Genomic DNA, 49,207 nt, shown 5'->3' with positions numbered 1-49,207 from the left:
TTTTCACCATTATATTTTAACTTATTGTCTAACATAGTCAAAAACATTGATGGTGCTTTATTTGCTAATGATTTTCCAAAACGTTTCTTCTTATTGATTCTACCAGTCTTTTCATTAATAGTAGTATTCTTTGCTCTAGTTTGAAGTCTTTTATAACTCATCGTTTCAACATAAAACTTATTACCTAAATTTAATAATTTGTTAATTAACGCATAATGGTCTTGCTTTCTTATTTCAGTTTGCTTTCTATATAACTCTTTTCTTAGTGTTTTTAATTTAATATAGTGATTACTAAATATCCACTTATCTCTATTCCCTTGTTTTATAGTACCATTATCATTGAATTTATTAGGATTAGTTGCACGTTTACTTCTATCCATTTTACGTTGAATTAATTTTAATTGCCTATCTATATTATTAACATTAGGAGCTAACTCCAATAATTTAACATCACATTTACTAGATATGGCTATAGTTTGAGTTCCAATATCTATACCTACATTACCCAAACCAATTTGCCCTTTTATTTTTCCTTATATCTAATATAATTAACCTGTTTAGCTTGATGATATATATACTTACTAAAAGCATTAAAACATCTTGTGGCTATTTTCTGAGATATAGCAGAATGTAATTTATAATATTTACAAATAGATTTAACAAAATTATGAAGTGAATACTCTGTCAAATTATATTTCTTAGTAATATCATTAAATATTTTATTTCTATCTTTACCCTTATATTTACAATTTGCTTGATACTCCTTAGATTCTATCATGTGGTTATATCTTTTAAATAGTTCTGATAAACATGAATTATATACTTTTCTATACTTATCAAAAGTATTACATATAATATCTTCTTGAAACTTTTCTGTCTTTAATTGTAATGTTAATATATAATTTGACATAATATTCACCTCACTTTCTAATATCTTGTTTTCTGATTTTCTACATATTTTTTAATAGTTTCACTGCATACATTTTCTGCTGTAGATACAAAATAACTTCTAGTCCATAAACTAGGCATTTTTGATAATTCAATAAATTCTTCTCTTAATATTTTACTTGTATAACCTTTTATATTTTGCATTATATCAGAAGGACTTAAAGTTGGAAGACTATTTAAAAACATATGTGTATGGTCTTTATCACATTCTATTGCAATAATTTCAATATCCATCTTCTTACACTTATTTTTAACCAATGTTTTAAATCTATCTTCTAAACCTTCTATATTAAATACTTTTCTTCTATATCTAGGACAGAATACAAAATGATAATTAATTAGACTAACAGTTGTTTGAGTTCTTCTATATTTATTTTCCATGTATTTATATTAACATTATACGTGTATGTGTCAATACCTTTTATACATTATTTGTTTATACACTATTTGTGCTATCCATCCCACACCTAAAGGAGTGGGCTTTCCGCACTATGTTGTAAATAGATTGTAGATTTATGAATCTTCATATTTTAATTTATTGTAAAACTTTTCTCCTTTTTGAGTTATCTTACTTCCATATCTTCCTGAACCACAAATTATAAGTTCTTCTTTTTTTAGATATTCAAATATTTTTTTAATTTTTCCTTCTGTAATTTGGAGGTTCTTATCGAGTAGTGTCTTTAAAATTAATCCCCTACCGATACCAACATCTGATTCCTTATTTAAAATTAATATCTCTAGTATATTTAATATATCATTCTTATTATATTTTAATTTTAATGATGAATTTTTGTTATCTAAAGTTTTTAAGTTTGGAGGTAAATCTCTTTCTAGTATAATATCATCACACATAATATTTAAATAGGATGTTACATTTTGAAGTTCTCTTATATTTCCTTTCCACTTATAGTTTTGTATAAGTTTTTTTGCCTCTGGTGTAATTACTAATTTCTTATTAATTAAATCTTCCATGATAATTAGTATATCTTCTTTTCTTTCCCTTAGAGGAGGTATATTTATGGGAATTGTATTTAATCGATAATATAAATCCTCCCTAAACTGACTATTATCAATCATTTGTTCTAAGTTTTTATTTGTAGCAGATATGATTCTAACATCTATATTAATTACGTTGTGAGAACCAACAGGCATTATTTGTTTTTCTTGAAGAACTCGAAGTAGTTTTGTTTGTAATTCTAAGGGCATATCACCTATTTCATCTAAAAAAATTGTCCCATTATTAGCAAGTTCGAATAGCCCTTGCTTTCCATCTTTTAGACCTCCAGTAAAAGTTCCCTTATCATATCCGAATAATTGGCTTTCTAATAAGTTTTCAGGAACAGCTGCACAATTTACTGCTATAAAGGGTTGTTTTTTTCTATTTGAGTTGTTATGTATAGATTGAGCTATTAATTCTTTACCAGTTCCACTTTCGCCTCTGATAAGTATGCTTAAGTCGGATTTAGAAACTTTCTTAGCTAAATCTATGCATTCAATCATCTTAGGACTGTTTGTTTTTATATCCTTAAATGTATATTTTGCTATTTGTCCTTTTTCCCTTAATTTCTTAGTAAGGTTTTGTTCTAGTTTTTTTATGTATGTTATTTCTTGTAAACTATAGTATGTACCCATTTTTTCATCTCTATTGTATATATTTTTTTTATTTACATTTATATATTTTTTATTGAATATAATAACTTTGTCTAATATTTCTTTTTCATTTAATAAAACCTTTAAACTATCTGTAAATATTTCTTCAATATGCTTTCCGTATATATCTTCTTTTATATCTAAAATATCTTTTACTTTACTATTATATGTATTTATTTCACCATCTTTTGAAGTAAACAGTATACCATCCTTTGATAAGTTTAATATTGTATCTAATTCTTCTATCTTCAAAAATAATTCTTTATATTTATCTTTTATACCAGTATCTAAACTTATTATTTTTTCTGAGTATTTAACTAGATTAGATTGTATTTCCTTTGAATCAATTTGTAATAAATTTATTATTTCTATAAATGAGGAGATATCTATATATCTATGACCCAAATCAAATATATCTGAGATAAAGCTAGGTACTTTTTCTGGAACTCCTGGAGTTATAGCTATTTTTATATCTTTATAGTTATTATTATTCATATATGGGATTGGTCTAATATTAGTTACTCCAATTTTATAAAACAAACTTATAGTTTCTAGAGTAGTTTCATCAGAATCATTTACGATTAGAGCATTTGTACCATGTGGTAAAGATAATAGATTATATATTTTATCTTCCTTAAAAGTTCTTCTTATCACAATAACTTTTTTCTTATCTAATATATTATTTATAATTTTGTCTAATCTTTCTGCTGACATTACTAATATCACATCATCATTTATAATATCATTATCATTTATCTCATCTATAAAGTATTTATTAATATTTATATAATCTCCAAAAACTAATTTTAAATTATTTTCTAAAAAATCTATTAAATCTTTTCTACTATCATTTACTAGAGCCACTGATTTTTTCATTGATTTCTAAAAACTTCCTCCTTATATAATAAATAGTTTTAAACAAAATAGTTGTATAAAGCTATTTGATTTTGATAATTTAAATTTATCAAATAAAAAAGAAAGTGTCTATAATGACTTTACAAAAGTTACATTAAGACACTTTCCTTCTTATAATTAAATCTTGCCACCAAATCCCCCTAATTGTTGCTTAAAATTTAAACTGTATGTATATTTTTCATTTCTATTCGATTAAATCATAATATACACCCAAAAAAATTTATTTTAATAAATTCTATTGATAATATAATTTTATAAATATAGAGTTGTATTAAAATAAATAATATATGAAAATATATATGTATAAGTTTATTCTGAGTGAGTAGAATAGATTTGTCAAGCTTAATTTAGTTGTAATCGTGTCTTTTGTTAAAAATAATATAAATTAAAACATATAAATAAAATATTTTATATAATATACTATAAAGGAGATAACTTTAATGAAAGCAGAAGAAACAAGTATATATCCAATTATTAAAAATAATTTAAATAAAATATCAATTGTTGAATATAAAAAGGGTCAAAGGTTTGTAGCATCAGATAAAGACTTACAAGAAGTTTTTTTTATAATAGAGGGAATTGCTTTAGTGGAATGCACCACTAGAGGAGGAAATAAATTTCTTGTTGACATTGTACCTGAAAATGAATTTATAGGTAAAATCAGTTATATATATGAACATAATTTGAAATGTGATATATTTGCAAAGACTAATATAAAATTATTTCGATTTGAAAAAAAAATATTTGAAGAGTTTTATCTTAAACCAGATTTTATTGCACTATTTCACAGCAAATGTACAAGAAGAATATATGAGCTGTATAAAACTAGAATGGTAAGAGAACTATTTTCTTGTACAGAAGTCATTGCCTATTGTATATTAAACAAACAAGAAAATAATATCTGTAATATAAAAGTTATTCGTAATTTCAGTGAAATATATTCTATTAGTAGAAAGAGTAGATACCATTCTCTGTTGAAGTTAACTGAAGAAGGGATAGTAAAAAAAATAGGTAATACATATGAAATTTTAAATTATGATGAGTTACATAGATTCGCATTTGAAGTAAAAGAGTTTTTGGAAGATGAATAAAGATTATTATTTAATCAAAATAAGGTATAATAATTTCTGCAAAAAATAGAAATAGTCTCACTGAAAATTAAAAATACTGAAGGACACTTATTTATGTAGGTGTTTTTTAATGATAAGATGTGATTATAATGTAAAAAGTAATAAATAGGTAAAATATGTAATAATCATATATTATAATAATTTTAGCAAGAAGATGTAATCTACAATTTATAGAGTGGAGTTCATACAAAAGATTATCCTCCCAACGTATAGAAGGGAGGTGAGTATGTATGGATAATTTTTTACAAGGTGTACTAGAAAGACTATCTGTTAGTTTGATAGTTTGTCTAGTTAGCAATTTACTTAAAAAACGTAAAAAACCACTCAAAGAGCCAACTTGAACTATACCCACTGTTTTAACTGTATAAAACAGTGGGTATAGTTCAAACTAAAAGTGGTTGGGAACTTGATTTTAAAATAAAGTTCCATAAGTTCAAATAAGTATTAAATTACGAACTCCACTCTAGCTTGAAATAGATTGTAGTTCTTCTTACTTTTATTATACCACAAATTAGAAAAAATATTGTTTATATAAAATAAAAAATAAAAATTTTTATTAAAAAAATGAAAAAAAATAGATTTTCATTTTCCAGTAAGTCCACAAAATTCTCTATCTATAAAAAAAGAAAAAAGGTTTGAAACTGTAAGTATAGTAAACCTAGGCAAATTTGATATTAAAAAAGAAGGAGAGAAGGTAAGAGAAATAACATTTAAACTATTAATTAAAGCATTAATTATATACACTAAAAGCACTCTTTTGTAGTAGTGCTTATTTTTTTGTAATTCATTAAGATATATAAAACTCAAGGGGATTACTTAACATATCTTAAAAACGATTTAAATAGTTTTTTTAACAATTTAAATTAATGATATAATAAAAAATGGAAGTGTACTACCAATACACTTTTATAGTTGCAATTAAGCATTCTCAAGTCAGGGAGTACTTTTTTCATCAATAATTATTAAATCAATTTTATTATATTTCAATATTTCTGTTGTAGTATCAATAAGATTATCTAAATCAAAACTTCGAGTTATTTCTAGTTGCTTATTATTTAAATGTAGATAAAACTAAAAAGGGTTCCTCTAGAAAACAAAATCTATTTAATTATACTTACTTAACAATATCATCACTTGATGTAAACAAGGTTCTACCACATTTTCTCCATACTCTAGTATAAAATCATTTAACTGTGTATCTATAAAATCACAATAATCATATGAACTGCCAATATAAGCAGTTAACATATGAGTACATTTATCCATTTTATCTCTAAACATATATTATTATCCTCCTAAAAAATTTTCATAAAACAAAAAGAATATGTCTTTTTGGCAACTGGCTGACATAATTTATAAGAATTTTATAAATCTTAGTCCCTATAGCTTTGCGTCACTAAATTTCTCTAGTTTTGCCGATTTAGTTTTATTCTACAACTAAAATAATACAATAGAATTAATTATTATTCAACATACTTGTTTGAAAATTGAATAAATTTATAGATATGAACGTTGTTTTACTTCAAAAAAATCAGACTAAATATGTAGAATATATGGTAAAAATTACCTGTATCATTTGAAATTAGAAGGTTCTATCATTAATTTAGATTAAAAAATCTGAGGGAGTGACACAAAATGGAGCAACAAGAAGTAGTTAACAAACTACGTAGAGGAGAACTAATATTGATGGAATATATGTGAAGGAAAAAGTCTATTATATCTAAAAAAGAAATAACAGGAGCAATGAAAGAAAGAAATGGGTGGAGGAAAAGTACTACAGAAATTCTATTAAAAAGATTAGTAAAGATGAAAATATTAAATAAGAAAAGGATAGGTTTTCAATATAATTATGAAGTGCTAGTAACTAAAAAAGAGTATTTAAATACTAAAAAAGAAGAAAGAGAGATTAGTGAGTATAATAACTTTTTTATACGAACGTTTACAACTATGCATAAAAAAGAAGAAATGACAGAAGAAAAAATAATAGAAATAGGAGATTGGATAAAAAGTTGGAAGGATGAAGATTAATAAATAAAAGGTAGCACTTATATTAGTAGCTACCTTTTTGTTGTTGTGGATAAAATATTTTACTGACATAACTACATGAAACAAGATGTAGAATGTTGAAAAAACAATGTTTATTGATAAAAAATAGATTATATAATATTTTTACAATTTATAGCATCGTTATTAGTCAATTTCTTTTACTATATTAATAGCCCACTTTTTAGATAAGGCTCTAGGAACACCAAATATAAACTTAACAACTTCCTCGCTATAAGTTAGTAGGACAAGTATAAATATAGGTGCACCTTTAAATGCAGCTATAAAAGTTAGAGGAATAGAAACTAGCCACATACATCCTAATTCTAGAAATAGAGCATATTTAGTATCTCCTCCACTTCTTAAAATACCAATTATAACCAATGTATTAAAAGATTTAAGAGCCATTAGTATTCCCATTATAAAAAATATCTTAGTTATATCAGAAGCTAAGCTATCAGAAACACTAAACATTTTTAATAATAATGGGATATTTAAAATTAAAATAATTCCAAGTATTAATCCAGCCGAAAATACAAGTATAGAAAACTTTTTAGCATATTCAATAGCTCTTTTAATATGGTCTGCTCCAAGTTCATTTCCAAGCATAATAGATGCACCAGATGCAATACATACAGCTGTCATTATGAAGAAATTGCCTGTACTGGTTGCTATCTGGCTTGCTGCTATAGCAGAAGTACCTGCCCTTGCATATGCAACAGAATACAGGACAGTCCCAACTGCCCATACAGAGTCATTTACAAATATAGGAAAGCTTTTTGATGAAAAAGATTTTATAAAAATCTTATCAATAGCTTTTAGACTTTTCAGACCAAACTTTAATATATAGTCCTTTTTATAAAAATAAACATAAGTAATCATTAAAATTAATTCACATATTCTAGCAATAACAGTAGCTAGAGCAGCTCCTTTTACACCCAATGCAGGAAGACCTAAGTTACCAAATATAAATCCATAATTTAAAATAACATTTGTTACAAGAGCAAAGGCACTACAAATCATACCTAACTTAGGGTTTCTAACACCTCTTGAACCAGTACTAAATACAGTACTTACAGCAATTAATGGATAACTAAATACTGCAATACTAAAGTAATCTATACAAAGTTTTACAACCTCAGAATCATACGAAAATATGTGTATAATTGGTTTTGGTGTTAGTAAAGCAGGAATAACAAATACAAAACTTAAAACAATTGCCAATACACAAGTAAGACCTGTAACTTTTCTTATATTACTGACATCCTTCTTTCCATAAAATTGTGAAATAAAAACTCCAGCCCCTCCCGTAATACCAGATAAGGACATATTAAAAAGAAAGAAAAATTGGTTTGCAACTCCAACTGAAGCTACAGATGTTTCACCCAAACTACTTATCATAATTGTATCTATTACGTTTACAGAAGTAGAAATTAAGTTCTGTATAATAATAGGTATACATAAAGATAGAAGTATTTTATAAAATCTTTTATTTTCGTCTTTTAAAGAAAATAGTTTTTGCAAGTAATCCTCTCCCTTTTACATAAATTCTTCCCACTCATTATATAGAGAGGTAAGGTTATTTTCTAGATTAATTTTTTCTTGGCTAACTTCTTTAGCTTTATCTGGATTAGAGTATACTTCTTCTTGACATAAAAGTATATCTAATTCTTTAATTTGAAGTTCTAACTTTTCAATTTCTTTTTCTATATTTTGTCTTTTTATTCTATTTTTCTTTTCTACTTCTCTCTGTTCTCTCTCTTTTCTTTTTTCTTCTTTTATTTGAGTTCTAGTTTTCTCTTCTTTTTCTTCTATAAGACTCATCTCTTGGATTTGCCTTTTTTTATCGATATAATAATCATAATTTCCTAGATATTCAGTAACTCCATTTTCATCTAAAACTAAAATCTTATCAACAACAGTATTTAGAAAATATCTATCATGTGATATTGTAAATATAGTTCCATCATAATTAGTTAATGCTTCTTCAAGGACTTCCTTAGAATCAATATCAAGGTGGTTAGTAGGTTCATCTAATAATAATAAATTTGCATTTGATAGTATAAGTTTAAGTATAGCAACTCTAGCTCTTTCTCCACCACTTAATGTAGAAATTTTCTTAAAAACTTCTTCATCAACAAATAAAAATGCTCCTAACATATTTCTCAAAGTAGTTTGAGTAAGATGAGTGTTATTTTCCCAAATCTCATCAATTATTGTGTTGTCTAAATTAAGAGTTTTTTGTTCCTGGTGGAAATAAGAAACGTGGACATTAGTTCCAAATTTAATATTACCACTAAGAGGTTGTAGTTCATTAGTTATTATTTTAAATAATGTAGATTTACCAACACCATTTGCACCTATAAGAGCAACCTTTTCTCCTCTATATATATCTAAGTCCAAGTCTTTAAAAAGTATTCTTTCTCCATAACCCATAGATACATCTCTAATTTGAAGAACGTCATTACCACTCTGCACAGAAGGTGTAAATTGTATACGAGCTTTTTTTCTATAAGCTTCTGGCTTATCTAAAACATCTACTTTATCCAATGCTTTTTCTTTACTTCTTGCACGCTTTAGGTGTTTTTCTCTACCATAAGCTTTTAGTCTTTCAATTGATTCTTCTTGTTTTTTTATTTCTTTTTGTTGGTCTTCAAATTTCTTAAGTTCTAGTTCTTTTTCTATTTTAGATAACTCAACAAATTTAGAGTAGTTACCATTATATACTTTAAGTTTTTTGTTGTGAACTTCAAAAATTCTATTTACAGACTGGTCTAAGAAATATCTATCATGAGATATTAACATAACAGTACCTTTATATTGTTTTAAAAATACTTCTAACCATTCTATTGCATCAGAATCTAAGTGGTTAGTAGGTTCATCAAGTAACAATAGAGTTGGTTTCTTAAGAAGTAATTTTCCTAAAAGAACTCTAGTTTTTTCACCACCAGAAAGTATGCTTATTGGCTTATCCATATCATTGTCACTAAATCCTAATCCCTTTAAAACTCCTTTAGCTTCAGATTTATACCCATATCCATTTAAATCTGAGAATAACTCTAGTTTATGTGAATATTCATCCATTATTTTTTCTATAATTGGAGAGTTTGTTTTTGTACTTTCTTCAGATATTTTAACCTCCAATTCTCTTAAATAGGATTCCATTTCTATCAAATTTTTAAAAACTTCTAGTACTTCTTCTAAAATAGTATTATCCGAATAAAAATTGGTATTTTGTTCTAAATATCCGATTTCACAATCTTTAGAAGTGTAAATATCTCCACTATCATAGCCATAAATTCCTGAAATTATTTTAAATAAAGTAGTTTTTCCAGTACCATTAACGCCGATTATACCAATTTTATCGCCTTCATTTACTGTAAAACTAATATTTTCTAATATAGAATCTATACCAAAACTTTTATTTAAGTTATTACATGACAAAACAATCATAAATTTCTACCTCCTTGAACTATCTAAAATTATAATGTTTTGATATAATATAATCAAGGTTATATGTATTAGTTTTGAAAAAGAAATATTTTATTGTGAATCAAACACAAAAGAGGACACTTTTAGGAGGTGAAGATGTTGGGAAATAAAAATATATCAATGGCAGTTATAAGAAGGCTCCCAAAATATCATAGATATCTTGGAGACTTATTAGATAGGGATATACAAAGAATATCTTCTAAAGAATTGAGTGATATAATAGGGTTTACAGCTTCTCAAATAAGACAAGATTTAAACAACTTTGGTGGATTTGGACAACAAGGATATGGTTATAATGTAGAAGCTCTTCATACTGAGATAGGTAAAATTCTTGGGTTAGATCGACCATACAACGCAGTTCTTGTAGGAGCAGGTAACTTAGGACAAGCTATAGCAAATTATGCAGGATTTAGAAAAGCTGGATTCGAGATAAAAGCTTTATTTGATGCAAATCCTAGAATGATAGGTTTAAAGATAAGAGAGTTTGAAGTATTAGATTCAGATACTTTAGAAGACTTTATAAAAAACAATGATATAGATATTGCTGTATTATGTATACCTAAAAATGGAGCACAAGAAGTTATTAATAGAGTTGTAAAAGCTGGAATCAAAGGCGTGTGGAATTTTGCACCATTAGATTTAGAGGTTCCAAAAGGTGTTATAGTTGAAAATGTAAACCTAACAGAAAGCTTATTTACTTTATCGTATTTAATGAAAGAAGGAAAGTAGACAACCCAAATATATTAATAACAAGTAGTTGTGAAGAGTATTGAGAAAGTCAGAAGATTTAATATTAAATCCTCTGGCTTTTTGAAATATTAGGATAAAAATTTAAATAAAGTATGCAAATAAACAATATTAGGGAGAGTGAGTTTTGTGAAAGAATTATGGAAAAAAGCAATTGAATTTCATGGTCATGAATGTCCAGGTTTAGCTATAGGATTTAAAGCAGCACTTGCAGCAAGAGAATATTTAGGATGTAAACAATCAGGAGATGAGGAAATTGTATGTATTTCTGAAAATGATGCTTGTGGAATAGATGGTATACAAGTAGTGCTAAGTTGCACAATGGGTAAAGGAAATTTACTACTTAGGATGACTGGAAAATCAGTATATCATTTTTTTAATAGAGAAAACGGAAAATCTATAAGAATATATGTAAAGTCAAAACCATTTGATATGGATAGAGAAGGATACAAAAGATACTTATTAGAAAGTAATTTTGAAGAGATATTTGAGATTACAGATACTAAGTTAAGGCTTCCTGAAAAAGCAAGAATATTTAAATCCCTTAAATGTGAAGTGTGTGGTGAATTTGCATCTGAGCAATATATAAGGATTGAAGAAGGAAAAAAAGTATGTCTTGATTGCTTTGATAAATATGAAAGATTTTATGAGGAGTATTAAAATTATAAATTAGATTAAATTAAAAGTATTAGATATGTGCTAACAGTATTTTAAGATAAATTAGTTAGCAACTATAATAAAATATATAAATGATATTACTTGAATCATACATAATTAAAAAGAGACTGATTATTATATATAAAATAAAATCAGTCTCTTTATGAATAACGAATTATTATTCTGGTTGAGGTGCATCTACAGGACAAGCTCCTGCACAAGAACCACAGTCTATACAAGAACCAGCATCTATAACATATGCGTCGTCTCCAGCTGATATACAGCTAACAGGGCATTCAGCCTCACAAGCACCACAGCTTATACAAGCGTCAGTAATTTTATATGCCATTTTGAAATCCTCCCTTTTATATGTATTGTAATTCAATAACATTATAACAAATATTATTGAATATAACAATTAAATTAATTCTACAACAAAAACTTTATTATGATATTCTTATTTTAAAGTTTTACAATAAAGTTTAATCTGCTTATATTTTTATTTATTTTAAAGAAATTTATTTTAAAAATAAAATAAAATTTAAAAAGTTGTCTATCGATTGTATTTAAAAATCTTATATTCTAAAAAGTATATTATGTTTTAAAATTTATTAATACAAAGGAGGTTTAATATGAAAAATAATAACTATAAACCAAAATAGTTTGCAGAGTTAATTAATATTTCAGTCAGAACTCTGCAACATTGGGATGTTGAAGTGAAATTAAAGGCTTTTAGAACTCCAACAGATAGAAGATACTACACTTATGAACAATATTTAGAATATAAAGGAATACATAAAGAACAAGTAAATAGAAAAACTGTTATTTATACAAGAGTTTCAACTTCTAATCAAAAAGATAATTTGAAAAATCAAATGGAGTTTCTTAATATATTAGGTAATTTTTGATTTGGAGGGAATAAGAATCCTTCTGATACAGATAGTTATATATATCAACAAACTTTTACTTTTTCGGATAATAAATTAACTTCAATTGAAGAGCCAAATATAATACCAACTTCAATAACATCTAGTAGCTCTAGAAATAATTATCAACCAAAAGTACTTGATGGGAGTGAGAAGGATATAGTTTTAAATAAACTCGAAAAAATAAGTAAAGATTTAAATAAATAAAAATGTAAAAAAAAATAAATATATATATTTATTTTAATAATTTATATTTTGTTTGAGATATGGAAAATCGTGGTATTAAATAAGTAGATTTTAATAGTTAAATTATAGTCAATTATAATAAAGCTATTCAATCTACTTATTTAATATAAAAATATAAGGGGGAATTTGTAATGGCTTGTAACACTTGTAAAATGTGCGAAAGTGCAGACAAGAAATTAGAAAGTTTTGTAGCTTCAAAGGATGTTGAAACAGCATTTCATAGAACAGAAGATCAAAAAGTTAAATGTGGTTTTGGACTTCAGGGGGTTTGTTGTAGACTCTGTTCAAATGGACCATGTAGAGTAACTCCTAAATCACCAAGAGGTATATGTGGAGCAGATGCAGACACTATAGTAGCAAGAAACTTTTTAAGAGCAGTAGCATCAGGAGCAGCTTGTTATTTACATGTGGTGGAAAATACAGCTAAGAATTTAAAGAATGTTGGAATAACTAAAGGTGTTGTTAAAGGAGAAAAAACATTAAATCAATTAGCAGAGATGTTTGGAATAGAAAGTGATGAAAAGTACGATAAGTGTATAAAGGTTGCAGACAAAGTTATCAATGATTTGTATAAATCAAGAGATGATAAAATGGAATTAGTAGAAAAAATAGCTTATGCACCCAGAGTGAAAAAATGGAAAGAATTAGGTATAATGCCTGGTGGTGCAAAGTCAGAAGTTTTTGATGCAATAGTAAAATCATCAACAAATTTAAATAGTGACCCAGTAGACATGCTAGTTAATTGTTTGAATTTAGGTATATCAACAGGATTATATGGTCTTACCCTAACAAATCTTTTAAATGATGTTATGTTAGGAGAACCAGTTATAAGAATGGCTCCTGTAGGATTTAATGTAATAGACCCAGACTACATAAATATAATGATAACAGGTCATCAACATTCAACATTTGCAAATTTCCAAGATAGATTAAAAGATGAAGATGTTATAAAATTAGCTCAATCTGTTGGTGCAAAAGGATTTAAGTTAGTAGGATGTACATGTGTTGGTCAAGATTTACAACTAAGAGGAGAACATTATCAAGAAGTATTTGCTGGACATGCAGGGAACAATTTTACAAGTGAGGCTGTTTTATCGACTGGAGCAATAGATATAGTCCTTTCTGAGTTTAACTGTACTATACCAGGTCTTGAACCAATAGCAGATAAATATAAAGTAAAAATGGTTTGTTTAGATGATGTTGCTAAAAAAGCAAATGCAGAATATATAGGGTTAGATAGAAGTAAATTAGATGAGCTTAGTAACACTTTAATAGAAAAAGCATTAGAATCTTATAAGGAGAGAAGAGGAAGTGTTGAAATAGATATACCAAAAGACCATGGATTTGAACAATCTTTAACAGGTGTAAGTGAAAAGAATCTGAAAGCTTTTTTAGGAGATTCATGGAAGCCTCTTATTAATTTAATTGCAGAAGGAAAAATTAAAGGTGTTGCAGCTGTTGTAGGATGTTCAAATATGACAGCAGGAGGACATGATATAAATACTGTTGAACTTACTAAAGAATTGATTAAAAAAGATATAATAGTACTCTCTGCAGGATGCTCTACTGGAGGATTAGAAAATGTTGGTCTTATGTCACCTGGAGCAGAAGAATTAGCAGGGGAAAACTTAAAAGAAGTATGTAAGACTCTAGGAATACCACCAGTATTAAACTTTGGACCATGCCTAGCTATAGGAAGACTAGAAATAGTAGCAACTGAATTAGCAGCTGAGCTTGGAATAGACTTACCACAATTACCATTGGTGCTTTCAGCTCCACAATGGTTGGAAGAACAAGCATTAGCTGATGGTGCTTTTGGTCTTGCCCTTGGCTTACCTCTTCATTTAGCTTTACCTCCATTTATAACAGGAGGAAAATTGGTAACAGAAGTATTAACAGAAAAATTAAAAGACTTAACAGGAGGACATGTTATAGTGAATCCAGACCCTAAATCTTCAGCTAATCAATTAGAAGAAATAATAATAGACAGAAGAAAAAATTTAGGGTTAAAGGATGTGGAATGTAATGCATAGAATTTTTATAAATAAGGATTTATGTACAGGATGTAAGAGTTGTGTATTAGCATGTATGTTAAAACACAATAAAGATTTTGACATGTATACTCTTGATTTAGAAAATATAGATAATGATAGTAGAGGACATATAGAATTAGATAGCAAACATAATAATCCAGTTCCAATTCTTTGTAGACACTGTGATGAACCTGAATGTGTATTAGCATGTATGAGTGGTGCAATGCATAAAAATAGTGAAAGTGGAATCGTTTCATATGATGAAGAAAAATGTGGTTCATGCTATATGTGTGTAATGTCTTGTCCATATGGATTATTAAAGCCAGATGATAGAAGCAAGCAAAACATACTTAAATGTGATTTATGTAAAGATGAGGAGTATCCTAGATGTGTAGCTAATTGCCCAAGTGGAGCAATTGAATTACAGAAGGAGGAAAATGATGAATTATGTAGTGTTAGGGGCTAGTGCAGCTGGTATAAATGCAGTAAAAACATTAAGAGAATTAGATAAAGATTCAAATATAGTAGTAATTTCTAAGGATGAAAATATATACTCAAGATGTATGTTACATCATGTTATATCTGAACATAGAACTTTAAAACAAATAAATTTTGTTGATGAAGACTTTATGGAGAAAAATAATATAAATTGGATTTCAGGTAAAACTGTTAAAGGCATAGATATAGATAAAAAAGTGGTTCAGACAGAAGATATTACTGTAAATTATGATAAGCTTTTAATAGCTACAGGTGCATCTTCTGCTATTCCTCCTATAAAAAACTTAAGAAATGGGAATTTTGTATATTCTGTGAGAAACATAGAGGACATTTATAAGATAAAAGAAAAGGCAGAAAACTCTAAAAACGTAGTTATAATAGGTGCTGGGCTAGTTGGTATAGATGCACTAGTTGGATTATTTAAATATGAGCAGTTAAATATTTCTGTAGCTTTTATGGAAAAGTATATTTTAGATAGACAATTGGATGAATATACGGCATTAGTGTATCAGAATAAGTTTAAAGAGAAGGGTGTAAAATTTTATCCAAGTGCATCAATCCAAGAAATTATCTTGGATGATAGCAAAAATGTTAAAGGTGTTGCATTTTCAAATGGAGAAATTCTAGATGCAGACATGGTGATTGTAGCTACAGGGGTTAAACCAAATGCTGATTTTTTAGATAAAACAGGAATAGAATATGATAGAGGTATAATAATAGATGATATGTGCCAAACAACACAAAAAGACATATATGCAGCAGGAGATGTTGTAGGTAAAAATGCTATTTGGCCTTTAGCAGTAAAACAAGGAATTGTAGCTGCATATAATATGGCTGGCAAAGATAAGAAGATAGAAGATAAATTTGCTTTTAAAAATAGTATGAATTTCATGGACATACCAACTATTTCTATAGGGATGAATACACCTGTAGATGATAGCTATAAAGTATTAACTAGATATGGAATTAATGAGTATAAAAAGTTTGTCTATAAAGATAATGTAATCTATGGAGCAATTATACAAGGAGATATTTCATATGTAGGTGTATTAACTTATTTAATAAAAAATAAAGTTGAAATATCTGATTTAGAAAATAGGATATTTGATGTATGTTATGCAGACTTTTTTAATATAAAAGAAAATGGAGAATTCTGTTATAGCGTATAATGTATATGTAGAGTAAGGTTTACAAATACAGTAAATCAATAAATAGAGTTATTATAAAATAAGAAAAGATAAAAAATCTTATTTAGAAATAACTCTATTTTTTTTATTAAGTTTAAATTATATCCAATTTGTAAAATCTTATTTTGAACAAGGATACATGTACTCTCTAGTTAGAGGTAAATCATTTTTTATACCTTTAGTGAAAAGTATTTGATGAATATCTATAATACCAGTGTTGAAAGCAGCAGCACAAGAGCAAAGATATAAATCCCACATTCTTATAAACTTATCATCAAACATTTCTTTAATCTTTGGAAGATTCTCATAGAAGTTCTTTTGCCAGTACAGTAAAGTTTTTACATAATGTAATCTTAGACTTTCCACATCTATAGTATGATATTTGTAATTGCTACAAATATGTATCATTTCTCTTAGACTAGGAATAACTCCTCCTGGGAAAATATATTTTTTTATCCAAGGGTCTCCATAAGATTCATTCAGCCCACTTATATAGTGAAGTAAAAATAATCCGCTATCTTTTAGAACAGCGTTTACATTTTTAATGAAAAGTTCATAGTTTTCCCTACCAACATGTTCAAGCATCCCAACGCTTACAACTCTATCAAACATAAGGTTTGATTTTTTTAGTTCTCTATAGTCCATAAGTTTTACCTCAAGGTAATCCTGAAGATTCTCTTCTTTGATTCTTGTGTTAAATTCCTTAAACTGCTCTTCACTAAGTGTAATTCCAACTCCATGAATTTTATATTTTTTTGCAGCTTCTATTAGTAAGAACCCCCAGCCACAACCAATATCAAGAAGGCTCATACCTTCCTCTAGATTTAGTTTTGTTAATATGTGGTGAACCTTATTGACCTGAGCCTCATAAAGAGTATCATTATCATTTCTAAAATATGCACAAGAATAACTAAGTGTCTTGTCTAGCCATAAGCTATAAAAATCGTTACCAATATCATAGTGGGCATGTATTTCCTTCTTTTGGTGCCTCATTGAATTTGATGAGTGTAATAGATGTTTTACAGCTGAATTATCAATATTGAATTTGTCTATTTGTTTTAAAAGTAGATTTAAAGTTAAGAATAAATCTCCTTCAACTTCAATATCTCTATTTGTGTAGGCTTCTCCAAGTGCTAAAGATGTACTTTTTAGTAGTTCAGATTTTTTAATATCATTGTTTACAATAACTTTAAACTGAGGGGAGTCATCTCCAATTAGAAATTCTTCCTCATTTTTAAGCCTAACTAGAAATGGTACTTCACCAAATCTTTCCAAATAGTCTTTTAGAAAATTTTTTGTAATATTCATATTACCAGCTCCTTCTAATGTAAATCGAGTAAGTTTTCCTTGCTTAAACTATATTATATCCCTTTTTTTAAAAAAGTAAAATTTTTTCAATAAATTTTTTGTTTGAAGGAAATCTATATTTTATAAAGAAATTTCATAGTGCAGTATATTTTTTGCCTATAAATTTTCGTATTGTATATAATATTAAAGTGTCAATGATATAATAATTTTAATCTATAAATTACAATAAAATTTTGTAATAAATAGCTTATAGCTATTTTATAAAGGAGATATATAATGGAAGTATATGCTTTGGTTGGGTCAAGTGGCACAGGGAAGAGCTTTAAGGCTTTAGAGTTCGCATATGAAAATGATATAGAATATATAATCGATGATGGAATTTTGATATACAAAAACAAGGTTTTATCTGGGATATCAGCAAAACAAGCAAATACTACTATAGAAGCAGTTAAAAGGGCTATTTTTTATAATTTGAGTCATAGACAAGAAGTTAGAGAAACAATTAAAAAGGAAAATATAAGAAGAATTCTTATTATTGGGACATCAAAAAAAATGGTTAATCAAATTGTTGATAGATTATCAATTGGAAGAGTTTATAAGTTTGTAAATATCCAAGAGATAAGTACTAAATATGAAATAGAAATAGCAAAGCAATCTAGAAAAGAAGGAAATCATGTAATTCCTGTTCCAACAGTTGAAATAAAAAGTATGGCAAGTGGTCTTAGTATAAATCCATTGAAGAGGCTTTTTAAAAAAGAGAATAATAGGAATACGGTAGTTTTAGAAAAAACAATTATAAGACCAACTTTTAGTTATATCGGAAAAGTTTATATTAGTGCTGATGTAATTAAACAGATTATTGAATATGAAGTATACAACTTTGGAAACATTGATAGAATAAATAAAATCAATATAGAGAATTGTAATAATTTTATGAATATTTTTGTAAGTATAAATATCAATGATTTAGAAATTATAAAAAAAGTTGAAGACATGCAACAAATAATAAAAAAGTCTATTGAGAAAATGACTTTAGTTAATGTACAAAAAATAGATATTAACATTCATAAAATTAAAAAAATAAACTTCCCCCCATGTTAAAAAATAAACTGAAAAAATGATATACTAATTTGCAATAAAGTGTGCTATAATTAAACTGTAAATTTAGGAAATGGTTTTTTCTAAATGGAGTATACATAATTATAACGTATTTATAAGGGGGCTTTCAAATGTCAGGAAAAGATGTAAATGTCTTCGAGATGGCGCAATCTCAAGTAAAAAATGCATGTGATAAATTAGGTATGGAACCAGCAGTCTATGAATTATTAAAAGAACCTATGAGAGTTATAGAAGTTTCAATTCTAGTAAAAATGGATGATGGTTCTATAAAAACTTTTAAAGGATTTAGATCACAACATAATGATGCAGTAGGGCCAACAAAAGGTGGAATAAGATTCCATCCAAATGTTTCAAGAGATGAAGTAAAAGCTTTATCTATATGGATGACTTTCAAATGTTCTGTAACAGGTATACCATATGGTGGAGGTAAAGGTGGAATCATAGTAGACCCATCAACTTTATCTCAAGGTGAATTAGAAAGATTAAGTAGAGGATACATAGATGGAATATATAAATTAATAGGTGAGAAAGTTGACGTTCCTGCACCAGACGTAAATACTAATGGACAAATAATGTCTTGGATGGTTGATGAGTATAATAAATTAACTGGACAAAGTTCTATAGGTGTTTTAACTGGTAAACCAGTTGAATTTGGTGGTTCTTTAGGAAGAACAGCTGCTACTGGATTTGGTGTTGCTGTTACTGCAAGAGAAGCTGCTGCTAAATTAGGAATAGATATGAAAAAAGCTAAAATAGCTGTTCAAGGTATAGGAAACGTTGGTTCTTACACAGTTCTTAACTGTGAAAAACTTGGTGGTACTGTTGTAGCTATGGCTGAATGGTGCAAATCAGAAGGTTCTTATGCTATATACAATGAAAATGGTTTAGATGGTCAAGCTATGTTAGATTATATGAAAGAACATGGTAACTTATTAAACTTCCCAGGAGCTAAGAGAATATCTTTAGAAGAGTTCTGGGCTTCAGATGTTGATATAATAATACCAGCTGCATTAGAAAACTCTATAACTAAAGAAGTTGCTGAATCTATAAAAGCTAAATTAGTTTGTGAGGCTGCTAATGGACCAACTACTCCAGAAGCTGATGAAGTATTTGCTGAAAGAGGAATAGTCCTTACTCCAGATATATTAACTAACGCTGGTGGAGTTACAGTTTCTTACTTCGAGTGGGTACAAAACTTATATGGATATTACTGGTCAGAAGAAGAGGTAGAGCAAAAAGAAGAAGTAGCTATGGTTAAAGCATTTGAATCTATTTGGAAAATTAAAGAAGAGTACAATGTTACAATGAGAGAAGCTGCTTACATGCATTCAATTAAGAAAGTTGCTGAAGCTATGAAATTAAGAGGATGGTACTAAGATTTACTCTTAATAAATAATGGAATATAATTATTTAATATATATAGGGGCTGTACATAGTACAGCCCTTAAATTATGTGACTTATTTTTTGTTTTAACTTATAAATAACTTGATAAGTTATGTAATTTAGAATTTAATATGCTATAAATAAGATAGGTGAAAATTAATGGTTGATTTAATTTTGAACGGACTTTTTAGAACGGTTATAGTAAGTAGTTTATGTATTCTTTTAATATTAATTTTTAAGAAAAGCATATTTAAAAGATTTAGTAAAAAATTTAACTATTATATATGGCTAATAGTAGTTATTAAATTGTTATTACCATTTACGTACTATACTCTTACTATGAATGTTTTTAGAAGCAAAGAAAATATAAATATTGACAATATTAATTTGGAGTATTTTAATAAAGCACCAACTTCATATAATAGCATTTTATTGTATATTTGGATTTGTACTGTGATAATATATTTACTTTATACTATATTTAAATATATAAAACTTAAAAATTTAATAAATGATTTATCTTATGATGTTGATGATGAAGAGATTGTAAATCTTTATAAAAATATATTGAAAGAATTTAATATAACAAAAGAGATAAAACTCAAATACTCTTATGAAGTTGAAACACCAGCATTTTTTAATTCATGTGTGCTTTTGCCACCATATGATTATAAATTGAAAGAACTAGATTGGATTTTTAGACATGAGCTTATGCATTTTAAGAGTAGAGACCTTTATTTAAAATATATAATCCTGTTTTTAAAAATAGTATATTGGTTTAATCCATTTATATATATAATGGATAAACATATAGATTTAGATTGTGAACTTTATTGTGATGAAAGAGTTTTAAAAAATCGAAATTCAGAGGAAAAAAAGGATTATGCTTTAACAATTCTAAGTGCAATGAGAAAAGGTTCAAATACTTCAAATAAATTTATAGCTGGACTCCATAAGCAATCTGACATTAAGAAGAGAGTGATGAATATGTTTAATGAAAAGTATAAGAATGGTATATTAATGGCACTAACTTTATGTTTATTGTCTTCTATTACTTTTTTGAAGGTCAATTCAACTAGTATTATTAATTTTAATATATTACCTAAAAATATTGAGAATGAAATGATTACTTCTAGAGCCATATTTTCATACATATCTTTTACATATGCAGATGCTCCTGAATATATGAGAAGAAAATACGAAGAAAAATGTAAACGATTAGGCATTACACCTAAAAATTCTGAGGTAATAGCAATGATTAACGTAGATTATTATGATAAATTAGCTCCTGAATTTTCAGCTGATTAATTTAGAAAAATTACCACTTAAGAATAAGTGTTATAGAAGAGTTTTTTTATTTAAAGTTTTAAAGTTAAAAAAATCATAAAGTGACCAACTTTACAGTAATTCACTCAAAAAATATATGCCACATAAAAACGCATAAAAAAACACATAAAACAATATTTATGCGTACTTTGGACTCGAACTATACAAAATTCTTTACTTTTACAGACCCATATTATATAATTAAGTAAATAATGTATATTTAGGTGACATATTGGATAAACTAATTTATTTTATTAATATAATGATACTATAAAAGTTACATAAAGTAGTTTACAAAAAAGTTACAGATAGGGCTTTTATTAATGTATTGTGTATTAGTATTTTATCCTTAGGTACACTTCACCTATAAAATAGAATCATAAGATAATTATGGGAAAATTTTAGGAGGTTTATCGTGAAGAAAAAGATATTAATACCAGTATTTGCATCAGTTATGGCATTATCAGTAAGTTCAATTGTAAATGCGGATGAAATAAATGATTCATCTCAAAATAAGGATGATAAAACAAATACTGAGTTAAACTTAGGCGAATATAAAGAGGTAAAATATAAAGTTGCAAAAATAAAAGATGGAGTGGCTATAAAGATAAGAGAAGAAGGTCAAGTTCAAAACATAGCTTACTCTGGAGACGAATTTACTGTTTTAGGAATTCAAGGGGAATGGGTTAAGGTTAAAGTTGAAGATGGCGAAGGTTGGTTAGCTACTAGATATGTAGATATATCTGAAGGTGTAGGATATACTAATGCTGATAAAGTAAACTTAAAAAAAGATAAGAGTGAAAGTTCAGAAGTAATTGAAGAGCTGGAAAAAGGAAGCTCTTTATTGGTGTTGGAGGAAAATGGAGATTGGTTAAAAGTTAAAGATGGAGAAACAGAAGGATATGTAAAATCATCTTATATATCTGATAAAGCTCCAGTAATAGAAGAGCCACAAGTAAACCCAATTGTTAATCAAAGTGGAGATTCTACAGATGATAATCAACAAAACAATGTAAATGATAATCAACAAAGCAATGATAATCAACAAAGTAATGTAAATGATAGTCAACAAAATAATAGTTTAAATGTGCCAACGGCTAACTCTAATGCAGTTCAAGCTGTACTTAACTTGGCATATTCTAAGCAAGGTTGTCCATATGTTTGGGGAGCAGAAGGACCAAACACTTTTGATTGCTCTGGATTTACACAATATGTGTATAAAAATGCAGTAGGAAAGAAAATACCAAGAACATCTAAAGCACAATCTAAATATGGACAAACTGTAAGTAAATCAAATTTACAACCAGGAGACTTAGTATTCTTCACAACCAATGGTTCTGGTTCTGTTAGTCATGTTGGAATATATGTAGGTGGAGGTAATATGATACATTCACCATCAACAGGAAAAACAGTTAGTGTAACTAGTATAAATTCATCATACTATACAGCGAGATTTGTTACAGCAAAAAGAATATTATAATCAGTTTGTAATATGACAAATTGATAAGTACATAAATATAAACGCTCTATATTATATTTAATTTAATCAGGAAACAAAGAATGATTATATTTTAAATGTATTATAGAGCGTTTTTGTATCACTTTAAATTTAATAAGGGTTTAAGTTAATATGATGTTAAATAGTAGTCTTTCCATATAATGATTATTTGTGCAATCCCTTGACAGGATAAGGCAAAGGTGGTAAGCTACTAACAGTACAAAAATACTTTTAATTTTAGTTCAGAGAGGCTAAAAAAGGAGGACGAAAGATGTTAAAATCAAGAAATTTAATCCAACCAGAAGACTTTTCAATAGAAGAAATAGACGAAATATTAGAATTAGCTCAAAAAATAATTGACAATCCGTCAAAATATTCTCGTATGTGTGAAGGTAAGCTATTAGCTACATTATTTTATGAACCATCAACAAGAACAAGATTAAGCTTTGAATCTGCAATGAACAGGCTAGGAGGTCGTGTTGTAGGTTTTTCAGAGCCAAGCTCATCCTCTGCATCAAAAGGTGAAACTTTAGGTGATACAATGAGAATAGTATCTGGTTATGTTGATATAATAGCTATGAGACATCCTCAATCAGGTGCAGCATTAGAAGCATCAAGATTTACAGAAGTGCCATTTATCAATGCAGGAGATGGTAAAAATCAGCATCCAACCCAAACACTTACAGATTTACTTACTATAAAATCATTAAAAGGAACTTTAGAAAGCCACACAATAGGATTATGTGGTGATTTAAAATATGGAAGAACTGTGCATTCTTTGGTTAAGGCTATGGCAAGATATAAAAATACAAAGTTTGTATTTATAGCACCTGATGAATTAAAAATGCCAGATTATATAAAAGAAGCTATAAAGGGACATGCATATTATGAAACTAATAATTTAGATGATGTTATAGGAAGCTTGGATGTTTTATATATGACTAGAGTTCAACAAGAAAGATTTGAGGACAAATCAGAGTATGAAAGACTTAAAAACTATTATATTTTAAATAAAGCTAAATTGGAAAAAGCATCTAAAGATATGTTAGTAATGCATCCATTACCAAGAGTAAATGAAATAGACATAGATGTAGATGATGATGATAGAGCTGTATATTTTAAACAAGCTAAATATGGAATGTATGTTAGAATGGCTTTAATAATAAAGCTTTTAGGCATAAATGAAGACTAATAGCTATCATATAATAGTAAAACAAAGGAGATTTTGGGATGTATAAAATTCTAGAAAATATATATATAGGCGAAGATATGTATAGAATGAAAGTAAAAGGTAACTTTGAAGGTAAAATGGGACAATTCTATATGCTAAGAGCATGGGATACTTATCCAGTACTTTCAAGACCTATAAGTATACATGATATAGATGAAGAAGGAATAACTTTTCTTTATAAAGTAGTAGGAGAAGGAACTCAAATTTTGAGTAACTTAAAAGTAAATGATACTATAAAGTTAGAAGGACCTTATGGTAATGGATATACTAAGGTTGATGGAAAGGTAGCTCTAGTAGGAGGCGGAATCGGTGTAGCCCCACTATATTTAGTTGCTAAAAATATAAAAAACTGTGATGCATATCTTGGATTTAGAGAAGATGTTATATTAGAAGATGAATATAAGCAAGTATGTAATGAAGTCTATACAACAGTAGGAAATACTTTTGTAACAGATATAATTGATGTGGAGAAATATGATTATATATTAACATGTGGTCCAACTCCAATGATGGAGAAATTGGTTAAGATGGTAGACGGTACTAAAACGAGAATTATGGTATCTCTTGAGAACCATATGGCATGTGGAGTAGGTGCTTGTTTAGTGTGTACGTGTAAAACTAATGAGGGAAATAAAAAGACTTGTAAAGATGGGCCAGTGTTCTGGGGAGAGGACGTGATTTTTAATGGGTAATTTAAGTGTGAAATTTGGAAGTGTAGAATTTAAAAATCCAGTAATAATGGCGTCTGGAACTTTTGGATTTGGAAAAGAATATAATGAGGTTTATGATATACAAAAACTTGGTGGTATAAGCAGTAAAGGGCTTACTTTAAATAAAAAACCTGGCAACAATGGTATGAGAGTTCATGAGACACCATCTGGTATGATGAATAGTGTTGGGCTTGAAAACCCTGGAGTTCAAGGGTTTATAGATAACGAATTACCTTTTTTTAGTGAATTAGACTTGGTAAGAATAGCTAATGTTGGAGGTGGGACATTAGAAGACTACTTATTAGGGGTTCAAATGTTAAATGATAAACCTATAGACATTATTGAATTAAATATATCTTGCCCAAATGTCAAAGCTGGAGGAATGGCTTTTGGTATAAAAAATGAAGTGGCAAGAGAGGTGGTTCATGAGGTAAGAAACATAACGAAACTACCTTTAGTAATAAAACTATCACCTAATGCAGAAGACATTGTGGGAATGGCAAAAGTTTGTGAAGAAGAAGGTGCTGATGGAGTTTCTTTAGTTAATACTTTTAAAGCAATGGCAATTGATATAAAAAACAGAAGACCAATATTTGAAAATGTATATTCTGGGTTATCTGGACCAGCTATAAAACCTATAGCTTTAAGAATGGTACATGAAGTGTGCAAAAACGTAAATATACCTGTAATGGGAATGGGTGGAATAACTAAAGCTACAGATGCTATAGAATTCATAATGGCAGGAGCTACTTGTATTCAAGTTGGGACTGCAAACTTTATGAATCCTAGAATCGGTCTTGAAATAATAGATGGAATTAATGAATTTATGGATAAAGAAGGAATAAAAAGTTTAGAGGAAATAAGGGGAATTATATAAGGTAGAATAAATAGTATTTTAAAGATAAAAAATATAGATTAAATAAACAATAATTTTATAACATTAATATGGAGGAAAAATAATATGAGTAAAGTAGATGTAGTAGATATATTAAAGAAAAGTGATGCATTATTAGAGGGACATTTTTTACTATCTTCAGGAAAACACAGCAATAGATATGTACAATGTGCAAAAGTATTAAGATTCCCAGAATATGCTGCTGAGGTATTAAGTACAGTTGTTGAACAAATAAAAGATTTAGATATAGACTTAGTAGTGGGACCAGCTATGGGTGGAGTAATAGTTTCTTACGAGTTAGGAAGACAGTTAGGGAAAGAAGCTGTATTTACTGAGAGAAAAGACAATACAATGGAATTAAGAAGAGGATTTGAAGTTAAAAAAGGTGCAAAAATAATAATTGCTGAAGATGTTGTAACTACTGGTAAATCAACTATGGAGACAAAAAGAGTATTAGAAGCCTTAGGTGGAGAAGTTGTAGGTGTTGCATGTATAGCAGATAGAACTAATCATGATATAGGTATGCCTATATATAGTGCTATAAAACTTGATATTCAAGTTTATGAATCTGATGAGTGTCCTTTATGTAAGGAAGGAAAATTACCAGTTGTTAAGCCTGGAAGTAGAGAGTTCAAGGAATTAGGAATGTAATAAAAACTTAATTATTCATAGTGTTACTTAAAAAAGGTAAATTTTTTAGAGTAAAAACTTGTAATATAACATATAACTTAAAAATAAAAAGCAGTTAGCCTTATAAATGAAGGTTAGCTGTTTTTTTTGTTAAAAATATATTTACAAAATAAGAGATAGTAGCAGTACAATATAAGTATAAGGTAAAAAGTAGTATATATTAGGGAGGGGTAAGTATGAAAAATCAATTAAATGAAAATCATAAAAAGGTTGTATTTTTTGGAGTAGGAGCTGTAGGGGCTACTTTTGCAGAACAATTTTTAAATTCCAAATATGATTTTAAAATTCTTTGCGACAGGGAAAGAAAGAAAAGATATTTAGAAGACGGATTTATAATAAATGGGAAAAGGTATGATTTTGATTATGTAACTAAAGATGAATATAAACAAGAGGCTGATTTTATAATTATAGGCTTAAAATATAATAATTTAAGAGAAAATATAAAAGAATTAGACGGACTAGTTGGAAAAAATACAGTAGTAATGTCTTTGTTAAATGGAGTTGATAGTGAAGAGATAATAGGAGAAAGATTTGGAATTGAAAAAATGGTATATTCATATGTTACCAATATAGATGCTAAGAAAATAAATAATAATATTATACATACTACTAATGGAATAATTGTATTTGGTAACAAAGATAACAGTGAAGATAGAAAAACTAATATAATAACTGAAGTCTTTGATAGTGTAAATATAGAGTATGTTTTATCAAAAGATATTCAACGAGATATGTGGTGGAAGTACATGGTTAATATTGGTGTAAATCAAACTTCAGCTATACTTGGTGCACCTTATGGAGTTTTTCAGAGCTCTGAGTATCTAAGAGAATTAGCAAAATCTGCGATGAGGGAAGTAGTTGATATAGCCCAAGCAAAAGGTATACGTCTTACAGAAGATGATGTAGAAACTTCGTTACATAGAATATTGGAACATTCAAAAGAAGGAAGAACATCAATGCTTCAAGACGTAGAAGCCCATAGACTCACAGAAGTAGATATGTTTTCTAAGAATATTTGCGAACTTGGAAAACAATATAGTATACCTACTCCTATAAATCAGACCTTTTTTTATATGATAAAAGTAATTGAAAGCAGATTTTAAAGATTATTTATAAAAAACTTTGATAAGTATTAATTTTAAATTCTATTAATATTATAAATTCTATTAATATTATAAACTGTTTAAATTACTAAATATTTTTAACTCATCAATAAAAATATTTGCTGCTTTTGATAAAGTTATATCTTTTGGAAATATATATGAGAAATGTCTGTTGTAGTTGCTTCCAAGCTCTATGACAGACAGCTCATTGTTTAAAACAGGTAAGCTTGTCACTAGATTAGAGACTATTGTAATTCCTAAATTATTTCTAACAGATTCCTTGACAGCATAGTTACTTCCAAAAACCATCATACTTTTTGGAATAATTTCTTTAACACTTAAAAACATATCTAAATAATCTCTAGTCCCAGAGCCATCCTCTCTAACTATCCATTTCTGGTCTTGGAGTTTTTCAAAACTAAAGTCTTTTAACAAAGGGCTATTGTACGGAAGTGCCAGAACCATCTTATCTTCAAAAAAATATTCTTGAATAAATGAAGGAGAAGAACAAGTGCCTTCAATAAGACCAATATCTAGAATATAATCTTTAACATGAGAAGATACAATTGATGTATTTTCTATGAAAATTTCTACGTCTATGTCAGGATACTTTTGTGAAAATAATGCTAGAAAATTAGGTAAAATATATTCTCCTATAGTTAAACTTGCACCAATCTTTAAGTGTCCAGTTATAGCATCTGAAACTTGGCTTACATCATGATAAGTAATATTTAAAAGATTTAATATTTCTTTAGCTCTTTTATACAATATTTGTCCACTTTCTGTTATAAAAATAGTCTTCTGTTTAATAGACCTATTTATAAGCACGACTTTAAAATAATTTTCTAGATTTTTAATGTGTTTACTTACACTTGGCTGTGATAAGTTTAAGTATTCACCAGCTTTAGTAAAATTTTTATATTCAACGACAGCCACAAATGTTTTTAATTCCTCAAACAATTTTATATCTCCTTTACTTAATGAAATTTTACATTTTTTATATACTTTTTACAAATAATTATACTACATGTAATAATCATCAAAAATATTAATCATTACGATATTATATATTTATTTTACTTATGGTTATTACAATTATATACTATTATTGTAAAGAAAACTATATTAACTATAAGGTAGGTATATTATGTTAAAGAATAAAAGTAATTTGACATCAAAAACTATAAAAGAAATATTACCTGGACTGATTGTATCAGTACTAGTAGGTTACATGAGTATATTTATTTCTACTCTAATTCCTAAGGTAGGAGCAGCATCAATTTCTATATTTTTAGGCATGTTTGTAGGAAATTTATTCTTAAATCAAAAGGTATTTCAAAAAGGTTATAAATTTTCAGAGACAGACTTACTTTCATACTCAATAGTACTATTAGGGGCAACACTAAGTGTATCTACGCTAATAGATTTAAAAGTTTCGGGAATCTTATTTATAATATTACAAATGACAATAACAATAATATCAGCACTTTATATAGGTAAAAAGTTGGGTTTTGAAGAAAACTTTAGATTTCTAATGGCAAGTGGAAACGCAGTATGCGGTTCTTCTGCCATAGGAGCAACCGTTCCAGTAGTTAATGCTACAGATAAAGAAAAGGGCATTGCAGTAACGATTGTAAATGTTACTGGTATATTCCTTATGTTTTTACTTCCGATAATATCTCAATTTTTATACAGCCATGAACTTGTAAAAACATCAGCAATGATAGGTGGAACTTTACAATCAATTGGTCAAGTTGTAGCAAGTGGAGCAATTGTTGGAGAAAATGTAAAAGATTTGGCTACTATTTTTAAGATAGTAAGAGTAATATTTTTAGTTGTTGTTGTATTAGTATTTGGACATATGAAAAATAAGTCTAATAGTGAAATTCTTGAAGAAGAAAAGGATGAGATAAAAAAGAAAAAAGTAACTATACCTTGGTATGTAATTGGATTCTTTATAACTTGTGCACTTTTTTCAATGAATATTATACCAAAAGAAGTATCTGTATTTTGTAAAGAAATAAGTAACAAATTAGAAATAATAGCTTTAGCAGCAATTGGTCTAAAGGTTAATGTAAAAGATTTAGTGAAACAAGGGAAAGAGGTTTCTTTATATGGTTTATTTATAGGTACAGTACAAGTTATATCAGCTGTAGTTTTGATAAAAATATTTATATAGTATAAAGTAGTATTTGTAATACTAATTTGATTAATTAAAATAATATAATACTAATAATTTATAATATAAATAAAAAATGAATTTCGATAAGTTTAAATGGGTATAAACTTATCGGAATTCATTTTTTATTTAAGGTGAAAATTTAAAGTAAAATATTATTTTACATAATAATAACCTTATAGATTTTGAAATTACTTATCTTTGTGTTAAAATAAGTAAAATGCACATATTAAAGTTAAGTTTTTAAATAATTAAACAAAATGAAAATATAAATATTAAGGAGATTTGGTATATGAATGTTTATGAAAAGGATAATGGAGTTATACTAGAAGGAGTAACAGATTTTGACCCAATACATATATTTGAGTGTGGTCAATGTTTTAGATGGCATAAACAAGAAGATGGCTCATACACTGGCGTTGCAAAGGGAAGAATATTAAATGTCAAAAAAGAGAATGATAAAATATATTTAAATAATACGAATTTAAAGGAGTTTAATAGTATTTGGTATAATTACTTTGATTTAGGAACTGATTATACAGAAATAAAGAATAAACTAAAAAATATGGATGAATATTTAAATAAGGCTACCGAATTTGGATGGGGAATAAGAATATTAAGACAAGATGGATGGGAAATGCTTATATCATTTATAATTTCCTCTAATAATAGAATTCCTATGATACAAAGAGCTATAGAAAATTTATCAAGAAAATTTGGTAAGTATATAGGTGAATATGAAGGTAATGAATACTATGCATTCCCAACACCAGAAGAGCTAAATAAGGCATCACAAGAGGAAATAAGAGCATGTCAAACAGGTTTTAGAGATAAGTACATAAAAAGTACTACACAGGCAGTTATAGAAAACAATGATAAGGTATCTGAATATACAAATTTAAGTACAGATGACTGTAGAAAAGAGCTTTTAAAATTTAATGGAGTAGGACCAAAAGTATGTGATTGTATTGCGTTATTTGGGATGCAAAAATATGATTCTTTTCCAGTTGATGTTTGGGTTAAGAGAGTTATGCAAGAGTTCTATATAGATGAAGACATGAGTTTACCTAAAATGAGAACTTATGGAATTGATAAATTTAAAGAAATGTCTGGATTTGCTCAACAGTACTTATTTTACTATGCAAGAGAACTCGGTATAGGAAAATAAATTAAGGGGGAGAAATTATGGGAGTAATAGGAACAATATTTCTGTTCTATTTAATTATATCATATCTAGCTGGAGCCATAATTTCTGTGATTATATTACTTGAAAATAGAGACCCTGCAAAAACCATGTCTTGGTTATTGATGTTTATTATATTTCCAGGAATAGGCTTAATTATATATGCTATTTCAGGTAGAAATATTAGAAAACGAAAATTATTTAAGACTCAAAAACTAGCTAATAATATAAAAGAAAAGAAACTCTTTGATACATTAGAAAAGATAACAGAAATAGTTGAATTAGAAAAAGAATCTATAAAGCAAAACAAGCTTTTAAGAGATGAAGAGGATGGTAGTTATAGAAAAAGGGTAATAAATATGTTATTAAAGACTGGTATGTTTCCCTTTACTAAAAATAATAAGGTAGATGTATTTGTAGATGGAAATGAAAAGTTTAAAAGGCTTATAGAAGATATAAGAGAAGCTAAAGACCATATTCATTTAGAGTACTTTATCATCAAAGATAGTGAAATAGGTAGGGTGTTAAAAGAGGAACTTATAAAAAAAGCCAAAGAAGGTGTTAAGATAAGAATCTTATATGATGATGTAGGATGTTGGAGATTTTGGTTTAATAGAAAATTTTTTCGAGAAATGAGGGAAGTAGGTATAGAAATTGCAGCATTTTTACCTACAAAATTTCCTATAATAGGAGGAAAATTAAACTATAGAAATCATAGAAAAATTGTTGTTATTGATGGAATAATTGGATATACAGGCGGAATAAATATAGGAGATGAATATTTAGGCAAAAATGATAAGTTTGGGTATTGGAGAGATACTCATATTAGGATTAAAGGTATTTCTGTATACATGCTTCAAATGACATTCTTGATTGACTGGTATTATACAATAAAAGAAGTCTTAGTGACTAAAAATTACTTTCCAAGTGTCGGGAATGTTGGTGAAAGTATGATACAGGTTGTTGCAAGTGGTCCAGATAGTGACTGGGAAGATATTCATTATGCTTATTTTTCTGCAATATGTCAAGCTAGGCAAAATGTTTATATAGAAACTCCATATTTTATTCCTGATGAGAGTTTACTAAAAGCTATAAAAAGTGCTGCTCTTAGTGGAGTAGATGTAAGGATAATATTTCCAAAAATTGCAGATCACAAGATAGTAAACATAGCATCCTATTCATATTTTGAAGAAATATTAAGAGCTGGTGGCAAAGTTTATTTGTATAATAAAGGGTTTATACATTCTAAAGTAGTAATAATAGATGATAAAATTGCTTCTGCAGGCACAGCTAATATGGATTTAAGAAGTTTTATGCTTAACTTTGAAGTAAATGCATTTATTTATGATGAAGAAGTTATTGGAGTAATGACAGATGATTTCTTTGAAGATTTAAGTCACTGTGAAGAGCTTAATCTGGAGGTATTTAAGAATAGAAATATCATACAAAAAATCAAGGAATCTGTAGCCAGATTATTTTCACCAATATTATAAAAAATTATTAAAAAAGGTATTGAAAATTATGTGTGATTGGTATATTATAATAATTGTTAGCACTCTATTAGATAGAGTGATAATAAACAGTATATATAAATCTACATATAAGGTAGTATTAATTTAAAAATAACTAAAAACATAGGCGAACTAGTCTATACTTAATATTTTAGGAGGCGTGAATAATGAAAATAAGACCATTAGCTGACAGAGTAGTAATTAAAAAAGTAGAAGCAGAAGAAAAAACTGCAAGTGGAATAGTTTTACCAGGGGCAGCTAAAGAGCAACCTCAAATAGCTGAAGTTGTAGAAGTTGGACCAGGTGGAATAGTTGAAGGAAAAGAAATAAAAATGGAATTGACAGTAGGAGATAAGGTTATATTCCAAAAATATTCTGGAACAGAAGTTAAGATAGAAGGACAAGAATACACAATACTAAGACAAAGTGATGTATTAGCTGTTATTGAATAAATATAGAATAAATTTATTAGGAGGGGTTTAAAATGGCTAAAGAAATTAAATTTTCAGAGGAAACAAGAAGAGCTTTAGAAGCTGGTGTAAATAAATTAGCAGATACAGTAAAAGTAACATTAGGACCTAAAGGAAGAAATGTTATATTAGATAAAAAATTTGGTTCTCCACTTATAACTAATGATGGTGTAACTATAGCAAAAGAGATAGAGTTAGAAGATAGATTTGAAAATATGGGTGCTCAGTTAGTTAAAGAAGTTGCAACTAAAACTAATGATGTAGCTGGAGATGGTACTACAACTGCTACAGTTTTAGCACAAGCTATAATAAGAGAAGGCTTAAAGAATGTAACAGCAGGGGCTAACCCAATATTATTAAGAAAAGGAATACAAAAAGCAGTAGTAGTGGCAGTAGAAGAATTAAAAAATCAATCAAGAATAGTAGAAACACAAGAAGCTATATCTCAGGTTGCTTCTATATCTGCTGGTGATGAAGAAGTTGGAAAATTAATAGCAGAAGCTATGGAAATAGTAGGTAAAGATGGAGTTATAACTGTTGAAGAATCTCAGACTATGAATACTGAATTAGATGCTGTTGAAGGTATGCAGTTTGATAGAGGATTTGTTTCTGCATATATGGTTACAGATGTAGATAAGATGGAAGCAGTTTTAAATGACCCATATATATTAATCACTGATAAAAAAATATCTAACATACAAGAATTATTACCAATTCTTGAACAAATAGTTCAACAAGGTAAAAAGTTATTAATAATAGCTGAAGATGTAGAAGGTGAAGCATTATCTACGTTAGTAGTTAATAAATTAAGAGGAACATTTGATGTAGTAGCAGTTAAAGCTCCAGGTTTTGGAGATAGAAGAAAAGAAATGCTTCAAGATATAGCAATACTTACAGGTGCCCAAGTAATATCAGAAGAATTAGGTTACGATTTAAAAGAAGCTGATTTATCTATGTTAGGTAGAGCTTCATCTGTTAAAGTAACTAAAGAAAATACTACAATAGTAGATGGTTCTGGAGATAAAAAAGCTATAGAAGATAGAGTAAATCAAATTAAACATCAAGTAGAGCAAACTACTTCAGATTTTGATAGAGAAAAATTAATGGAAAGATTAGCTAAGCTTGCTGGTGGAGTAGCTGTTATAAAAGTTGGAGCTGCTACAGAAGTTGAGTTAAAAGAAAGAAAGTTAAGAATAGAAGATGCCCTTAATGCAACTAGAGCAGCTGTAGAAGAAGGAATAGTAGCTGGTGGAGGAACTGCTTTTGTTAGTGTTATACCAGCAATAGGAACACTAATTGAGAGTTTAGAAGGAGAAGTTAAACTAGGTGCTCAAATAGTTAAAAAAGCGTTAGAAGAGCCATTAAGACAAATAGCTACAAATGCTGGTCTTGAAGGTGCTGTAATTGTGCAAAATGTTGTTAATTCTGAAGCAGAAACTGGATTTGACGCATTAAATGAAAAATATGTAAACATGATAGAAGCTGGTATAGTTGATCCAACTAAAGTTAGTAGAAGTGCTTTACAAAATGCTGCATCAATAGCAAGTACTTTCTTAACTACTGAAGCTGCTGTTGCTGACCTTCCTGAGAAAGAAGATGCAGGAATGCCAGGTATGGGTGGCGGAATGCCAGGTATGATGTAATTTAAAAAGTTTAAAATATAAATTTTAATATAAAGAACTATTTCGACTTAGATTTTAACTTCTAAGTTGAAATAGTTCTTTTGTATATATTTAATTTTTGTATATCTATAAATTCAATATACATATTAAGAAAATTAGTATCTAGGTTATGATAATATTTTAGAGTTGTATTGTTATTTTTTAGGTTATGATTTTAGATATATATTAATTAAGGTATAATTGTTGATAGAGAATAAATCAAATTTAAAAGGATGCGATAATATGGACTTAAGAAAATTGCTTGAAGAAGTTAAAAATGAAAATATTGATATAGATTTTGCGTTAGAAAAGTTAAAAGATTTACCTTATGAAGACATTGGATATGCAAATATAGACCATCATAGAGAATTAAGAAATGGGTATCCGGAAGTTATTTATTGTGAAGGTAAGAGTGATGAGCATATTTTAGGGATTATTGATAAAATGAATCAAAAAAGTTCTAACATATTGGGGACAAGGTGTAGAAAAGAAACTTTTCTGAAAATTAAAGAAATCTATAATCATGCAGAGTATGAAGAACTATCTAAAATTTTAAAGATTCAAAATCATGATATAGAGAATATAGGAAAGGGTAAAATTGTGATTGCTACAGGAGGAACTTCTGATATACCAGTAGCAGACGAAGCCTATCACACAGCTAAGTTTTTAGGTAATGATGTTGATAGAATATATGATGTTGGAGTGGCAGGTATACATAGGCTTTTAAATAAAAGACATAAAATAGATAGTGCTAGAGTAATAGTAGCTGTTGCAGGTATGGAAGGTGCTCTTGCAAGTGTAGTTGGTGGATTGGTTGATGTTCCAGTAATAGCTGTTCCAACTTCTGTTGGATATGGAGCAAATTTTGGAGGGTTAGCAGCCTTACTAGCCATGTTAAATAGCTGTGCATCTGGAATATCTGTTGTAAATATTGACAATGGATTTGGGGCAGGATATTTAGCAGCAATGATAAATAAACTGTAATAAATATATTGATATAAATTAAACATAAATTATATAATAAAATCTAATTTCTATTATATTTTTACTATTAAAATTGAGGAGACATATATGAGTGAAAAAATACTTTATTTTGATATAATAAGTGGTATATCAGGGGATATGACACTTGCAAGTTTATTAAATTTAGGTGTACCTAAGGAAATTTTTTTGGAGGAAATTCATAAACTAAAAATGAGCGATGAATTTAATATAAACATCAGCTCAAAAACCGAGAATGGAATAGTAGGTACAAAGGTAGAAGTAATTACAAAAGAAAAACATACACATAGAAATTTAGTGGATATATTTGAGATTATAGATGAAAGCAATCTAAACGAAAATGTAAAATCTAAATCAAAAAAAATATTTATGGTAATTGGAGAAGCAGAAGCAAAAGTTCATGGAACTACAATAGATAAGATACATTTTCATGAGGTAGGGGCTATAGATTCAATTGTAGATATAGTAGGAGCTTCTATATTGGTTGATTTACTTTGTGTAGATAAAGTTTGTGCTAGTACAGTGTCTGTTGGTTCAGGATTTGTAAATTGTGAACATGGAGTTATACCTATACCTGCACCTGCAACTATGGAAATTTTAAAAGGTGTACCAATTAAATTAAATAATATAACTGGAGAATGTACAACTCCAACAGGGGCTGCAATCATAAAAGTTTTATGTGATGAGTTTGTGGATGAGTTTGAATTTTCTCCAAAGCAAATTGGATATGGAATAGGTCATAAGAAGTTTGAAGTACCAAATATATTAAGAACTGTATTAGGTGAAAAAAAAAAGAAGAGTTAATTTATGAAATTAGTGCAAACATTGATGATATGTCTTCAGAAATTTATTCTTATTTGTATGAAAAAATACTAGCTGAAAAAGCATTAGATATTTATACGGAGAGTATTTATATGAAGAAGAATAGACCTGCAACAAAAGTGTCAATTTTATGCAATGAATCAGATTTAGAAAAATTTATTAAAATATTGCTTTTAGAAACTAGCACTTTTGGAGTGAGATATAATGCATATAATAGAGAAATTCTAGAGCGAAAATTTGTAAAATTGGATACAAAATATGGAGTAGTTACAGTAAAATTAGGGTATTATAAAGGAGAACTAGTCAAGGCGACTCCAGAATATAATGAATGTAAAATTATAGCAAAAAATGAAGATATTCCTATAAAAAAAGTGTTTGCTGATATAAATTTTAGAATAAAAGAAGAATTTAGTGAAAACTTATTGACATAAGTAATAAATTTTGATAAATTAATATTCAGCTTTATTAAATAAAAGCAAACAGAAAAAATATATAAAATATAAACTCACTCGTATATGCTCAGAAATATGGTCTGAGAGTCTCTACCAAGATACCGTAAATATCTTGACTATGGGTGAAATTATTATACCAAAAGACCTAATTAAGTAAATGTGTAGGCTGAGTTATACTCCCTATGTGTTGGCTATAAGATAAAGGGCATTTTGGAAGCCTGTATAGTAATTTCACTTTTGTTAGAAATTATGGAAGTTACTATACAGGTTTTTTGTGTAAAAAGATTTAATATAATTTAAACTGTATTGTGTTAAAATAAATATATAAAACTATATTATACAAGGAGAGATGTGAATTTATGAAACATGAATTAGTACTTGTAATAGATTTTGGAGGGCAATATAATCAGTTGATAGCTAGAAGAGTTAGAGAAAACAACGTATATTGTGAAATACTTCCATGTACTGCAAGCATAGAAAGAATAAAAGAAAAAAATCCTAAAGGGATAATATTTACAGGTGGACCAAATAGTGCGTATTTAGAAGATTCTCCAACAATATCAAAAGAAATATTTGAACTAGGAGTGCCAATACTTGGAATATGCTATGGTATTCAAATAATGTCTCATGTATTGGGAGGAGTTGTAAGAAAAGGTAATAAACAAGAGAAAGAATATGGAAAAACAGCTATAACTTATGGAAAATCATCATTATTTGAAGGGATAACTACAAATAGTGTATGGATGAGTCATACAGATTTAATAGAAAAAGTTCCAGAAGGATTTACTATAGTTGCAAATACTAATGATTGTCCAGTAGCAGCTATGGAAAATGTAGAACAAAACTTATATGGAGTTCAATTCCATCCAGAGGTAGAACACTGTTTAGAAGGGGACAAGATACTTACAAATTTCTTATATAATATTTGTAAAGTAAAAGGTGACTGGACTACAGACTCATTTATAGAAGATAAAATAAAAGAATTAAAAGAAAAAATAGGTGATAAAAAAGCTTTATGTGCTTTAAGTGGAGGAGTTGATTCTTCTGTTGCCGCAGTTCTTGTTCATAAAGCAATTGGGGACAACTTAACTTGTATATTTGTTGACCATGGTTTACTTAGAAAAAATGAAGGAAATGATGTAGAAAGAATATTTAGAGAGAAATTTAATATAAATTTAATAAGAGTTAATGCAGAAGATAGATTCTTATCTAAATTAAAAGGAGTTTCTGAACCAGAGGCTAAGAGAAAAATAATAGGTGAAGAATTTATAAGAGTATTTGAAGAAGAATCAAATAAATTAGGAAAAATGGATTTCTTAGTTCAAGGAACAATCTATCCAGACGTTATAGAAAGTGGACATGGAAATGCTGCTACTATAAAGTCTCATCATAATGTTGGTGGAATTCCAGAAGATGTAGACTTCCAAGAAATTGTAGAACCATTAAGAGAGTTGTTTAAAGATGAAGTTAGAAAAATAGGATTGGAGCTTGGTATAGAAGAAGGATTAATATTTAGACATCCTTTCCCAGGCCCAGGTCTAGGAATAAGAGTTATAGGTGATGTAACTAAAGAAAAATGTGATATATTAAGAGAAGCTGATGCTGTTTATATGGACGAGCTTAGAAAAGCAGGTTTATACAGAGAAATATGGCAAGCTTTTGCAACATTACCAGATGTTAAGACTGTTGGAGTTATGGGTGATGAAAGAACATATGCTTATCTAGTTGGTTTAAGAGCAGTTACTTCTTCTGATGGAATGACTTCTGACTGGTATAAGATGCCTTATGATGTATTAGAGAGAATTTCTAATAGAATAATAAATGAAGTTGATGGAGTAAATAGAGTAGTTTATGATATAACTTCTAAACCACCTGGTACTATCGAATGGGAATAATAAGTATATAGAAATATTAAAATTAGAACAAAGATTTGTAATAAAGAAGAGCAAGTTCTGTTGTAAAAATAGAAGCGTAAAGAAAGTTATTTGGTTGTACTATAGATAAATTTGATGATAAAGTAGACAAGTTTTTATAAATATTAGTGTACAGAATAGTAATTGAATGATATATAAAATATACTTAGAAGTAAAGAATAGATAGTATTGAGAATTATTCTAAGTAAAATAAGAAAAAGACTAGAGCTTGAGTTTGCTAGTCTTTTTCTTATTTTTGTGATAATTTTATGCCTATGAAATATCTTGATGATTTTTATATATTAACGTAGTAATATTATAAGAGAATTTAGTGTTCAATGATATTAAATCAAATATTTGTAGAAGATGCTAAAAAGTGGGTTGGTATAATGAGAAAAGAGAAGCCTGACATTATAGTTGCTGTGGCACATACAGTTGAGAAACCTAAGAAACCTAGAAATCCAGGAAATAGAATACAAGACTTAGCTCAACAAGTTGATGGAATTGATGCTATAGTTTCAGGTCATAATCATGTTCAAATTGAACAACTTGATTATAAAAATAAATCAGGAGAAAATGTTATAGTTACTGAGACAGGAAAGTATGGAGAATGTATTTCTAAGATTAATTTTAAATTAGAAAATTCTACTTTTGTTGGGCTTCAAATTGAAGGATTTTGGGGAGAAATTGCGGTCACCTTAGGTTTAATTATCTCAGCAAATTAATTCCATTATGATTATGCTAATAAGTGGTATATTGGGAATGTTTTTTTATTTATAAATTGTTGGTAAGTAAATTATATCTATTTTTATGTCTTTCTTAAACCCAAATAGCCAATAAAATAAGGCTATTTGGATATATATTGCTAAAACAAGCTATAATTATTAATTTCAACAAACTTCTTTTACATTTTAATGGATTATAATAGCTATCAAAATATTACAAGAGTAGGTCTGTTGACTCTATTATTATAGACTTCATTATAACCATTGTATTTAGGATATTTTACTATTATGTGACTATGGTAATAATTTTTTTATACTATAACATATTTTATAAACTTATATTTAAATCCATGTGTTTTTAATTGGTTTTATTTAAACTACTTTGATTTTATTAATAGACCTCCTCCTAATATAACTAAGCATAATCCCGGAAGGAGAAAAGCACTATTCAAATTTATAGTACTTAATGGACCAAAAATGAGCATACCAAGAGGTGAAGCTAAAGTTCCTAATAAATCAACATATGAAAATATACGTCCCATGTACTTTGGAGTGGTTTTTTCTTGAATCATTGTAATCAAAGGTGTATAGTAAAGTGGACTTCCAATTCCCATAATAAACATAACAATCATGAATAGGAGAACCTGATTAGTAAATATTGAGAAACTCATCATTGTTCCAAATAAAAATGATGAAAAACTAATTAATTTGAAATGCGAAATGTGAGTTTTTTTACAACCTAGTATTAAACTGGCCACTAGAGCCCCTACAGAAAATGCAATTTCAATTCCACTCAATATCCACACTTTATTACCTAAATTATTAGAAGCAAGGAGTGGTGTAAGTTGAGAAGCTGGAATAACTAGAAACTGAAATGTAGTATATAAAATCAATACTTTTTTTAATTCTACTGATTTAGATAAATATCGAAATCCTTCTTTTAATTGCTCAATACTATTTTCTGATTGTCTTTTCTCTATTTCTTTTATAGAAATGCTAGCAAGAAAACCAACACTAATAAGTGCAGTGATTACATCTATTAAGAAAACTCCTCCTAGTGGAAACATACTTAATGCTAATCCACCTAACCCTGGTGAAACTAATTGAATAATACTCCAAATAGTTGTCGAGTAGCTATTGGCACGCAGAAGTTCCTTTTCTGGAATAAATAAAGGGAGAATACTTTTGGATGCAGGTAACTGGATACCACTACCTAAAGACCTTAAACTATTAAAGAAATATATCCACCCAATCGATTGATGACCATAAAAATAGAGAATGGCTAAACAAAGGGTTGAACTAGCAATAAACATATCTGACCAGATAATAATTTTCTTCATTGAAAAACGGTCAGCAATAACCCCTCCCACTAGCATAACAAGTGCTTGTGGGAGAAAAGTAGTTGCTGTAATTCCAGCAATACTAATTCCTGAATTTGTCTGAAGAGTTATATACCAAATCATTGATAGAGAAACAATAGAGGAGCCTAACATTGAGATTGTTTGACTAGCCATAAATATTGCCAATTTTATCTTCCAATTTTTTTCTTGTTTCATTTACAGTGCCTCCTTCTTATATAAAATGTCCAGTAATACTATTTGGATTTATTCTTATTTCATCAGGAGTTCCGGAAGCAACAATTTCTCCTCCATTTATTCCACTGTCTGGACCTATATCGATAACCCAGTCAGAAGCGCATATAACTTCTGTATTGTGTTCAATAATTAAAAGTGAATGTTGTTCATTTACAAGTTTTCTAAAAGTAATTAGCAAATTCTCTACATCTTTAAAATGAAGTCCAGTAGTAGGCTCATCTAATATGTATAACATTCTTTTTTTAGTTTTTGTTCCTAATTCTTTTGCTAATTTTATCCTTTGAGATTCTCCTCCACTTAATCCTAATGTATTTTGTCCTAGTTTTAGATAGCCAAGTCCCACTTCATCTAATAGAGAGAGTTTTCTATATATATCAGGGCAATCACTAAAAAATGATTTTGCTTCTGTTACTTCCATGTCAAGTATATCTGCCATTGTTTTTCCTTTGTATTGTACAGACAGTATTTTTTTTTGATATCTCTTACCTTGGCATTCACTACAAGTTACCCATTGGTCTGCCATATATTGTAGAATAATTTTTGTTTTGCCTAATCCTTGACAGTTGGGGCATTGCCCCTTTTTGCTATTAAAGCTAAAATAGCTTTCATCCAATAATTGTTGTTTTGCTTGTGGAGTTTCAGCAAATAGAGAACGAATTTCATCAAAGATATTGATATAAGTAGCAGGTGTAGAGCGACTAGATTTTCCAATAGGTGTTTGGTCCATTAAGATAAAATCATCAATAGTATCAAATCCAGTAAGTTCGGTATAGTTTTTATTTGGGATAGATTTTTGGTTTAATTTTTCTTCCAAAGCAGGAAGTAAACTGTGAAATACAAGAGAACTCTTACCAGAACCACTAACACCTGTAATAGAGCACATACAGTTTAAGGGAATTTCTACATCAATATTTTTTAGGTTATTTGCATGGCATCCTTTTAAGTTTAACCACTTACTTGGTTTAATATTATTTTTTGAACTTATTTTATTGGATGTACCCAGATATTTGCCTGTTATAGAATTTGGATTTTCTATAATTTCTTGAGTTGTACCTTCTGCAATAATGAAGCCACCTTTTGTACCAGCGTTTGGACCTACATCAATAATATAATCAGCAGCCAGTATTGTATCCTTATCATGTTCAACGACTATCACAGTATTACCATTATCTCTTAGCTCTTCTATAGTTTTGATGATTAGATTATGGTCTCTTGGATGTAAACCAATAGATGGTTCATCTAGAATATAGGTTAGGCCTACTAATTCACTTCCTAGCTGACTTGATAATCGTACTCTCTGTAGTTCTCCTCCAGATAAGGTTGGAGCTGTTCTATCTGTTGATAGATAGCTAAGACCTACCTTTAATAGATAACTAACTCGAATTTTTAATTCTGTTAATATATCATTTACCAAAGATATCTCATTTTGTTGAAGTTGATTTGGTAATTCACACAACCAATTCCACAATTGTTCTATCGTCATTTTTGTTAATTCAGGGAAGCGATAACCTTTGATTGTAGTGAATCTAGCTTCAATACATAGCAACTCACCACCACATGTGTGGCAAGGAATTTTGTCCATATATTGATGTAAGGTATTATTTTGAGAACTGGATTCTCTAAAAAGTCTTTGAATGTGGCTGATTGCACCTGAGGCAGGTCTTTTAATCTTTGATTCTCGCCCCCTTGATTCAAAGCTAAATTCATATATCTTATCACCTGTACCATATAAGATTGCATCTATAAAATCTCTTGGCAATTCATTCCAAGGTATATCTAGGTCGATATTTTTATCTTTTGCTATTGCATATAATTCACCTACCATCCAATTACCATTTGGCTTTTTCCCCCTCAATTTTCCAAAGTAGTAGGTAGCTCCATCTAATATTGAAATAGTAGGGTCTTTTACAATTAATTGAGGATTAACTTGATAGGTAAAACCCAATCCATTACAATCATGACAAGCTCCAGTATGGGAATTAGCATTGAAGGTTGAAGTATTTATCTTAGAAAAAATAGTTTTACAATATGAACAATGATTTTTTGTATTATTCTTTTTTTCTAATGGAGTTTTGCAATATGGACAGTAACTTTTTCCGATTGATACAAATAACATTCTTAAGTAATCCCAGATGCTTGTAAGAGTACCAACAGTAGAACGAGGATTTTGGCTTCCTTTTTTTTGTTCAATAGCTATAGTAGGGGTTAATCCTTGAAGTAAGTCAAATTCAGGTTTTTGAAGCTGTTCTGAAAGTTTTGCTCCATTACTTAGGTTTTCAAAATAACGTCTTTTTCCTTCTTCATAAATCGTATCGAAAGCTAAAGAGGATTTTCCACTACCACTTACACCTGTAATAACAGTCATTTTATTCTTTGGAATTGTAACCTCAACATCTTTTAAATTATTTTGCCTTCCTCCTTTTAAATAAATAGAACTTTTATTGTGACAAAGTGAATTTTTAATTGGTTTATTTATTGCTTTGGTAAATTTGAATTTTTTTTCTAATTCAAGAGGATTACCTAATTCTTTTGTTTGTGAAATACCTAATATTTTTAACTGAGAAAAGATTGATGTCAAGTAATCTTCAGGTAATTTTTCTATTAACAAATTAAGGTCTTCTATTTTCATATTGCCACTTGATAATATCTCTGCCATTTCATCTAACAAATTTTTTTCTGCTCTTGTTAATTGATTGTATTTTTTAGAACTTAATTCTGTCCATAAATCCCATGGAAGCAATTCCAAACCAATCATATTATTAAAGTCGTGTAGAAGATTACCCTTTACAGAATGCCAGCCTTTCCAATTTTTATTATATCCAAAGTCATCTGGATGAGTATGACCTTGTCGACAGCTTATCCAGGCTTCTGGGCCAGTTAAAAACCCATCTATTTTTCTGACATTATGAGTGTCAAAATTAATTTGAAAATAATTTTTTTGTATGTTATCTATTTGTGCATCTATTTTTATCCATCTTTTTGTTACCGTATCATAGTATTCTACAAGCCAGTGGTCTTCATAAGGAAGCTCACTTTCAAAATAATTAGCAAAACCTGCTCTCATTCTAGCTTCAAAACCTCTATATCTTAGGAAGGATACAAGAAGTAAAGAATAGTCTCTGCACATTCCAACAAGTCTTTGTTTTGGGTTTCTTGAAATAGTTAGTGAGTTAGAATTTATTTCAAATATTCTTTTTAACATTTGAGGAACTGTACGAAGCAATTCTTCATCAGATTGTTGCTTATTAAAAGATATACCATAAAGTTTTCCCTGGTCTCCATGAATTACTAGGTTTTGAACCACTTTTAATAACTCAGTTGGGGTTTCTGGTAAGTCTTGATATTCATTTTCAAATTTTTTAGGATTTGTGATGATGCTTTGCTTTTGATAGTTATTTATTTTCATATATCATTCACCTCTCTAAATAAATGATATACCCTGACATGGTGTCAGATGCAAGGGCAATTTAAATTTTTTGAACATGATGATTAATTGTCATACTAAATATGGTTTGTGTTATGCTTAATGACAATTCTTTTGAAGATGGTGTTTTTCTATACTAGAAAAAACATCAGATAAACTTATTGGTGATTTATATGTGAAACAGGATAATCAAGCTTATTGGATTGGTTGTACAATTTGTCCAAATTATGCAAGACAAGAGTATTCACAGGAAATAATACTGGGGTTATTGTAATGATTAAAAACAGAACAAAACTGTACAAAAGTATTGCTAGGTGTTTTACCTGATAAATTGGTTTGAAATAACTTACTGAAAAAAATAGGTTTTAAATTTAATCATTTTAATTTAGAAAATAATGAAAACATATATAGTGTAGATTTATTTTAATTAAAATTCCTGATTATTTATTACCTTTGTATTGATAAAATATAACTTGATTTTTTATTTGTGTTTTTAACAAAAAATATAGATACAGATTTTGTAAAAATAATTTTCAAATGTTGTAAGTTGTCGTTAAAGCTTTATTGTATTATTCTGAATATATAGAAAGTCAGTTCCTATTTTCAGACATAAAGAAACTAAAATATACATAATAACATAAAATTTGCAGTATCGATAACTCTAATTATTTTGAAAGGAGGAAAGTATGATAAGTGGAAGAATGTTACTCATTATGAATTTTCTAAAAAATAAAAGCAAGACAAGTTATCGGGAAATTAGTCAACAGTTAAGCATAGAAGAAAGAAAAGTTAGATATGACATAGACAATCTAAATGTTGTTTTACAATCATTAAATAAACCATTAATACAAAGGATGAATAAAGGTTCATTGATTATTCCAAATGATTTCCAAGTAGTATATATAGACAACAATGACTATGTGTTTTCCTTAACTGAAAGAGTATCTATTATGAAGATTATATCAATGTTTAAAGTAGATAAGTTAAACTTAGAAAAATTGAGCAAAGAGTTTAAAGTTTCTAGAAGTTCGATTAAAAATGACCTTAATGTTTTATCAGATGAACTAGAGAGAAATCAAATAAGCATTACTTATAATAAGGTTTTCAAAATGAATGGAGATGAAGATACTATATATAAACAAAGGTTAAACATATTAAAATCATATTCTTACCTTTTTGGCAAAGAAAAATCTGATTTGAGCGTGTTTGAAAAGTATATAGTGAAGGTAATCGAAAACATATTCAAAGGACTTTCCTTGAATGATATATATAATTGGTCTACAGATTTACTTTTACAAATGGACTGGACTCTAAATGATGAATCTTTTACATGGTATGTCTCAAATATCTTTCTTTTTACATGGTATATACATTCAGATGAAAAGCATCCTTTAGAATCTTCTTCCTTAAGTGAACCATATTTTGAGAATAAATTTGACCAAGAATTTGAGCAAATCATTCAAAAAAAGTTAACTAAAGAACAAATTTTATTGTTAAAGAGTTTTGTATTTTTTACAAATAAGTATGCAAGTTTAAATGAAGACATGGATTTAATTAGTACAGAAATAATAGTTCAAGATTTAATTTATAATATGTCTGAAACTCTGAACATTGATTTTAAAGAGGATATGATTCTTTATAAGGGGCTACTTAATCATATTGCTCCATTGATAGAGAGAATCAAACAAAACATACAGATTTATGAAGGGTCATTCCATGTAATACCAGATAAATATCAATATGTACTTGAAGCTACTAAAACCTCTGTACAAAAAAACAGGATGTTAAATCAAATAAAGAATGAAAATGAAATAATACTTCTAGCAATACATTTTTTAGGAAGTGTACAAAGAAACGAAAGTAACAATTATAAAAATATACTATTAGTTTGTGGATTTGGGTATGGTGTAATTGCTATATTAAAAGATACTTTAATAAATGACTATCAGATAAATATAGTAGACAGCATTCCATCATATAAATTACAAGATTATAAAGACTGGGAAAATATAGATTTTATCGTAACAACATCAAAAATAGTAGTAGACTTGCCTAAAACAATTATTGAAATTAATCCTTTTTTACAAGAAAATGATTATTTAAAACTTGAGGAAAAAGGAATAAAAAGAAAGAATGTCTTGACCAATTACATATCAATTAAAAAGAGATTAGATTTTTTAGAAGAAGATGCTCAAAAAAGAGTACTGAGTATTATATGGCAAGAACTAGGATATAGTGATGAGAGAATGTTATCTAGACAACTTAAACTAAGTGATTTAATAGGAATTGATACAATAAGTGTAATTGATAAAGAAATAAAATGGGAAGATGCTGTGAAAATTAGTTCAAATATACTTGCTGATTGTGATTTTGTGTCAATGCAATATGCTGATAATATTATATATATTTTAAATAATGTAGGTTTCTATGCTGTAAAGGATGAGGAATTTGCTTTGTTACATGGTAATGATAGTTCATTGGTCAAAGTAAGTTCAATAAGTTTATTGATATGCAAGGAAGCAGTTAAATTTGGAGATAAGAAGGTTAAAATCATATTTTGTCTAGCAAGTAGAGATAAAAAAGAGCAAATTCCTGCAATAATTAATTTAACTAAAATGGTTTATAAAACTAATTTTATTACTATGTTAGAAAGTGTAAAAACAAAAGAAGAAGCAGAATGTTTAATTCATAAATATGAAAAGGAGGTCACTGGATGAGTAAGTTAGTCAATGTAAAATGTTCATTTGAGATGAAAGCAACTTCAAAAGAAGAAGCTATTATATCATTAGTAGATGTATTATCAAAAGAGGGCTATCTAAAAGAAAAGAATCAATTTCTAGAAGACGTTTTAAAAAGAGAAGAAACACTGTCAACCTATATTGGGCATGGGATAGGCCTTCCTCACAGTCAAAGTATTGGGGTCAAAAATTCTTGTATTACAATTGGAAAGCTTGATACACCTATTGAATGGACAGAAGAAGGAGAAAAAGTAGATTTAATATTTTTAATATCTGTTACAAAAGACAATGAAAATAATCTTCATCTAAAGATTTTGTCAAAGCTTGCACGTTTATTAATGCATGAAAGTTTTAGAAATCAAATTAGAGAGTCAGATGAACAAACAGTCTATAATCTTATAAAAGAAAAAATAGAGGAGGAAGATTAAAATGAGAATTTTGAAGTTTTTGCAAAAACATCTTATGACAGCAACATCGTATATGATTCCATTTGTAGTTGCTGGAGGTATATTATTTGCTCTATCAGTAACTCTAAGTGGACAAGCTGCTGTTCCTGAAACTGGATGGTTAGCTAAACTTAATCAAATTGGAGCTGCTGGTCTAGCTTTATTTATTCCAATATTGGGTGGATATATAGCATTTAGCATGGCAGATAAGCCAGGGTTAGCTCCAGGTATGATAGGTGCATATTTAGCAAAAGAAGTAAATGCTGGTTTTATAGGTGGTATTATAGCAGGATTTATAGCAGGATTTGTTGTTTTACAATTAAAGAAAATTAAATTGGCTCCTACAATGAGAACTTTAGGTCCAATATTTATTTATCCTTTACTTGGAACATTGATTACAGGTGGTATAATTGTATTTTTAATTGGAGAACCTATAGCTTCTTTTATGACATGGATGACTAATTGGTTGAATGGAATGTCTGGTGTTTCTAAAATTCCTTTAGGAGGAATTCTAGGAGGAATGATAGCTTCAGATATGGGTGGTCCTATAAATAAAGTAGCTGCGACTTTTGCCCAAACTCAAGTTGATACACTTCCATATTTAATGGGTGGAGTTGGAGTTGCAATTTGTATACCTCCAATTGGATTAGGATTGGCTACGTTATTGTTTCCAAAAAAATTTAGTAAGGAAGAAAGAGACTCAGGAAAAGCCTCACTATTAATGGGATGTGTTGGAATTACAGAAGGAGCTATCCCATTTGCAACAGCAGACCCTGTTAGAGTAATACCTTGTATTATGGTTGGGTCGATTATAGGAAACATTATGGCATTTTTATTAGGATGTTTAAATCATGCACCTTGGGGAGGTCTCATAGTATTACCAGTTGTTGATAATAGGTTGGGGTATATTGTATCAGTGATAACTGGAGCGGTAGTCGTTGCAGTATTAATGAAATTAGTAAAGAAAGATGTAAAAGAAGATGAAGAAATAGAAGAAGATATAGATGATTCTATTGAACTAGTATTTGAAGAATTATAGATATAAATACTGTTAATTTATATGAAAATTTATTATAAAAAATAATCATACAAAATTATAACTTTAAAGAAATATAGTGTAAGTAATTAGACGGTATTTATAGTAGTTTAAATATACTCTTATACGATATAATACTTAAAATATTAAATATATAGTTGTAATAATTATAGTATTTATAGTAAATTAAGTATAGAATAAAGTAGAATTATAGGAGTGTATATAGAACTATGGAAGTAGTAAAAGTAAAAACAGAAAATGGGAAGGAAAGATACTTTGTATCAGATGATGATGGATTACCAATAGAGCCTATA

General features: G+C 28.3%; 38 protein-coding genes, 3 pseudogenes and 2 riboswitches. Of the genes and pseudogenes, 29 read left to right on the top strand and 12 right to left on the bottom strand.

Translation table 11 applies throughout. The features are described from left to right. The 4 genes and pseudogenes from IR152_RS17090 to IR152_RS17075 all read right to left on the bottom strand — a co-directional run. Positions 1 to 509, bottom strand: a pseudogene (locus tag IR152_RS17090) (RNA-guided endonuclease TnpB family protein); the annotation flags it as partial. 14 nt (positions 510 to 523) lie between these two features. Beyond that, positions 524 to 910, bottom strand: a complete 387-nt coding sequence (locus tag IR152_RS17085; protein WP_227453107.1) for a hypothetical protein — start codon at positions 908 to 910, stop codon at positions 524 to 526. Positions 911 to 927: 17 nt separating this feature from the next. Beyond that, positions 928 to 1,329 carry an IS200/IS605 family transposase gene (gene tnpA, locus IR152_RS17080; protein ID WP_227453106.1) on the bottom strand — a complete coding sequence of 134 codons (402 nt, stop codon included), beginning with the start codon at positions 1,327 to 1,329 and terminating at the stop codon, positions 928 to 930. Positions 1,330 to 1,461: 132 nt separating this feature from the next. Continuing rightward, positions 1,462 to 3,474, bottom strand: a complete 2,013-nt coding sequence (locus tag IR152_RS17075; RefSeq protein WP_227453105.1) for a sigma-54 interaction domain-containing protein — start codon at positions 3,472 to 3,474, stop codon at positions 1,462 to 1,464. A gap of 479 nt (positions 3,475 to 3,953) precedes the next feature. Here IR152_RS17075 and IR152_RS17070 point away from each other — a divergent pair, with 479 nt between their 5' ends. Further along, a complete protein-coding gene (locus tag IR152_RS17070) occupies positions 3,954 to 4,604 on the top strand; it encodes a Crp/Fnr family transcriptional regulator (RefSeq protein WP_227453104.1) in 651 nt (216 codons plus the stop codon). A gap of 1,143 nt (positions 4,605 to 5,747) precedes the next feature. Here IR152_RS17070 and IR152_RS17065 read toward each other — a convergent pair. After that, positions 5,748 to 5,924, bottom strand: a complete 177-nt coding sequence (locus IR152_RS17065) for a hypothetical protein (RefSeq protein ID WP_227453103.1) — start codon at positions 5,922 to 5,924, stop codon at positions 5,748 to 5,750. 50 nt (positions 5,925 to 5,974) lie between these two features. Then, positions 5,975 to 6,070: riboswitch (cyclic di-GMP riboswitch) on the bottom strand. A 286-nt stretch (positions 6,071 to 6,356) separates the two neighbouring features. Between IR152_RS17065 and IR152_RS17060 the strand changes: the two genes are divergently transcribed. Beyond that, positions 6,357 to 6,671 carry a BlaI/MecI/CopY family transcriptional regulator gene (locus IR152_RS17060; RefSeq protein ID WP_311315453.1) on the top strand — a complete coding sequence of 105 codons (315 nt, stop codon included), beginning with the start codon at positions 6,357 to 6,359 and terminating at the stop codon, positions 6,669 to 6,671. A 162-nt stretch (positions 6,672 to 6,833) separates the two neighbouring features. On the opposite strand, the gene IR152_RS17055 is transcribed toward IR152_RS17060, so the two are convergent. Both IR152_RS17055 and abc-f read right to left on the bottom strand, forming a co-directional pair. Continuing rightward, a complete protein-coding gene (locus IR152_RS17055) occupies positions 6,834 to 8,210 on the bottom strand; it encodes an MATE family efflux transporter (protein WP_227453102.1) in 1,377 nt (458 codons plus the stop codon). A gap of 15 nt (positions 8,211 to 8,225) precedes the next feature. Next, on the bottom strand, positions 8,226 to 10,139 hold the full coding sequence (abc-f, locus tag IR152_RS17050) for a ribosomal protection-like ABC-F family protein (protein ID WP_227453101.1): 1,914 nt from the start codon (positions 10,137 to 10,139) through the stop codon (positions 8,226 to 8,228). 135 nt (positions 10,140 to 10,274) lie between these two features. Here abc-f and IR152_RS17045 point away from each other — a divergent pair, with 135 nt between their 5' ends. Next, a complete protein-coding gene (locus IR152_RS17045) occupies positions 10,275 to 10,907 on the top strand; it encodes a redox-sensing transcriptional repressor Rex (RefSeq protein WP_021382595.1) in 633 nt (210 codons plus the stop codon). A 138-nt stretch (positions 10,908 to 11,045) separates the two neighbouring features. Continuing rightward, the gene (locus tag IR152_RS17040; RefSeq protein WP_227453100.1) at positions 11,046 to 11,585 is read left to right on the top strand and encodes an FmdE family protein; all 540 of its coding nucleotides are present in this window, start codon (positions 11,046 to 11,048) and stop codon (positions 11,583 to 11,585) included. A gap of 175 nt (positions 11,586 to 11,760) precedes the next feature. Here IR152_RS17040 and IR152_RS17035 read toward each other — a convergent pair whose 3' ends face one another. After that, positions 11,761 to 11,931, bottom strand: coding sequence for a DUF362 domain-containing protein (locus IR152_RS17035; protein ID WP_009888017.1), 171 nt, complete (start codon positions 11,929 to 11,931; stop codon positions 11,761 to 11,763). Between the two features lie 325 nt (positions 11,932 to 12,256). Between IR152_RS17035 and IR152_RS17030 the strand changes: the two are divergent. The 4 genes and pseudogenes from IR152_RS17030 to IR152_RS17015 form a co-directional block, all read left to right on the top strand. Then, a pseudogene (locus IR152_RS17030) lies at positions 12,257 to 12,484 on the top strand (IS607 family transposase); the annotation flags it as partial. A 401-nt stretch (positions 12,485 to 12,885) separates the two neighbouring features. Further along, positions 12,886 to 14,787 (top strand): anaerobic carbon-monoxide dehydrogenase catalytic subunit, encoded by a 1,902-nt coding sequence (gene cooS, locus IR152_RS17025; protein WP_227453099.1) that lies wholly within the window; start codon positions 12,886 to 12,888, stop codon positions 14,785 to 14,787. Then, positions 14,780 to 15,253, top strand: coding sequence for a 4Fe-4S dicluster domain-containing protein (locus IR152_RS17020; protein ID WP_227453098.1), 474 nt, complete (start codon positions 14,780 to 14,782; stop codon positions 15,251 to 15,253). The genes cooS and IR152_RS17020 overlap by 8 nt, the downstream gene beginning before the upstream one ends. After that, on the top strand, positions 15,228 to 16,454 hold the full coding sequence (locus IR152_RS17015) for an NAD(P)/FAD-dependent oxidoreductase (protein WP_227453097.1): 1,227 nt from the start codon (positions 15,228 to 15,230) through the stop codon (positions 16,452 to 16,454). The genes IR152_RS17020 and IR152_RS17015 overlap by 26 nt, the downstream gene beginning before the upstream one ends. A 138-nt stretch (positions 16,455 to 16,592) precedes the next feature. Here IR152_RS17015 and IR152_RS17010 read toward each other — a convergent pair whose 3' ends face one another. Beyond that, the gene (locus tag IR152_RS17010) at positions 16,593 to 17,780 is read right to left on the bottom strand and encodes an SAM-dependent methyltransferase (protein ID WP_227453096.1); all 1,188 of its coding nucleotides are present in this window, start codon (positions 17,778 to 17,780) and stop codon (positions 16,593 to 16,595) included. A gap of 276 nt (positions 17,781 to 18,056) precedes the next feature. On the opposite strand from IR152_RS17010, the gene IR152_RS17005 reads away from it, so the two are divergent. The 9 genes from IR152_RS17005 to IR152_RS16965 all read left to right on the top strand — a co-directional run bounded on the left by IR152_RS17005 (position 18,057) and on the right by IR152_RS16965 (position 27,736). Beyond that, positions 18,057 to 18,881, top strand: coding sequence for an ATP-binding protein (locus tag IR152_RS17005; RefSeq protein ID WP_227453095.1), 825 nt, complete (start codon positions 18,057 to 18,059; stop codon positions 18,879 to 18,881). Between the two features lie 128 nt (positions 18,882 to 19,009). Continuing rightward, positions 19,010 to 20,275, top strand: coding sequence for a Glu/Leu/Phe/Val family dehydrogenase (gene gluD / locus IR152_RS17000; RefSeq protein WP_227453094.1), 1,266 nt, complete (start codon positions 19,010 to 19,012; stop codon positions 20,273 to 20,275). Positions 20,276 to 20,442: 167 nt separating this feature from the next. Next, on the top strand, positions 20,443 to 21,591 hold the full coding sequence (locus tag IR152_RS16995) for a M56 family metallopeptidase (protein WP_227453093.1): 1,149 nt from the start codon (positions 20,443 to 20,445) through the stop codon (positions 21,589 to 21,591). A 433-nt stretch (positions 21,592 to 22,024) separates the two neighbouring features. Then, complete coding sequence (locus IR152_RS16990; RefSeq protein WP_227453092.1) at positions 22,025 to 23,089, top strand: NlpC/P60 family protein; 1,065 nt, start codon at positions 22,025 to 22,027, stop codon at positions 23,087 to 23,089. A 289-nt stretch (positions 23,090 to 23,378) separates the two neighbouring features. Continuing rightward, positions 23,379 to 24,299 (top strand): aspartate carbamoyltransferase, encoded by a 921-nt coding sequence (gene pyrB, locus IR152_RS16985; RefSeq protein WP_227453091.1) that lies wholly within the window; start codon positions 23,379 to 23,381, stop codon positions 24,297 to 24,299. 38 nt (positions 24,300 to 24,337) lie between these two features. Then, positions 24,338 to 25,030, top strand: coding sequence for a dihydroorotate dehydrogenase electron transfer subunit (locus IR152_RS16980; RefSeq protein WP_227453090.1), 693 nt, complete (start codon positions 24,338 to 24,340; stop codon positions 25,028 to 25,030). Next, positions 25,023 to 25,925, top strand: a complete 903-nt coding sequence (locus IR152_RS16975; protein ID WP_227453089.1) for a dihydroorotate dehydrogenase — start codon at positions 25,023 to 25,025, stop codon at positions 25,923 to 25,925. The genes IR152_RS16980 and IR152_RS16975 overlap by 8 nt, the downstream gene beginning before the upstream one ends. 84 nt (positions 25,926 to 26,009) lie before the next feature. Then, entirely contained in the window at positions 26,010 to 26,594 is a 585-nt protein-coding gene (gene pyrE, locus IR152_RS16970; RefSeq protein ID WP_003420885.1) for an orotate phosphoribosyltransferase, read from the top strand. Positions 26,595 to 26,809: 215 nt separating this feature from the next. After that, positions 26,810 to 27,736 carry a ketopantoate reductase family protein gene (locus IR152_RS16965; RefSeq protein WP_227453088.1) on the top strand — a complete coding sequence of 309 codons (927 nt, stop codon included), beginning with the start codon at positions 26,810 to 26,812 and terminating at the stop codon, positions 27,734 to 27,736. Positions 27,737 to 27,805: 69 nt separating this feature from the next. Here IR152_RS16965 and IR152_RS16960 read toward each other — a convergent pair whose 3' ends face one another. Continuing rightward, positions 27,806 to 28,696, bottom strand: a complete 891-nt coding sequence (locus IR152_RS16960) for a LysR family transcriptional regulator (RefSeq protein WP_227453087.1) — start codon at positions 28,694 to 28,696, stop codon at positions 27,806 to 27,808. A gap of 187 nt (positions 28,697 to 28,883) precedes the next feature. Between IR152_RS16960 and IR152_RS16955 the strand changes: the two genes are divergently transcribed. From IR152_RS16955 to IR152_RS16915, 9 genes and pseudogenes are all read left to right on the top strand, one after another. After that, on the top strand, positions 28,884 to 29,915 hold the full coding sequence (locus tag IR152_RS16955) for a YeiH family protein (RefSeq protein ID WP_227453086.1): 1,032 nt from the start codon (positions 28,884 to 28,886) through the stop codon (positions 29,913 to 29,915). Positions 29,916 to 30,207: 292 nt separating this feature from the next. After that, positions 30,208 to 31,083, top strand: a complete 876-nt coding sequence (locus IR152_RS16950; RefSeq protein ID WP_227453085.1) for a DNA-3-methyladenine glycosylase family protein — start codon at positions 30,208 to 30,210, stop codon at positions 31,081 to 31,083. Positions 31,084 to 31,100: 17 nt separating this feature from the next. After that, complete coding sequence (gene cls / locus IR152_RS16945) at positions 31,101 to 32,591, top strand: cardiolipin synthase (protein WP_227453084.1); 1,491 nt, start codon at positions 31,101 to 31,103, stop codon at positions 32,589 to 32,591. A 185-nt stretch (positions 32,592 to 32,776) separates the two neighbouring features. Then, a complete protein-coding gene (gene groES / locus IR152_RS16940; RefSeq protein WP_003420907.1) occupies positions 32,777 to 33,061 on the top strand; it encodes a co-chaperone GroES in 285 nt (94 codons plus the stop codon). Positions 33,062 to 33,093: 32 nt separating this feature from the next. Then, complete coding sequence (groL, locus tag IR152_RS16935) at positions 33,094 to 34,722, top strand: chaperonin GroEL (protein ID WP_227453083.1); 1,629 nt, start codon at positions 33,094 to 33,096, stop codon at positions 34,720 to 34,722. 261 nt (positions 34,723 to 34,983) lie between these two features. Continuing rightward, positions 34,984 to 35,724 carry a nickel pincer cofactor biosynthesis protein LarB gene (gene larB, locus IR152_RS16930; RefSeq protein WP_227453082.1) on the top strand — a complete coding sequence of 247 codons (741 nt, stop codon included), beginning with the start codon at positions 34,984 to 34,986 and terminating at the stop codon, positions 35,722 to 35,724. 87 nt (positions 35,725 to 35,811) lie between these two features. Continuing rightward, positions 35,812 to 36,995, top strand: a pseudogene (gene larC / locus IR152_RS16925) (nickel pincer cofactor biosynthesis protein LarC). Positions 36,996 to 37,053: 58 nt separating this feature from the next. Continuing rightward, positions 37,054 to 37,155, top strand: a riboswitch (purine riboswitch). A gap of 220 nt (positions 37,156 to 37,375) precedes the next feature. After that, positions 37,376 to 38,911: a glutamine-hydrolyzing GMP synthase gene (gene guaA / locus IR152_RS16920; RefSeq protein WP_227453081.1), complete on the top strand. Its 1,536-nt coding sequence runs from the start codon at positions 37,376 to 37,378 to the stop codon at positions 38,909 to 38,911. A gap of 356 nt (positions 38,912 to 39,267) precedes the next feature. After that, on the top strand, positions 39,268 to 39,654 hold the full coding sequence (locus tag IR152_RS16915; RefSeq protein WP_227453080.1) for a hypothetical protein: 387 nt from the start codon (positions 39,268 to 39,270) through the stop codon (positions 39,652 to 39,654). A gap of 377 nt (positions 39,655 to 40,031) precedes the next feature. On the opposite strand, the gene IR152_RS16910 is transcribed toward IR152_RS16915, so the two are convergent. Beyond that, entirely contained in the window at positions 40,032 to 41,210 is a 1,179-nt protein-coding gene (locus IR152_RS16910; protein WP_227453079.1) for an MFS transporter, read from the bottom strand. A 16-nt stretch (positions 41,211 to 41,226) separates the two neighbouring features. Next, positions 41,227 to 44,655 carry an excinuclease ABC subunit UvrA gene (gene uvrA / locus IR152_RS16905; protein ID WP_227453078.1) on the bottom strand — a complete coding sequence of 1,143 codons (3,429 nt, stop codon included), beginning with the start codon at positions 44,653 to 44,655 and terminating at the stop codon, positions 41,227 to 41,229. A 704-nt stretch (positions 44,656 to 45,359) separates the two neighbouring features. On the opposite strand from uvrA, the gene IR152_RS16900 reads away from it, so the two are divergent. From IR152_RS16900 to IR152_RS16890, 3 genes are read left to right on the top strand one after another with little or no spacing between them, the layout of a single operon-like run. After that, positions 45,360 to 47,390 (top strand): BglG family transcription antiterminator, encoded by a 2,031-nt coding sequence (locus IR152_RS16900; protein WP_227453077.1) that lies wholly within the window; start codon positions 45,360 to 45,362, stop codon positions 47,388 to 47,390. Next, positions 47,387 to 47,839: a PTS sugar transporter subunit IIA gene (locus IR152_RS16895; RefSeq protein ID WP_227453076.1), complete on the top strand. Its 453-nt coding sequence runs from the start codon at positions 47,387 to 47,389 to the stop codon at positions 47,837 to 47,839. Before IR152_RS16900 ends, IR152_RS16895 begins: the two co-directional genes overlap by 4 nt. Position 47,840: 1 nt before the next feature. Continuing rightward, positions 47,841 to 48,896, top strand: coding sequence for a PTS fructose transporter subunit EIIC (locus tag IR152_RS16890; protein ID WP_227453075.1), 1,056 nt, complete (start codon positions 47,841 to 47,843; stop codon positions 48,894 to 48,896). The last annotated feature ends 311 nt before the right edge of the window (positions 48,897 to 49,207 follow it).

This window comes from Clostridioides sp. ES-S-0108-01, assembly GCF_020662285.1.
GTDB lineage: Bacteria > Bacillota > Clostridia > Peptostreptococcales > Peptostreptococcaceae > Clostridioides.
Note: the sequence above shows the minus strand (reverse complement) of the source record. Positions and strands in the feature narration are given on the sequence as shown.

What these genes read in the sequence shown, in the direction of transcription:
- gluD (WP_227453094.1), top strand. Translation starts at nt 19,010, where the DNA reads ATGTCAGGAAAAGATGTAAATGTCTTCGAGATGGCGCAATCTCAAGTA.
- groL (WP_227453083.1), top strand. Translation starts at nt 33,094, where the DNA reads ATGGCTAAAGAAATTAAATTTTCAGAGGAAACAAGAAGAGCTTTAGAA.
- pyrE (WP_003420885.1), top strand. Translation starts at nt 26,010, where the DNA reads ATGAGTAAAGTAGATGTAGTAGATATATTAAAGAAAAGTGATGCATTA.
- cls (WP_227453084.1), top strand. Translation starts at nt 31,101, where the DNA reads ATGGGAGTAATAGGAACAATATTTCTGTTCTATTTAATTATATCATAT.
- IR152_RS16910 (WP_227453079.1), bottom strand. Translation starts at nt 41,210, where the DNA reads ATGAAACAAGAAAAAAATTGGAAGATAAAATTGGCAATATTTATGGCT.
- IR152_RS16955 (WP_227453086.1), top strand. Translation starts at nt 28,884, where the DNA reads ATGTTAAAGAATAAAAGTAATTTGACATCAAAAACTATAAAAGAAATA.
- IR152_RS17015 (WP_227453097.1), top strand. Translation starts at nt 15,228, where the DNA reads ATGAATTATGTAGTGTTAGGGGCTAGTGCAGCTGGTATAAATGCAGTA.
- IR152_RS17085 (WP_227453107.1), bottom strand. Translation starts at nt 910, where the DNA reads ATGTCAAATTATATATTAACATTACAATTAAAGACAGAAAAGTTTCAA.
- IR152_RS17070 (WP_227453104.1), top strand. Translation starts at nt 3,954, where the DNA reads ATGAAAGCAGAAGAAACAAGTATATATCCAATTATTAAAAATAATTTA.
- IR152_RS17045 (WP_021382595.1), top strand. Translation starts at nt 10,275, where the DNA reads ATGTTGGGAAATAAAAATATATCAATGGCAGTTATAAGAAGGCTCCCA.
- IR152_RS17035 (WP_009888017.1), bottom strand. Translation starts at nt 11,931, where the DNA reads ATGGCATATAAAATTACTGACGCTTGTATAAGCTGTGGTGCTTGTGAG.
- larB (WP_227453082.1), top strand. Translation starts at nt 34,984, where the DNA reads ATGGACTTAAGAAAATTGCTTGAAGAAGTTAAAAATGAAAATATTGAT.
- IR152_RS17010 (WP_227453096.1), bottom strand. Translation starts at nt 17,780, where the DNA reads ATGAATATTACAAAAAATTTTCTAAAAGACTATTTGGAAAGATTTGGT.
- IR152_RS16950 (WP_227453085.1), top strand. Translation starts at nt 30,208, where the DNA reads ATGAATGTTTATGAAAAGGATAATGGAGTTATACTAGAAGGAGTAACA.
- IR152_RS16895 (WP_227453076.1), top strand. Translation starts at nt 47,387, where the DNA reads ATGAGTAAGTTAGTCAATGTAAAATGTTCATTTGAGATGAAAGCAACT.
- uvrA (WP_227453078.1), bottom strand. Translation starts at nt 44,655, where the DNA reads ATGAAAATAAATAACTATCAAAAGCAAAGCATCATCACAAATCCTAAA.
- IR152_RS16915 (WP_227453080.1), top strand. Translation starts at nt 39,268, where the DNA reads ATGATATTAAATCAAATATTTGTAGAAGATGCTAAAAAGTGGGTTGGT.
- IR152_RS16980 (WP_227453090.1), top strand. Translation starts at nt 24,338, where the DNA reads ATGTATAAAATTCTAGAAAATATATATATAGGCGAAGATATGTATAGA.
- guaA (WP_227453081.1), top strand. Translation starts at nt 37,376, where the DNA reads ATGAAACATGAATTAGTACTTGTAATAGATTTTGGAGGGCAATATAAT.
- IR152_RS17075 (WP_227453105.1), bottom strand. Translation starts at nt 3,474, where the DNA reads ATGAAAAAATCAGTGGCTCTAGTAAATGATAGTAGAAAAGATTTAATA.
- IR152_RS17065 (WP_227453103.1), bottom strand. Translation starts at nt 5,924, where the DNA reads ATGTTTAGAGATAAAATGGATAAATGTACTCATATGTTAACTGCTTAT.
- tnpA (WP_227453106.1), bottom strand. Translation starts at nt 1,329, where the DNA reads ATGGAAAATAAATATAGAAGAACTCAAACAACTGTTAGTCTAATTAAT.
- IR152_RS17005 (WP_227453095.1), top strand. Translation starts at nt 18,057, where the DNA reads ATGGAAGTATATGCTTTGGTTGGGTCAAGTGGCACAGGGAAGAGCTTT.
- IR152_RS16975 (WP_227453089.1), top strand. Translation starts at nt 25,023, where the DNA reads ATGGGTAATTTAAGTGTGAAATTTGGAAGTGTAGAATTTAAAAATCCA.
- IR152_RS16965 (WP_227453088.1), top strand. Translation starts at nt 26,810, where the DNA reads ATGAAAAATCAATTAAATGAAAATCATAAAAAGGTTGTATTTTTTGGA.
- IR152_RS16900 (WP_227453077.1), top strand. Translation starts at nt 45,360, where the DNA reads ATGATAAGTGGAAGAATGTTACTCATTATGAATTTTCTAAAAAATAAA.
- cooS (WP_227453099.1), top strand. Translation starts at nt 12,886, where the DNA reads ATGGCTTGTAACACTTGTAAAATGTGCGAAAGTGCAGACAAGAAATTA.
- IR152_RS16890 (WP_227453075.1), top strand. Translation starts at nt 47,841, where the DNA reads ATGAGAATTTTGAAGTTTTTGCAAAAACATCTTATGACAGCAACATCG.
- abc-f (WP_227453101.1), bottom strand. Translation starts at nt 10,139, where the DNA reads ATGATTGTTTTGTCATGTAATAACTTAAATAAAAGTTTTGGTATAGAT.
- groES (WP_003420907.1), top strand. Translation starts at nt 32,777, where the DNA reads ATGAAAATAAGACCATTAGCTGACAGAGTAGTAATTAAAAAAGTAGAA.
- pyrB (WP_227453091.1), top strand. Translation starts at nt 23,379, where the DNA reads ATGTTAAAATCAAGAAATTTAATCCAACCAGAAGACTTTTCAATAGAA.
- IR152_RS16995 (WP_227453093.1), top strand. Translation starts at nt 20,443, where the DNA reads ATGGTTGATTTAATTTTGAACGGACTTTTTAGAACGGTTATAGTAAGT.
- IR152_RS17020 (WP_227453098.1), top strand. Translation starts at nt 14,780, where the DNA reads ATGCATAGAATTTTTATAAATAAGGATTTATGTACAGGATGTAAGAGT.